Consider the following 53,104-nt stretch of genomic DNA (forward strand, 5'->3'; position numbering starts at 1 on the left):
CCAGGGCACGATCTGGATCGTCCATTCGACACGACGATCGCCGATGATCCAGCGGCCGATGCCCCGGCCGAAGCGCGACAGGGCGCCGGTCACATAGGTCAGCCCGATCGGCAGGCCTTCGATATGCTCGACGGCAGCGTTCACCATGCCCATGGAAAAGACGATTATGTAGAACCGCGCGAACAGCATGTTCTGCACCGTCATCATCGAGGCGAGCGCCAGAACCAGCCCGACGCAGCCGAGCACCACAAAGATCCGGCGCTCGGAGACATGGGAGATGACGACGCCAGCCGCATTGCCGAGCACGAAAACGACGATGGCGGAGATCAGGACAGCCGCGTGATAAAGATTGCCCTCACTCAAGGCCAGTGCGGCCCGCGTCGTGTTCCCCGTCATGAAGGAGACAAAGTCGCCGGTCAGCAGAAGACCGGTCGCATCGGTCATGCCAGCCAGAAACGAGATCGAGCCGACCAGGGCGAGCCCGGTCAGGGTTCGTCGAGTCCGGATGATGCGGCGGCGTCTTGCTCTGGTCATTGGCTGAGGGTCCTGGAGCCGAATCGCTGAGATTCCAGCAACGAACATACATCCTCTCATTGAGGAATTGGCAAAGGCGATCCGAAGGGGATGGGGTGGACTTGAACGGCAACACATTTTCGGCCATAGAAACGGCGTTGCTTCAGATCGAAGCTCCGTAAGCGTTTACGTCAATCAACGCGCAACCCGCCGATCGGCGCTGCGCAATTGCCTGATTGGCACCTTACGGAGATCAAAATGCCCAAAGGCAAACTCCCCAAACGTTACAATACGATCGTCATGCCGCTCATCCTCTCGTTATTGATGACATCAGTCGTCTCGGCGATCAGCATCGTCAGAGCACAGGGCCTGACCGCCCCTGCCCTTGCCATGTGGCCCTCCGCTTGGGCGCTCTCCTGGGCGATCGCCTTTCCCGTCCTGCTATTGATGCTGCCGGTGGTAAAGCGGGTGACGGCTGTTGTCGTCGAGATGTGAGGTGCGAGGCGCCGGCGGGCTGTGAGAGCGGCCTGCCGGAGGTGATGTAGGGCGGCGCGATTTCAGGTTACTCGTCACGCCAACCTCGCCCAGACAAGCCTACCCTAGGCCTCAGATCATATACTCCGGTTCAGACAAGGTCTGGTCCATCGTGATGCCCGGGAGGTTGAAGTGGCGCTTGCCCACCTGCCTCGCCGGAATGCCGGCGACCGATGTGTAGGCTGCAACAGCATTTATGACCACGCTGCCTGCACCCACCTTGGCGCCGACACCAATTTCGATGTTGCCGAGAATCTTGGCCCCTGCTCCGATCAGAGCGCCGCGCCGTACCTTGGGGTGCCGGTCGCCGGTCTCCTTGCCCGTCCCTCCCAACGTGACGTTCTGGAGTATCGATACATCGTCTTCGACAACAGCCGTTTCGCCGATGACCAGGCCGCTCCCATGATCGAGCATGATGCTCCTGCCCATCTTTGCGGCGGGATGAATATCGACGCCGAAAACTTCAGAAATTCGGCTCTGGATGTGGCGCGCCAAATGGAGGCGGTCATGATGCCAAAGCCAGTGAGCGACGCGTTGTCCCTGCAGAGCCACAAAGCCCTTGAAATAGAGGAATGGCGTCAGGATTTCCGTGTTCGATGGATCGCGTTCCTTGATCGCGGTGAGGTCCGCCGCAGCATCGGCGACAATATTGCGATTGCCGACGAACGCCTGGGCAATCACCGCCAGCAGCTCGTCATGGTCGAGGTCGTGATTGGCCAGTTTGATCGCGACCCGCTGAGCGAGCGCCTGGGCGAAACTCGCATGATAAAGCACCGCGGAATTCATGGCGCGCGTGAGTGCTGCATCCTTGGCCGAAGCATTGACGGCCTCCGCGCAAAGAGCCTCCCATATCGCGGCGACCTGAGGCGAGGGGGATGGCTCCGTCGACAGATTGCTCAAGCTGACCAGTGGAACCGTCATGCTAGCTTCCTTCTGCAGGCGGACGTCGCGACGTCCGGCATGCAGACGTAGGCGGGAAGAGGAGCACTATGCCTTGCCCTTGCGGACAACGTCGGCAATCGTCACCTCCTTGGGAATGAGCTTCAGTTTGAAAAAGGTGTCGGCGATGTTCTGCTGCTGCGCGACGACGGTGTCGTCCAGGCTCTTGACCCCGTAGGACTGGCGCTCGAGCGCCTTGACGAGGACAGGTTCGGGGATGCCGACCGATGGTGAGAGCTCCGCAGCCGCAGCCGCGGTGTCGGACTTGGTCCATTCGTCGATCTCGGAAATGGCGTCGATCAAGACATCGATCGCCTCGGCGTGACCGTCGACCAGCGACTTGGTGCCGAGATAGAACTGGTGATTGGGGACGATGCCTTCGCCGTTTCTGAGTTCTCGCGCTTCGACCGCGACTTCCGCCGCGGCCTGGAAGGGATCCCAGATGACCCAAGCATCGACCGCGCCCTTTTCGAAGGCTGCGCGGCCGTCGGCCGGAGCGAGGAAGGATGATTCGACGTCCTCATAGGTCAAGCCGGCTTCTTCGAGCGCCTTGACGAGCAGGTAATGCACGTTCGAGCCCTTGTTGAAGGCGACCTTCTTGCCTTTCAGTTCCGCGACGGACTTTATGGGGCTGTCCTTCGGGACCAGTATGGCTTCTCCGCGCGGGGCGGGCGGCTCGTGTGCGATATAGACAAGCGGAGCGTTTGCGGCCTGGGCGAAGATCGGCGGCGTTTCGCCGGTCGATCCGAAATCGACAGCACCAGCGTTCAGGGCCTCGAGCAGTTGAGGACCGCCCGGAAACTCGGTCCATTCAACGGTGTAGCCGATGGGTTCCAGTTTCTTCTCCAGCGTGCCTTTGCCCTTGAGAAGCACCAGCGTTCCATATTTCTGGTAGCCGATACGCACGACCTTGTCAGCGGCGCCGGCCAGCCGAACATGGGTCAAAGGTGTCGCGATGGCACCTGCCACCACTGCAGTGAAAGCTCGCCTTGTGATCTTCATCATACCCTCCGGAATAAGACGAGACCAAATTAAAGCGTCTCTATATTTTTGATAGAATATACGTGCTCCGATGTCCGCTTCTTCGGGATTCGCTTTTTTGTTCTGTTCCGACCGTGAGCAAAAAGAACTGCGCCGCGAAATAGAAACACCGGGGCGACGGATCAGGGCGCGACGCGTACGATCAGCTTTCCGAAATTCTTCCCTTTCAGAAGGCCAAGAAAAGCCTCCGGAGCGTTTTCAAGTCCGTCAACGATATCTTCCTTGTACTTCAGCCGTCCTTCGGAGATCCACGCTGCGGCTTGCTCATAGAAGTCAGGACGCTGATCGGCAAATTCGCGCTGTATGAAGCCTCGTATGGTGAGGCTTTTCCGCAGGATGGCACGCATCACCGCAGGAAGCTGATCACGTCCGTTCGAGACAGAGGATCCTTCGTTGTAATGCGCGATGAGGCCACAGACCGGTATGCGGGCGAAGTCGTTCAGCAATGGAAACACCGCGCTCCAGACGTGGCCACCAACATTCTCGAAATAGACATCGATTCCGTTCGGACAGGCGGCTGCGAGTTGTGCCGGAAAATCGCTCGAATGATGGTCTATCGCGACATCGAAGCCGAGCGCTTGGCGTAAGTGGTCACATTTCTTGGACCCGCCTGCGATTCCGACAACACGCGCACCGTAAATCTTTGCCATCTGCCCAACTGCCGAGCCAACCGCGCCGCTCGCTGCCGCGACCACAAGTGTTTCGCCGGCTTTGGGTTTGCCGATATTGCGAAGCCCGGCATAGGCCGTAAAGCCCGGCATTCCAAGAATGCCGAGTGCTGTCGTGATCGGTGCGGTTTCCGGATCGAGCTTCTGCAAGCCCGCACCATCGGAAATCGCATAGCTCTGCCAGCCGGAATGCGAGAGGACGATATCCCCCGCCTTGAACGCCGTGTTGCGGCTGTGCGCGACCTGCGCAACCGTGCCCCCTTCCATCACACCGCCAATTTCGACCGGCTTGGCATAGGACTTGGCATCGTCCATGCGGCCCCGCATGTAGGGGTCAAGGGAAAGATAAAGCGTCTTGAGAAGAACCTCGCCCTCGGCGAGATCCCGAACCGTCTCCCGCTCGAGCCGGAAATTCGCAGCCACCGGCTTTCCGGAAGGGCGCGATGCAAGGACGATGCGGGTGGTAACGGGTTGACTAACCATGGGTGTTCTCCTCTTCGAATTTCTCCTTGGTGTATCAGGAATTTGCTTGAAGCGAACTGAGCGCTCGCCATCTGGGCCGTACCGGCGCACCCCCTGGTCGTCGTGTCGCGGGCGCGTTCACAACCAGCATGCCTGGAAATGTGACCGTGCTCAGTTCGCCCTTTATGACGCGCGTTCGCCGATCGAGTAGCGCGGAAAGCGCCGCGCTATATCAAGCTTCATGGTTGCTCCCTAGTCCAGCCGCGCTCACGCGGCCTTTGCTTTCGGCTTGGCGACCTTGACGTGGGTTACGCTGCGGCGGCCGTCGACGCTGACGGGGACGTCGCCGTCAACGGTGGCGCGGCGCACGACCCGGTGCTGGTCGCCGTAGTCGTTGACAGCGTAGTGCTGGGTCGCGCGATTATCCCAGATTGCGACGTCACCGGCTCTCCAGTGCCAGCGCACGGTATTTTCCGGCGCGGTAACATAGGACTGGAACACCTCGTAGAGTTTTGCGGAGTCGCTCTTCGACAAGCCGACGAGACGCTGAACGAAATTGCCGAGCAGCAGCGATCTTTCGCCGGTTTCGGGATGGACACGCACGACTGGATGCTCGGTCTCGTAGATGGTCGACGTGAAAACTTCCTCGAAATGCTTCTTCTCGTCAGCGGTGGCGCGAGGGCGCACGGCTGCGTAGTCATAGGCATTGCTGTGAATGGCCCACAAATTGTCCGCCAGCAATTTGAGCGATGCTGGCAGACTTTCGTATGCGGCATGGGTGTTGGACCAGATCGTATCACCTCCAGCCGCCGGAATGACGACGCCGCGAAGGACCGAGAATTTGGGATAGGCATCCACGAAGGTGACGTCGGTGTGCCACTGGTCCGCCCTGCCGCCTCCGCGGCTGGAATCGAGATTGAGGATGGAAGCCGTGCCGGCCACCGGACCCTGAGTTGGATGAGGCACAAGGTCGCCCAGGCGGCGCGCGAAGGATTCCTGTTCGGAATCGCCAAGATGGTCCTGATCGCGGAAAAAGATGACTTTGTGTTTCAGGAGAAGCTGGTTGATGGCTGCGACCGTCGCGTCGGAAAGGTCTCCGCCGAGGCGAATACCCCTGATTTCGGCTCCGACGCGGCCGGTCAGCGGCACGACATCGGACTCGGGAATGATCTGATTGACGAGAACTGGATTGCTCATGGATATCTCCTGGCTGATCTTGGAAGAAGACGGCAAGCCACATGCGCCCAACGACGCATTCGCCGGACGTTCGAAAATCTTATTGTTAAAATCGACAGGGCTATGGAACGCTATAATCCATCAACAATAGACAAAATATTCTAATTTTGACTGTTTGCCCGAAACAGCCGCCTTCGATATTTTCTTATTGCCGGTGAATTCTCACTTGGGGCCTTCAGCGATGCATCTTTCGATAGCCAAGCGGCTTGCGCGTGGATGCCTCGTACGGGGCTCTCATTCATCGCGGTTCCAGCCTTTGCTTTCGGCGGTCTTTGTGACGCGCACCAAAGGATGCGGCAGCGCGTTTTAGTCCGCCTTGGAAGGTTGCGTCATCAAGGCCGCTATAAGGCTCTCCTTCGGAATTCGTCACATTGAGGAAGATCTGTTCGTCTCCGAACGCGGTATATCCGTCGCCCAAGCCCTTTTCGTTGCGTCTGCTGCCTCGAAGAATTTCTGCACGACGGTGGCGGAGATCAGGACCGCCGCGTGATAAAGATTGCCCTCACTCAAGGCCAGTGCGGCCGCGTCGTGTTGCCTGTCACGAAGGAGATGAAATCGCCGGTCAGCAAGGCGCCGGCGGGCTGTGGAGGCGTCCTGCCGGAGTTGAGGTGGGCCGGCTAGAGTCTTTTCTTTGCGGAAGCTCTGCCTGAAGCCGACTTCAGATATTTCTCGAAAGCGAAGGCCTGCGTTTCATCGGAGAAAGCGAGATAGGTCTTGAGAGACCAAGGAAGATATTTCGAGGTGTGAGAAACCTTGCCGGCGTTGTGTTTTGCCAAGCGCGACTTCAGATCACTCGTCACGCCAACATAATAGCGATCCGGAAATTCAGTGCTATGGAGAATGTAGACGTACTTCATGGAAGGATCGTAGCCCGCCTATGTTGCTTCGCAACTTCGGCGCGGCAGCCTCCGCTTCCTTCTCGCCCTCGTCCCGTCAAGCCTGCCGGCTTGCCGAGCCGAAGCTCGAAGAGCGTAGGCTGGTGGAGCTAAGCGGGATCGAACCGCTGACCTCTTGCATGCCATGCAAGCGCTCTCCCAGCTGAGCTATAGCCCCATCAAGGTGGTCCGGCTCGCGGCCGGTCCTGGGATACTCCTCAAGGCGTGCCCTTCGGCGTGGCGGCTTATTACTTCCGGATTCCGGAGATAGCAAGCCTAAAAAATCTGGCCCGGAGAATTTTTTCCTCGCCGGGCCGAAATGCGGTCTCAGACTTCGTCGTCGTCGCCGGTCACGCCGATGATGTCGCTCATGTCGTCATCATCGTCATCTTCGTCGGGTGTGAGGAAGGTATCGTCGTCGTCGTCGCCTTCGATTTCGACATCGTCATCGCCGATATCGGGGATGTCGTCACCGCTGGCGGCGTCATCGGCATCTTCCAGCGAAACCAGTTCGACTTCGGTGTTTTCAGTATCGACTTCCGCGACCTCCTCTTCCTCGGCAACTTCGGCGATCGCCGAGGTTTCTTCGAAGAAGGACAGAGGGTAGGACTTGCCGGTATAAGGAGAGACGATCGGATCCCGGTTCAGATCATAAAACTTCTTGCCGGTTTCCGGATCGGTACGCTTGGTTCCAAGTTCCGCTTTCGCCACTATAAGCCTCGTGTGAATAGCCGAATATGAGATTCGGCAGATGCCGTTCAAGCCGGCGTTCCATCGGAATTTATAAGCCGGTCCCCTTAATCGCTGTGGCCTCCCATGTCAAAGCCAAACTTTGCGATCGGAGCGCAGGGTTTTTGGCAAGCCGACGGATGACCGCCCGGCGCGTTTATGTTAACGAGCCGCAACAGTTGCAGAAGCGGACGGGAATTGCGACCGGCCAAGCCTGTCTTGCGGCCAAAATAGACTGTATTTGCAAAGGATTGCGCCATGCTGAACGGCTCCGCGCCAAAGCCCGCCACCGCCCGCAAATCCGCCGGTCTTACGGGCAGCGTCCGTATTCCGGGCGACAAATCGATCTCGCATCGTTCCTTCATGTTCGGCGGGCTCGCCTCCGGCGAAACGCGGATCACCGGCCTGCTCGAAGGCGAGGACGTGATCAATACCGGCCGGGCGATGCAGGCGATGGGCGCCAGGATTCGCAAAGAGGGCGCGCAATGGGTGATCGAGGGCACCGGCAACGGCGCGCTACTTGCGCCCGACGCGCCGCTCGACTTCGGCAATGCCGGCACCGGCGTGCGGCTGACCATGGGCCTCGTCGGCACCTACGACTTTCGCTCCACCTTCACAGGCGACGCCTCGCTTTCGAAACGGCCGATGGGCCGTGTGCTCGCTCCGCTGCGCGAAATGGGCGTGCAGGTCAGCGCATCCGAAGGCAACAGGCTGCCGGTGACGCTTAGAGGCCCGGGAACGCCGAGCCCGATCCGCTATCGGGTGCCGATGGCATCCGCCCAGGTGAAATCGGCCGTGCTGCTTGCCGGCCTCAATACGCCGGGCATCACCACGGTCATCGAGCCGGTGATGACGCGCGACCATACCGAAAAGATGCTGCAGGGTTTTGGTGCTGCCCTTTCAGTCGAGACCGATAGCGAGGGTGTGCGCACAATCCGGCTCGAAGGGCGCGGCAAGCTGGCGGGCCAGGTGATCGACGTTCCGGGCGACCCCTCCTCCACCGCCTTCCCGCTGGTTGCGGCGCTGCTTGTTCCCGGCTCCGACATCACCATCGTCAACGTGCTGATGAACCCGACCCGCACCGGGCTGATCTTGACGCTGCAGGAGATGGGGGCCGATATCGAGGTGGCGAATGCGCGTCTTGCCGGCGGCGAGGACGTGGCGGATCTGCGCGTGCGCCATTCCGAGCTCAAGGGCGTCACCGTTCCCGAAGAACGTGCGCCGTCGATGATCGATGAATATACTATCCTCGCCGTCGCTGCCTGTTTCGCCGAGGGCGCGACTATCATGAAGGGGCTGGAGGAACTGCGCGTCAAGGAGTCCGACCGTCTTTCCGCCGTCGCCGATGGCCTCAAACTCAATGGCGTCGACTGCGACGAAGGCGAGGATTTTCTCATCGTGCGCGGCCGGCCTGACGGCAAGGGCCTCGGCAATGCTGCCGACGGCAGGGTCAGCACACATCTCGACCATCGCATCGCCATGAGTTTCCTTGTCATGGGGCTTGCCTCGGAGCATCCCGTGACGATCGACGACGCGGCGATGATCGCGACCAGTTTTCCGGAATTCATGCAGCTGATGACCGGCCTTGGAGCGAAGATCGAGGAGGTGCCGGAATGATCTACCGGCCGCGGCAATCCGCGAAGACAAACTCATTCGCCGTTTCGGCGCTGCCGCAGGATTGATCATATGACGAACGAGACCTTCACCATCGCCATCGATGGCCCGGCGGCGGCCGGCAAGGGCACGCTTTCACGCCGCATCGCCGACCAATACGGCTTCCATCATCTGGATACCGGCCTGACCTATCGCGCCACGGCCAAGGCGCTGCTCGATGCCGGCCTGCCGCTCGACGACGAGGCGGTGGCGGAAAAGATCGCACGAGAGGTTGAACTCGCTGGATTGGATCGCGATATACTTTCCAAACATGAGATCGGCGAAGCTGCCTCGAAGATTGCCGTCATGCCCGCGGTGCGCCGGGCGCTGGTCGAAGCGCAGCAGCGGTTTTCGACGAAAGTGCCGGGAACCGTACTCGACGGGCGCGATATCGGCACGGTCGTCTGTCCGAAAGCGGCGGTGAAATTCTATGTAACGGCGTCGCCGGAGGTTCGCGCAAGACGTCGTTATGACGAGATCCTGGGCAAGGGTGCTGCGGCGGATTTCGATGCGATCTTCGAGGACGTCAAGCGGCGCGACGAACGCGACATGGGACGGGCCGACAGCCCTTTGAAACCAGCTGATGATGCGCACTTGCTTGATACGTCGGAAATGAGTATAGAGGCCGCGTTTCAAGCTGCTCAATCGATCATCGATGCGGTCTTGAGCCGAAATGCCTAAATTCAAGCGATTTTGCGTGCTCTGAGCATGGATCGCTTCTAATACAGCAAGCCTGAAATTCCGTCCAAGCGCCGGATTGCCTTCGTCAGAGAGGGCGGACTGGGTTCAGGCCCGTTCAACGCAAACCAACCGGCGCATACGTGTCCGCTTCCGTTTCAGGACACGCAGGAGATTTTATGTCAGTAGCTACCCCCTCCCGCGAGGATTTCGCGGCTCTTCTCGAAGAGTCCTTTGCCAAGAACGACCTGGCCGAAGGCTATGTCACCAAGGGCATCGTCACGGGCATCGAGAAGGACGTCGCCGTTGTCGACGTCGGCCTGAAGGTTGAAGGCCGCATCGCGCTCAAGGAATTCGGCGCGCGCGCCAAGGACGGCCTGTTGAAGGTCGGCGACGAAGTCGAAGTTTATGTCGAGCGCATCGAAAACGCGCTTGGCGAAGCCGTTCTGTCGCGCGAGAAGGCTCGCCGCGAAGAAAGCTGGGTCAAGCTTGAAGCCAAGTTCGAAGCTGGCGAGCGCGTCGAAGGCGTGATCTTCAACCAGGTCAAGGGCGGCTTCACGGTCGACCTCGACGGTGCGATCGCCTTCCTGCCGCGTTCTCAGGTCGATATTCGCCCGATCCGCGACGTGACGCCGCTGATGCACAACCCGCAGCCCTTCGAAATCCTCAAGATGGACAAGCGCCGCGGCAACATCGTGGTTTCGCGCCGTACGGTTCTGGAAGAATCCCGTGCCGAGCAGCGTTCTGAAATCGTTCAGAACCTCGAAGAAGGCCAGGTTGTTGACGGCGTCGTCAAGAACATCACCGATTACGGTGCGTTCGTTGACCTCGGCGGCATAGACGGCCTGCTGCACGTCACCGACATGGCATGGCGCCGTGTGAACCATCCGTCGGAAATCCTGAACATCGGCCAGCAGGTCAAGGTTCAGATCATCCGCATCAACCAGGAAACCCACCGTATCTCGCTCGGCATGAAGCAGCTCGAGAGCGATCCGTGGGATGGCATCCAGGCCAAGTATCCGGAAGGCAAGAAGATTTCCGGTACCGTCACGAACATCACCGATTACGGTGCGTTCGTCGAGCTGGAGCCGGGCATCGAAGGCCTGATCCACATCTCGGAAATGTCCTGGACCAAGAAGAACGTTCATCCCGGCAAGATCCTGTCCACGAGCCAGGAAGTCGAAGTCGTCGTTCTCGAAGTCGATCCGTCCAAGCGCCGTATTTCGCTCGGCCTCAAGCAGACGCTGGAAAACCCGTGGGCAGCATTCGCCCGCAGCCATCCGGCCGGCACTGAAGTCGAAGGTGAAGTCAAGAACAAGACCGAATTCGGCCTGTTCATCGGCCTCGACGGCGATGTCGACGGCATGGTGCACCTCTCCGACCTCGACTGGAACCGTCCAGGCGAACAGGTCATCGAGGAGTTCAACAAGGGTGACGTCGTCAAGGCCGTCGTTCTCGACGTCGATGTCGAGAAGGAACGCATCTCGCTCGGCATCAAGCAGCTCGGCAAGGATGCAGTCGGCGACGCCGCTGCTTCTGGCGACCTGCGCAAGAATGCAGTCGTTTCCTGCGAAGTGATCGCGGTCAACGACGGCGGCGTCGAAGTGAAGCTCGTCAACCACGAGGACATCACTTCCTTCATCCGTCGCGCCGACCTCGCCCGCGACCGCGACGAGCAGCGTCCTGAGCGCTTCTCGGTCGGCCAGGTGTTCGACGCCCGCGTCACCAACTTCTCCAAGAAGGACCGCAAGATCATGCTGTCCATCAAGGCTCTGGAGATTGCGGAAGAGAAGGAAGCCGTTGCCCAATTCGGTTCGTCCGACAGTGGCGCTTCGCTCGGCGACATCCTGGGCGCAGCCCTGAAGAACCGCGGCGGCGAATAAGCCTCGCATCCGCCTTTGAATTGAAGAACCCGCCGGAGCGATCCGGCGGGTTCTTCATTTTTAGGCGATGAGAATGTTATTCCCAGCCGACCATGCGCTGATAGAGCGCGTAGACCGGGTCATCGTCCGGGCGGCCTGGCTGATAAGCCGACGGTTCGGCATCAATCATCCTCGGCGTCCTGCGCTCGGGTGCCGCATCGGTCGTTTCGGCATCGGGCTCGGCATCCTCGCCACCGGACTGTGCCTGTTGCTGATCCTCGGACCCATCGTCGCGCTGGTGCTGATGCTGGTGGTGCGTTTCGCCTGCCTTCTCGTTCGACGGTGTATCCTTGGCGAATTGGTAGGGCAGCTGGCTGTAGGCAAATCCCTCCGGCATCCTTGCCGCCAGCGGCAGATAGGAAGCCTCGGCCGTCTCGGGTATCGGCATCATCTGCGGTTGCGCCGAGATTTCTTTCGGCTGACGGGCTGCCGCCGCCGCGGCCTCATCCATCTGCGGTGGGCGGAGTGCTGCTGATTGGCGGGGATCGGGTGCGGTGAATTCGACCGGCTGCCTGGTCAAGGTCTCGGTCGCATCGCTGATGACGGCGTCGTCGAGGATAGTGTCGATCTCCACTGCCGCCTCGACGGGAACATCCTCCAGCACGGTTTCGATGTCCTGCTCGCGGATGATGGTGGCGATCATCTCGGAGACTTCTTCGGTCATGGAGGCGACAATTCCTGCCCAGTTCCTGGGAATGACAGGATCAACCTTTTCCGACATCGCGCTGGTTTGGATGGCAGCCGGCTCCGGCGTTGCCTGCGTATCGTCGGCCGCTGCGGCTTCCATCGGCAGCGGTTGCCCGGCTTCGATCTCCTGCGGCGCAGATTTTTCCGGGGCGATCTCTCTTGCCGTCGCCGGGGCGGATTGAGCCCGGTTCTCAGCCTTCGGCGCTTCGGGATCGGCAGCTTCCGCGGCTTCGGCGATGACCGCTTCCTCGGTCGTCGCCAAAGCTGCGGCCTCGATCAGCGAATCGGCTGACGCGGGCGTCGTGTCAGCCGACTGACGCATGGCGGCAGGCAGCCTGTCCTCATGCAGTCTTATCTCGGGCAGCCGGATCTCGGGGCGAGCTTCGGCGCGCATCGGCGATGCATCGTTCTGGCCATAGGAGCGGACGACGGCGCGGGCGGCGAGATCGCGATCCTTGTAGCGGACGATCTCCAGATAGGCGACGATGCGGGCGGCTTCAGGGCCTGTCGGGTTCTTCAGAGCCTCGGCGATCGTCCGGAGCGGCACGCTATGCCCCTGCTCGGTGAGCTGGCGCTCAACCTCGTCGATCCTGGCGGTTGGCAGCTGCCGGATGGCATCGGCGAGCCGAGAGGCGAAGGCAAGATTGCTCTCGTCCTCGCCACGATCCAGCGAGAGCGAGTGGCCTGCCGCGTCGATGACATCGAAAAGGGCTTCGACCATGCGTTCGCGCGCCGCAAGAAGCAGAATATTGAGCTTGCCGGCAATGGCGGAATTGAGGTCGGCGGCTTCGACGGCGTTGACAGGCGCGGGGGCAATTACGGAGTGACCGAGACCACTGGCGACGATCGCCGCTGTCTGACCCTGGGACGAAAAGCTTGCATTGGACGCTGCACGAACGGGAGTCAACATGGCATGCTCCTTTCGTAAAGTGACGATGAAAGCAGGCTCTAGAAAAGGACCGCGCTCATCCGGTCCCCTTGCATCCCAGCAGATCCTCCTGTCCGCATGACGCAGTTCCGGCGTCATCGAAATGCATAAAAATTAACAGGAATATTAATAAACAGGCGTTAACGAATCGCTAACGGCCGCGGGCAAGCCTGCCGCACGGCTATTAACAAGCGCAGAATGAAGGCAATTCGCTCAGCTATGAGCGAATATATCGGCCTCTTCCCAGCCGAGCAGGTCGAGCTTGGCGCGGGTCGGCAGGAATTCGAAGCAGGCCGTCGCATGATCGTAGCGGCCGTCGCGGATCAGCCGTTCCGTCAGCTTATCGCGCAACGCATGCAGATAAAGCACGTCGGAGGCGGCATATTCGAGCTGGGCCGGGGACAGCGTCTCGGCCGCCCAATCGGAAGATTGCTGCGCCTTGGAGACGTCGACGTCGAGCATCTCCTTGAGATTATCCTTGAGGCCGTGGCGATCCGTATACGTCCGGATCAGGCGGGAGGCGATCTTGGTGCAGAAAACCCGGGTCGTCGTGACACCGAAGGTATGGAAGAGCACGGCAATATCGAAGCGGCCGTAATGAAAGATCTTCTGATGGGTGGGGTCTTCGAGCAGGGCGACGAGATTGGGCGCCTCTTTCTGACCGGCGGCGATCCGGATGATATCGGCGGTGCCGTCACCCGGCGAAAGCTGGACGACGCAGAGCCGATCGCGGCGCGGCACCAGGCCGAGCGTTTCGGTGTCGATCGCAATCGCGCCGGTGTAGCGGGCGGCATCGGCCGCGGAAATATCGCCTTCGTGATAACGTATGGTCGCCGCCATGAGACTATCTTTCGTTCGAATGCATCCCCTACAGCGCCGCGCGTCTTTTCGAGAGCCGCAAAGGACGCTGTAGCACTTTGAATGGCTGCATAATTTTATCCTTGAATCGATTCCGATTTCAGGAATTATGCAGCAGCGCTATAGCGCAAAGGCGCAGAGTGCGAAACCGCTTTCCTGCCGCTGGAGCGCCGTACGTCCTCTCGGATGGACATAGGACACTCTGCCTCTTTTAATCTCCGCATCGTGCTAGCGGTTCAGAATGTCGGCGGCGTGTTGATCCAGAGAAGCACGGTTTCGCCATCATGGCGGTTGCGCCAGGAATGGTCGCGGCGGCTTTCGAAATAGAGTGAATCGCCAGGCCCGAGATCGAAGAACTGATCGCCGTCGAGCACCAGTTCGAGCCGGCCGGACAGAACATGCATGAATTCCTCGCCCTCGTGGCGATAGGCGCCTTCGCTGGCAGCACCCGGCGCCAGTACGAAACGATGGCAATCCATCATCCTGCGGCCTTCGGCAAGGAGCTGCACCGTGACACCCGGCGTTGTTTCCGGCCACTTGCGCCATTCGCCGGCGCGCACCAGCACCGGCACGTCCCCACTTTCTTCGCCGGAAAGGCGGGAGACGGTGGTGCCGTAATATTCGGCAAGATCATGCAGCGTCTTGAAACTGACGCCCTGTGAGGTGCGCTCCAGCGTCGAGAGCGTCGACGAGGTGACGCCGATGTCGCCGGCCACCTGATCGAGCGTCTTGCCGCTCGCATGGCGCAGGCTGCGCAGCTTGCGGCCGAGGCCGGAGTCCTGGCTTGCCTCGGCGCCATCGGCGGAAGGCTCCTCGCTCTCCAGCGCCTCGCGAATTGCTGCGGGATTAAGGCCCCGCTCGACACGATACCAGGAAATGCGCTTTAGCCGCGCCACATCGTCGGCGCTGTATTGCCGATGGCCGGTTTCGGAACGGCCGGGAACCACCAGACCCTGGCTTTCCCAGAGGCGCAGCGTCGAGGCCGACACGCCCGCCAGCCGCGCGGCTTCCGCCACCTTGTAGCGCACAGGCCCGTTATCGTTCATCCGCCAATATCCCTGATTCCAATCGCTCCAAAGCTTTCATCAAAAAACGTGATGTTTGAAGCAAAAAATGCCGCTTGTTTTCTTGCAGGAAAAATGTAGGTGTTTTGTATACATCTTGCAGCAAATATGCAAGATAGTTTTCAACCCCTTTTAAGCGGAGGAGCAATCGATGAACGCGACAAGCCTTACGGACCGGAAGAACGCCGCTATTTCACGTGGCGTCGGCATGACGACACAGATTTATGCGGATCGTGCAGAGAATGCGGAGATCTGGGACAAGGAGGGCCGCCGCTACATCGATTTCGCCGCCGGCATCGCCGTTCTCAACACCGGCCACCGCCATCCCCGGGTCATCGCAGCGGTCAAGGACCAGCTCGACCGCTTCACCCATACCTGCCATCAGGTAGTTCCCTATGAGAGCTACGTACACCTTGCCGAACGGCTGAACGCGCTGCTGCCTGGTGATTTCGAGAAGAAGACGATCTTCGTCACGACGGGCGCCGAAGCGGTTGAGAACGCCGTCAAGATTGCGCGCGCCGCAACCGGCCGCTCGGCCGTCATCGCCTTTGGCGGCGGCTTCCATGGCCGCACCTTCATGGGCATGGCGCTGACCGGCAAGGTCGTGCCCTACAAGGTCGGCTTCGGCGCGATGCCTGGCGACGTGTTCCATATTCCTTTCCCGGTCGAGCTGCACGGCGTCACCGCCGATCAGTCGCTGGCGGCATTGAAGAAACTCTTCGCCGCCGATGTCGATCCGCAGCGCGTCGCCGCCATCATCATCGAGCCGGTACAGGGGGAAGGTGGCTTCTACTCCGCACCCGTCGCCTTCATGAAGGCGCTGCGCGAGCTCTGCGACCAGCAAGGCATCCTGCTGATTGCCGACGAGGTGCAGACCGGTTTTGCCCGCACCGGCAGGATGTTCGCGATGGATCATCACGAGGTGGCGCCCGACCTGACGACGATGGCAAAGAGCCTGGCCGGCGGCTTTCCGCTCGCCGCCGTCACCGGCCGCGCCGAAATCATGGATGCGCCGGGACCGGGCGGGCTCGGCGGCACCTATGGCGGCAATCCGCTCGGGATCGCCGCCGCCCATGCCGTGCTCGACGTCATTGTCGATGAGAATCTCTGCAATCGCGCCAACCAGCTTGGCGGACGGCTGAAGCAGCGGCTGGAATCGTTGCGCGAGACGGTGCCCGAGATCGTCGATATTCGCGGACCGGGCTTCATGAATGCGGTTGAATTCAACGACCGGACGACGGGACTGCCGAGCGCGGAATTCGCCAACCAGGTGCGGCTGATCGCGCTCGATAAGGGCCTGATCCTGCTCACCTGCGGCGTCCACGGAAATGTCATCCGCTTCCTCGCGCCGATCACCATCCAGGACGAGATCTTCGGCGAAGCGCTCGATATTCTCGAGGCCTCCATGCTGCAAGCAAGCGCGGCCAAGTGATCGCACCCGAACTGGATTTCAATGGCTGCCGGCAACCGGCAACCGCACTCCCAAGGTGGATATGACATGGCTTTCACCAGCGCACTGACCAAGCACGTTCCCTTCTCCTCGCCCCTGCTGCGCGATGCCGGCTATATCGACGGCGTCTGGACATCAGGCGATGCCACTCGGACTTTCGACGTGTTGAACCCGGCAACCGGCGAGTTGCTCGCCTCACTGCCCGATATGGGCGCGGCGGAGACGCGGACGGCAATCGATGCGGCCCATGCCGCCCAGCCTGGCTGGGCGGCCCGTCCGGCCAAGGAGCGCAGCACGATCCTGCGCAAATGGTTCGACCTGATGGTCGCCAATGCCGACGAACTCGCGGCGATCCTGACCGCCGAAATGGGCAAGCCGTTCCCGGAAGCGCGCGGCGAGATCCTTTATGCCGCGGCCTATATCGAATGGTATGCGGAAGAGGCCAAACGCATCTATGGCGAGACGATCCCCGCGCCTTCCGACGATAAACGGATGATCGTCATCCGGCAGCCAGTCGGCGTCGTCGGTACGATCACGCCGTGGAACTTCCCGGCGGCGATGATCACCCGCAAGATCGCCCCGGCGCTTGCCGTCGGCTGCACCGTGGTCTCGAAGCCGGCCGAACAGACGCCGCTGACGGCGATCGCGCTTGCCGTGCTCGCCGAGCAGGCCGGCATTCCGGCCGGCGTCTTCAACGTCATCGTCGGCGTGGATGGCCCGGCGATCGGCCGCGAACTCTGCGGCAATGAAAAGGTGCGCAAGATCAGCTTCACCGGCTCGACCGAGGTCGGCCGTATCCTGATGCGGCAGTGCGCCGACCAGATCAAGAAGGTGAGCCTGGAGCTCGGCGGCAACGCGCCCTTCATCGTCTTCGACGATGCCGATCTCGACGCTGCCGTCGAAGGCGCGATCGCCTCCAAATACCGCAATGCCGGCCAGACCTGCGTCTGCGCCAACCGCCTCTACGTCCAGTCGAACGTCTATGACGCCTTCGCCGCCAAGCTTGTCGCCAAGGTCGCCGAGATGTCGGTCGGCGACGGCTTCAAGCCGGGTGTCGTGATCGGGCCGCTGATCGACGAGCAAGGCCTTGCCAAGGTGGAGGACCATGTCAGCGACGCGCTTGCCAAGGGCGCCAAGGTACTGACCGGCGGCAAGCGCATCGACGGCGCCGGCACCTTCTTCACGCCGACGGTCCTGACAGGCGTTGCGCGCGGCATGAAGGTAGCGCGCGAGGAGACCTTCGGGCCGGTGGCGCCGCTCTTTCGCTTCGAGACGGTCGAGGATGTCATCGCCCAAGCCAATGATACGGAATTCGGCCTCGCCGCCTATTTCTACGCCGGCGACCTGAAGAAGGTCTGGCGGGTGGCGGAAGCGCTGGAATACGGCATGATCGGCATCAATACCGGCCTGATGTCATCCGAGACGGCACCCTTCGGCGGCATCAAGCAATCCGGCCTCGGCCGCGAGGGCTCGCGGCACGGCGCCGACGACTATCTGGAAATGAAATATCTCTGCATCGGCGGCGTCTGATTGATCATCCTAATGAGACGGGCACGCGGCATTGCGCCGCGTGCCGTCAATAATGCGGCGGGCGGGTAATGCCAGGCGCTTCCAATGACTGCTCTTCCAGCGACAGGAAGCGTTCGGTGAGCCGGTCGAGCTTGGTGCGCATCTGCTCGACCGTCTTCCATTGCTCGGCGAGCTGATCGGAAAGCTCTTCGATCGTCTTTGCCTGGTGGGCCAGCATTTCTTCCAGCTGGGTGATGCGGTTCGTCTCGTCGGACATCGATCCTCCTTTGCCGAAACCGGCAGAACAGATGGTTCTGCAAATCGGAAATAGGCCGCCGCGTCAATGCTTTCCATGCCCGGCGCGGCCATGCGCAAAACTGTACCGTTTGGTTACTAAAAGACCTTGCCGCGCCGGATGTTGTGGGGTAGGCCGTTATCCATCTGGGAGGAATACTGATGGATGCAGGAAACGGCTTTCTTCATCCGGACCGGCTTTTTCCGGCTGATCCGGCAACACGGACCATCGCGCGAGATCTCTACGAGACGGTGCGCAATCTTCCGATCGTCAGTCCGCATGGGCATACTGAACCCTCCTGGTTCGCCGACGACAAGCCCTTTGAAGACGCGGCCTCGCTGCTGGTCATTCCCGATCACTATCTCTTCCGCATGCTGCACAGCGTCGGCGTCACGTTAGACGAGCTCGGCGTGCCGCGGCTCGACGGCAAACAGGTGGCAACGGGACGGGCGATATGGCGGACTTTTGCCGCGCATTATCACCTTTTCCGCGGGACGCCTTCGAGCCTTTGGGTCGACCACGCCATGTCGGCCGTACTCGGCTGCACCGAGCCGCTGACATCTGACAATGCCGATGCGCTCTACGACCATATAAATGCCCAGCTTGCCCTTCCCGAATTCCGCCCGCGGGCGCTGCATCAGCGATTCGGCATCGAAACGATCGCGACGACGGATGGGGCGCTCGATCCTCTGGCGCATCACCAGAAGATGGCGGCCGACGGATGGATCGGCAAGGTGCGCACCACCTACAGGCCGGACAGCGTCACCGATCCCGATGCCGTCGGCTTCCGCGACAATCTCGTCAAGCTCGGAGAGATCACCGGCACAGAGGTGACGCGCTGGGACGGCCTGATCGAGGCGCATCGGCGACGGCGCGCCTATTTCCGCCAGTTCGGCGCCACCGCGACCGATCACGGCGTGCCCACAGCCTTTACCGCCGACCTGCCGCTTGCGGAAAAGCAGGCGCTGCTCGAGAAGGCGCTGAAGGGTCCGCTTTCGGCCGAAGAGGCCGAGCTCTTCCGTGGCCAGATGATGACCGAGATGGCCGGGCTTTCGGCTGAGGACGGCATGGTAATGCAGATCCATGCCGGCTCCAGACGCAATACCGACCGCGGACTTTTTGCGACCCGAGGCCCGAATATGGGCGCCGATATCCCCACACCCACGGACTGGGTCGGCGGCTTGAATGCGCTACTATCAAAATATGGTCACGCACCGGGTTTGCGGGTGCTTTTGTTCACGCTCGACGAGACGACCTATGCGCGCGAGATGGCGCCAATGGTCGGCCATTGGCACTGCCTAATGATCGGCCCGCCCTGGTGGTTCTACGACAGCCCGAACGGCATCCGGCGCTACCTCGACCAAGTCGTCGAGACGGCGGGTTTTGCCAATATGGCGGGTTTCAACGACGATACGCGCGCGCTGCTTTCGATCCCGGCCCGGCATGACGTCTGGCGCCGCGAAGTCTGCCGCTTCCTTGCCCAGCTTGCCGCCGAGCACCGGATTTCCAAGCGGGAAGCCGAGATCGTCGCGGGCGAGCTCTCCTACGGCAATGCAAAGAAGGCCTACAAGCTGTGACCGAACGACTGCAGACCCTTTCCGGCCTCGCCCCGACGGCGAAGCGTCCCGCCTATGACCGCAACCAGCTGAAAAGCGGCATCCTGCATCTTGGGCCAGGCGCCTTTTTCCGCGCGCATTTCGCGCCGTTTACCGATGCCGCACTTGCGACAAGCGGCGAAGACTGGGGCATCGAAGTGGCGAGCCTGCGCACCGCCGATGTCGCCGATCACCTCAACGAGCAGAACGGCCTCTATACGATGCTGATCCGCGATACGTCGGGCACGACAGCGCAGGTGATCGGCCCCATTTTGCGGGCACATGTGGCGACACGCGATCCGTCAGGACTGCTGGATCGTCTGGAAGATCCGACCATCCGCATCGTCAGCCTGACGGTGACGGAAAAAGCCTATGGCATGGATACCGCGACGGGAGGGCTCAATCTCAACCATGCCGATGTGGCGGCCGACCTTGCCAACCGCCATGCGCCGCGCGGCGTCATCGGCTATCTGGTCGAGGGGCTTTCCCGGCGCCGGGCCAAGAGCGTTCCACCTTTCACGCCGCTCAGCTGCGACAATCTTCCGAGCAACGGCGCCATCCTGAAGCGACTGGTTCTCGATTTTGCCGAACGCGTCGACCCCTCGCTTCGTCAATGGATCGAGGCAAATGTGCCGTTCCCCTCGACCATGGTCGACCGCATCACGCCCGCCAGCGTGGAGGCGACCTACCAGGATGCCGAACGGCTGACCGGACGGCAGGATCTCGCGGCGATCGAGACCGAACCCTTCACGCAATGGGTGATCGAAGATCATTTCGCCAATGGCCGGCCGGCCTGGGACAAGGCCGGCGCGCTGATGGTCACCGATGTTTCGGCTTACGAGAAGATGAAGCTCCGGATGCTGAACGGCGCGCATTCGCTGCTCGCCTATCTCGGTTACATCGGCGGCTATGAATTCATCCGCGACGTGATGGACGATGCAGCCCTGGCGGCCCTTGCCTACCGGCACATGCATGCAGCGGCGAGAACGCTCGATGCGGTGCCGGGCATCGATCTCGATGCCTATGCCAGCGAATTGATAGCGCGCTTTGCAAACAAGGCGATCGCACATCGCACTTATCAAATCGCCATGGATGGCACGCAGAAACTGCCGCAGCGGCTGCTGGAACCGGCAACCGAGGCGCTGGCGCATGGCGACAGGGCGGAGACCTATGCGATCGCCGTTGCGGCATGGATGCGTTATGCGATCGGCGAGCACGGCAATGGTGAGCGCTACGAATTGCGCGATCCCCGTGCTGGCGAAATCGCTGCTCTCATCGCTGATATACCGCGCACCGGCCTGGCGATCTCGGCGGCTCTCTTCACCCTTCCCGGACTTTTCCCGGCGGCTTTGACAGCCCACCGGGCCTGGGCGCAGGATGTGGCTGACAAGCTGGAGATCCTGATCCAGGACGACCGGTTGCCGCTTTTCTGAGGCTTGGAACCGCTGGCGCAGGCTCTGCTTCAGCCCAGGAGAGTCGTTTTGCGCAAGTATAGTAAGTCACGCCAACGCGGGGTGGCTGGGTTCTTGCAATGAGAGGGCGTGCCGTGGTCGCCCCCCTCTGCCCTGCCGGGCATCTCCCCCCACAGGTGGGGAGATTGGCTAGACGCAACGGCTTCCCCAAACAATCAGCGTCCAGCCCGACAAAACGGTAGATGAGTAGGAAGTTTAGGCTACTTGCGATCTCCCCACCCGTGGGGGAGATGCCCGGCAGGGCAGAGGGGGGCTCACACGGCGTGCCCTCTCCTCGTCATCTCTGTCCTCAAAGCTTCGCTCGAAGGCAAAGAATGAGGTAATTCGAGTTCGTCAGGCTTTCACCCGCGCCATATCGGCATCGTAGAGCGGCGACAGCGATACCTTGCAGGGGATGCGTTGCCGCGCGACATCAAGCTCGTAGGTGCCGGAGAGAACGAAATCTTCCGTCACGCCGTCGGGGTTGCGGACGTATCCATAGCCGATCGGCTTGCCCAGCGTATAACCGAAGCCGCCGCTCGACAGCCAGCCGACGCGTTTGCCGTCGCGATAGATCGTTTCGCGGCCGAGCAGCACGGCATCGGCATCCTCGGGGACGAAACAGGCGAGGCGCTTCTTGACGCCTCCCGAAAGCTGCCGCTCGATCGCCTCACGGCCGCGGAAGGCAATGCTCTTCCGCATCTTCACCGCCCAGCCGAGACCGGCCTCAACAGGCGTATGGTCGGGTCCGATATCCGACCCCCAGGCGCGATAACCCTTTTCCAGGCGGCAGCTCTCGATCGCGCGATAGCCGGCATTGACGAGGCCGAGCTCGCCGCCTGATGCCATCAGCACGTCATAGACCGTGGTCGCATATTCAACGGGAACATGCAGCTCGTAACCAAGCTCGCCAACATAGGTGATGCGTAGAGCCCGCACGGGGCAGCCTGCAATGCCGATGGTCCTGACCTTGCCGAAGGGGAAGGCCGCATTCGAGACGTCGCTGCCCGTCACCTTTTCCAGCACGGCGCGGGAATTCGGTCCCATCAGCGACAGCACGGAATAGGCGGATGTGACATCGACCAGCTCGGCCTGCATCTCCGCCGGGATATTACGTGCGATCCAGTCGAAGTCATGGGTGGCGAAGCCTGTACCGGTGACGATGTAATATTCGTTCTCGGCGATGCGGGCGACCGTCACGTCGCATTCGATGCCGCCCTTGTCGTTCAGCATCTGCGTGTAGATGAGCGAGCCGACCGGCCTTGCGACATCGTTGGAGGCGATCCAGGACAGCGCTGCCTCAGCATCCCTGCCCTTCAGCACGAATTTGGCAAAGGAGGTCTGGTCGAAGATGACGGCCGCCTCGCGCACGGCCTTATGCTCGCGGCCGACCGCGTCGAACCAATTCTGCCTGGTGTAGCTGTAGATATCCTTCGGCTCTTCGTTGGCGAAGAGATCGGCAAACCAGTTCGGCCGCTCCCAGCCGAGCTTTTCGCCGAAACAGGCGCCCTGCGCCTTCAGCCGGTCATAGAGCGGCGATTTGCGGCAGGGGCGGCCGCTTGAATGTTCCTCGAACGGCCAGGCCATGGTGTAATGTTTGCCGTAGGCTTCGAGCGTGCGTGTCCGCACCCAGTCGGTATCGAAATGCGGCCGGCCGAAACGGCGGATATCGACCGGCCAGAGATCATAGGGTGGCTCGCCCTTCGTCACCCATTCGGCAAGCGCCATGCCGGCGCCACCGGCCGAGGCGATGCCGAAGGCGTTGAAACCGGCGCCGACGAAGAAATTCTTTAGCTCCGGCGCCTCGCCGAGAATGAAGTTGCCATCCGGCGTGAAGCTTTCCGGGCCGTTCAACAGCTGCTTGACGCCGACGTTTTCCAGCGCCGGAACGCGGCCGAGCGCCTGTTCCATGATCTGCTCGAAATGGTCGAAGTTGCTGTCCAGCAGCGTGTAGTGGAAACCGTCGGGGATGCCGTTTTTCGCCCAGGGAATGGGGTTCGGCTCGTAGCCGCCCATGACGATGCCGCCGACCTCTTCCTTGTAATAGGTCAGGCGATCGGGATCGCGCAGCGTCGGCAGGTTGGAGGGCACGCCGAAGGATTCGGTGATGATGTATTGGTGCTCGACGGAGACCAGCGGCACGTTGACGCCGAAGCGGGCGGCGAAGGCACGCGTCCATTGACCGGCACAGACGACGACGCGCTCGCATTCGATGCGCCCTTGCGCCGTGATCACGGCACGAATCCTCCCCTTGTCGATTTCAAGGTCGAGGACTTCGGTATCCTCGAAGATCGAAACGCCCGACATGCGGGCGCCCCTTGCCAGCGCCTGGGTGATGTCGGAGGGATTGGCCTGACCGTCGGTCGGGAGGAAGGCGGCACCGACGAGATCGTCTATTGTCATCAGCGGCCAGAGATCGAAGGCTTCCTGCGGGGTCAGCAATTGCATTTCGAGGCCGAAGGACTGCGCGGTGGTCGCTTGGCGCCTGACCTCGGTCCAGCGTTCCTCGTTGCAGGCAAGGCGCAGGCCGCCATTCATCTTCCAGCCGGTGCCGAGACCCGTTTCCTCTTCCAGCCGCTTGTAGAGATCGACGGAATAGCCAAGAAGCTGGGTGATGTTGGCGCTGGTGCGCAGCTGGCCGACGAGGCCGGCGGCGTGGAAGGTGGTGCCCGAGGTAAGCTTCTTGCGCTCCAGCAGGACGGTATCGGTCCAGCCAAGCTTGCCGAGATGGTAGGCCGTCGAGCAGCCGATGATGCCGCCGCCGATAACCACGGCCTTTGCCGTCTTCGGTAATTCCTTCGTCATTTATTGATCCTGTTCAAAGGCTTGATAGGCGCGCTCGAAGCGCGCGAGATTTTCGGCCGTGTAGCCGGCGTAATCGAAATCGATGGTGGAATGGATTTCCGAAATCATGCTCCAGAGCGTCTCGCGCAGCAGCGAAGCGCATTTCATTGCGGCGTAGCGCCTGTTAAGATCATCGGTCAGCGGCCGGTCGAAATAGGTCTCCAGCATCGTGTGCTCGGCCGCTTCCGAGAACTCGTTGTTGGAGGCCAAACCGCCAAGATCGAAAAGCGGCGAGTTAAAACCGGCATAGTCCCAGTCGATCAGCCAGAGCCGCTTGCCGTCATCGAGAAAGTTGGCGGCCAGCAGGTCGTTGTGGCCGAAGGCAATCTCGAAAGGCCCTGCCGCTTCTTCCAGGGCCTCAGCCCTGCCGGTGAGCCCCGGCAGCAGAGAAAGATAGACGCTTTCCGACGCCTTCAGATTGGCGGCGTAATCGCGGATGACGTGGAAGACCCAGAAGATCATCGCCTGGCCGCGGAAATGCCGGGCGATGTCGCGATGGCAGGCGCGCACCAGCGGCAAGACCCGGGCGAGCATTTGCGGCGTCCTGATATCCTCCGGCGAAAGCGCCCGCGCCTCGATATATTCGAGCACCAACACGCCCGGCGAATGATGGATGACGGCAGGCGATATGCCGGCGGCATGCGCCGCGCGGCTTGCGGCAAGCTCGTTCTGCCTGTTGATGTGATGGATCGGAATATCGGTGCCGAGCCTGACCACGCAGCGCGCGACGGCATCGCTGACCAGATAGTTCCTGTTGGTGATGCCGCCTGCTATCGGCGAGATTGCGATCGGCCCCTGCCAGATGCCAAGCGCATGAATCCTATCTTCAGGCGTCATGCTCAACCCCCTTGCGGCCCCTCGTGAAATGATGGGCCAGAGGAGGATCGGCTGTCAAGCAGCCGCTACAGCGCCGCGCGCCTTTTCAGACGCGCAAAGGACGCTGTAACACTTTTAAATTACTGCATAATTTATCCTTAAATCGATTCCGATTTAAGGAATTATGCCGTGGGGTCAGATCGTCTTGCCGGACGCGTCGAAGACGTGACAGCGGGCCGGATCGAAGGAAGCCTTCACATTGGCGCCGCGCTCCACCTTCTGCTGGCCGTCAAGCGCGACGGTCAGGAGCTGGTTATCCGGCGTGGTGGTGTAGAGCATGGTGGCGCCGCCAAGATTTTCGACGAGATCGACATTGACGGTCGAGAGCGTGATGGCGCCTTCGGCCAGCGAAAGATGCTCGGGGCGAATGCCGAAGGTGACCTCCTCTCCTGCCCCGCCTTTCAGCCGGCGCGGCAGGCGGACGGAATTGCCGCAGACATGGATGCTGGTTTCGGTCTCGCCGACCTGCTCGATGCGGGCCTTCAAAAAATTCATCTTCGGGCTGCCGATGAAACCGGCAACGAAGCGGTTGGCCGGGTTGTTATAGAGATCGAGTGGCGCGCCAACCTGCTCGATACGGCCGGAATTCAACACCACGATCTTGTCTGCCATCGTCATGGCTTCGACCTGGTCATGGGTGACATAGATCATCGTATTGCCGAGGCTGCGATGCAGGCGGGAGATCTCGACGCGCATCTGCACGCGCAGTTCGGCATCGAGGTTCGACAGCGGCTCGTCGAACAGGAAGATCCGCGGCTCGCGCACGATGGCGCGGCCAATGGCGACACGCTGGCGCTGGCCGCCGGAGAGCGCCTTCGGCTTACGCTCCAACAGCTTCTCGATCTGCAGGATCTCGGCGGCGCGCTTCACCTTCGGCTGGATATCGGCCTTCTTGTAACCCGCCGTCTCCAGGCCGAAGGCGAGGTTCTTGTAGACCGACATATGGGGATAGAGCGCATAGGACTGGAAGACCATGGCGATGCCGCGCTTGGCGGGCGCCACCTCGTTCATGCGTTCGTTGTCGAGCAGCAGCCCGCCGCCGGTGATCTCCTCGAGACCGGCGATCATGCGCAGAAGGGTCGATTTTCCGCAGCCCGAGGGGCCGACAAAAACGACGAATTCGCCGGGATCGATCGTCAGATCGATGCCATGGATCACATCCAGCGAGCCGTAGCGCTTCTCGACCTTCTGAAGAACGACACTGGTTGCCATCTTCTCAAACCCTCTCTTCTTATTTTACCGGTTACTTCGTTCTTGCGCGCCAATCGGCGTATTTCGGACTGTCGGGACCAACCGGTAGCGGCACGTCAGCGCCGCTGTCGGAAGACTGGTAGATGGCGGTGACGAGTTCCAGCGCGCGGCGGGCGTCCTTCGTCGTCACCGGCAGCGGCGCATGGCCACTGAGGAAAGCGTGGAACTGGCCCATCTGCGTGGTGAAACGCGGCGCAACCGGCTGCCAGTCGCCAACCACCCGTTCGATCTGCTCCCGCACATCGTCATTCGCGGCGATGATCTTCCAGGGGTCCTTGCCGGGGGTATAGGGCTCGTGGCTGCTTTCGAAAGTGACATTCTCGAAGTGCAGCCTGAGCCGGCTAATCTGTTCCTGCGAACCAAGCGTACAAGACAGCGAGACAAAGGCGCCGTTTTCCATCAGCAAGCTGGCGGAGGCACAATCCTCGACCTCGATATCGTTGACACGGGTGGCGACGCGGCCGAAGACCCTGGCCGCCGGGCCCATCAGATGCATCAGCATGTCGTGCAGATGCAGGGCATGGGTGACGAGCACGCCGCCAAGCTCCGTCGCCCATTTGCCGCGCCAAGGCACGGCGTAATATTCCGGCTTGCGCAGCCAGAAGGTTTCGACCGAAGCGGTATAGGGCTTGCCGGCAATACCGGCGTCGATGATCCGCTTGGCCTTCTGAATGCCGTCGCCGTAACGGTACTGGAAGATCGGCATCAGCACGCCCTTGGCAGTCTTTTCCGCTTCCATGATGGTATCGACGGCGGCAAGCGAGCCCGTCAGCGGCTTTTCGCAGACGACATGTTTACCGGCAGCCAGGGCCGCGACCACCTGTTCCAGATGGATGCCGGGAGGGGTGCAGATATCGATGATTTCGATCGTGTCGTCGGCCAGCAGTTCCGCAAAAGAAGTGGTGCGCCGTTCGATGCCGAACTCGTCGCCGACCGCCGCCATGCGCTGCTCGTTCAGGTCGCAGATCGCCACGACCTTGAACTTATCGGAATGCGGCAGGTAACCTTCGACGATGTGGGAGCGGCCGATACCGCAACCAACGATCGCCACCGTCCTGATGCTCATGTCGCTCTTTCCCGTTATCGCCATCAACGCTTCATACCCGTCGTGGCGATGCCCTCGATCAGCAGGCGCTGGAAGAACAGGAAGAAGAAGAACACCGGCACGAGCGTCAGCGTCGACATGGCGAACAAACCGCCCCAATCCGATGCACTGGTGGAATCGACGAAGGTGCGCAGGCCGAGCTGGATCGTATAAGTGTTCATATCGTTCAGGTAGATCAGCGGACCGAAGAAATCGTCCCAGGTCCAGATGAAGGAGAAGATCGCAGCCGTTGCCATCACCGGCAGCGACAGTGGCAGCATGATTTTCCAGTAGATGCGCCAAGCGCTGCAGCCATCCATCATCGCCGCCTCATCGAGTTCGCGCGGGATGCCTCGGAAGAACTGCACCATCAGGAAGATGAAGAAGGCATCGCTTGCCAGGAACTTCGGCACGACAAGCGGCAGGATGGTGTTGACCCAGCCGAGATCGAGAAAGAGCACATATTGCGGGATCAGCGTCACGTGATAGGGGATCATCAACGTGCCGAGCATGATCGCGAACCAGAAGTTCCGGCCGACAAAACGCAGCCGCGCAAAGGCGAAGGCTGTCAGCGAACAAGCGATGACATTGCCTGTCACCACCAGCAGCGAGATGACCAGCGAATTCCAGAAGAACCGGCCGAAGCTGACATCGAGGCCGACCCAACCGCGCGCATAGGAGGAGAAATCGATCGACGACGGGATGAGCGAGGTCGACGAAAAGATCTCGTTTTCCGGCCTGACCGATGCCGAAACCATCCACAACAGCGGATAAAGCATTAAAAGTGAAGCAGCGATCAGCAGGGCGTGGATGATCAGCGACGCCGGCAGGCTGCGTTTGGTGATGTCGGATGGCGGCCTGGCCGCAGTGACGGAAGCGGTCATCTCAGTCATCGTAGTGCACCCAGTAACGCGAGGTCAGGAAAGAGAAGGCGGTGAAGATCGCGATGATCACCACCAGGATCCAGGCGAGCGCCGAGGCATAGCCCATGCGGAAATTGCCGAAGGCTTCCTGATAGAGGTAGAGAGTGTAGAACAGCGTCGAGTTGATCGGACCGCCGGTGCCGCCTGATATGATGAAGGCCGGCGTGAAGGCCTTGAAAGCATCAATCGTCTGAACGACGGCATTGAAAAAGATCACCGGCGTCAGAAGCGGCAGCGTGATCTTGTAGAATTGCCGGAACTTGGAGGCGCCATCGAGGCTCGCGGCCTCATACATATCCTGCGGGATCTGGCGCAGGCCGGCCAGGAAAATAATCATCGGCGAGCCGAACTGCCAGACGGAAAGAGCCACCAGCGTGTAGATCGAATAGTTCGGATGCGAGATCCAGCTTGGACCTTCGATGCCGAAATATGAAAGCGCGGCATTGACGAGGCCATCGCTGGCGAAAAGCTGACGCCAGAGCACGGCGATCGCCACGCTACCGCCCAGCAGTGACGGCAGATAGAAGATGGCACGATAGACCGACAGCCCACGCAAGCCGCGGTTCAGCGCCATGGCGACCAGCAATGCGAAGGTCAGCTTGAACGGCACCGAGAAGACGACATAGGTCAGGGTGACATGCATGGCGGCCGAGAATTTCGGGTCCGCCGTGGCGATGCGCACGTAATTCGCCATTCCCACCCACCGCGGCGACTGAAGCATGTCGAAGTCGGTGAAGGAAAGGTAGAGCGAAATCAGGGCCGGCCCGAGCGTCAGCCCGAAAAAGCCGATGAGCCATGGAAGAAGGAAGAGATAGCCGGGAGCATTGGCATTCCACAGACGCCTGAAGCGTCCTTCGGCCACGGCCCCCTGATATCTTTCCACATTGATGGCTCCTGCGGGCGTGCGCATCGCATTGCTCATACGGGATCAGCCTCGTGCGAGAATCTGCGTGATTTCAGCGACAAGCTGTTTGCCGCCGTCGGAGGGAGACAGCTGTCCGAAGCCGACCTGTTCGGCGATGTTGCGTAACATCAACTCACCTTCACCGGCGCCGGCAGGCGGCGGCGGCGGCAATTTGCCGGCGAGATCGCCCAGGCCGCTGACATAGGCCAGCGCAACCTTGCCGTTCTCATCAAGCTTCGCCGCGACGACCTCACGCATGGCGCTCGATTCCGGAATGCCGCGTTCGACATCCAGAAGCAGCGCTGCCTCGGGGTTCTTGACGAAGAAATTGACGTAGTCCACGGCCAGGTCCACGGCTTTCGACTGGGCGGAGACCGAGAAGAACATCGAAGGCTTGCGATAGTGGCCGCCCTTCGATTCCGGCTTAATGCGCATGTAGTTGGTCAGCGCCAGCTTGTCCTTGTTCATTGCCTGATAGGCGACGAACTGGTTGGAATGGGCAAAACCGGCGGCCGACTTGCCGAGCGAAACCGTGTTGGTGTCGATATCGTTCTTGTCGAGAGCCTGGACATCGGCAGGAACGCAGGCGCCGGCCGCACGGAACTTGGCCCACATGTCGTACCATTCGGAGGCATCGTCCACGTCGAAGGCGATCTTGCCGTCGGCGGTATAAAGCGCCTTGCCGCGCTGACGCAGCCAGTTTTCGAACAGCGGTTCGCCGCCGCTGCCGTCGGCCAAGCCGAACATGCCCTTGCGTTTGCCTGCCTTGGTGATCTCCGCACCCATGCGGGCGAACTCTTCCCAGGTGGTCGCCTGGGTCGGCAGATCGACGCCGGCCTCCTTGAAGGCGGTGGTGTTCAGGACCGTGGCGGCCGAATTCGCCCCGAGGCTGACGCCATAGAGATGGCCGTCGACGCTGCCGCCTTCGATCTGCGCCTTGTCGAAATCGTCGAGGTTGAGTTTGGCCGGCATATAGGATTCGAGCGGGGCGAGCGCGCCGCGCCGCGCATACTGGACGATATAGCGATAATCCATCTGGATGACGTCGGGCGCGTTGCGGCCGGCGACCTGGGTCGCAAGGCGCGGCCAGTAGTCGCCCCAGCCGAGGAATTCGCCGGTCACCGAGGTGCCTGGCTTCTTCGACTGATAGAGCTGCGACACCTTGTTGGTGCGATCCGCACGCGGCTGCGAGCCCCACCACAGGAGACGCAAGCGCGTTTCCTGTGCCAAAGCGCTGGTTCCCAGCGCCGAGAGCGAAAGAAGCGTCGCTCCTCCCGCAACGAAATTACGTCTGCTTACACGGAATGTCATTTCTTTTCCTCCTCCAAAGGGAAGCGCCTCCACACGCTTCCGGACCTAGTTACCCTTGCATAAATAACTAATTGGTTACAAGCTACGGGCAAAGCGGCGAGCGTGTCAAGCGGTGTCGCTCGCGGGCTTTTCAAATTCGGTTTTTACAATTTCGCACCGAAGGCTTATGAGCGCAACATGGGAAGGCGGAGGTGGAGAAATGAACGACAGCGGCGAGAACGGGGAAAAGAAAAGGTCTCGGCGCCCACCTGCCGAACGAACGGCCCAACGCGATCCGGAGCGGACGCGCGCCGCGATCCTTGACGCGGCAACCCGGGAATTTGCCGAAAACGGCATGGGCGGGGCTCGTGTCGACGCCATCGCCGAGCGCGCCGGCACCAACAAGCGCATGCTCTATCATTATTTCGGCGACAAGGAGCAGCTCTACCTCAGAGTGCTCGAAGAGGCCTATGTCGGCATCCGCACCGCCGAACGCGCGCTGCATATCGGCGACCGCAGCCCCGAGGAAGGCATCGGCGAACTGGCGCTCTTCACCTGGCGTTACTTCCTCCAGCATCCGGAATTCCTCAGCCTGCTCGGCACGGAAAATCTGCATCGGGCCCGCTGGCTGCGCCAGTCCGTCCGGCTCAAAGAATTGCATTCGCATTTGATCGGCGAGCTTTCGGACGTGCTCGAGCGGGGAAAGAAGCAGGGCGTCTTCATCGAGACCGCCGATCCCTTGCATGTCTACCTGACGATCGCCTCGCTCGGTTATTTCTACCTGTCCAACCAGTACACGCTTTCGACGATCTTCGGCCGCGACCTGATCGAGCCGACCCATCTCAATGCCTGGGAAAGGCATATCGTCCACGTCACGCTGACCTCGATCAAGCGCTAGACCCTTTCCGGGTTAGATTGCAGCATTCTGTCGGCTCAAACGGAGTCGGATGGCCGACCGGCCCGTTTCAGCCAACCCGAAGGGCCGGGCATCTTTCCGCCAGGGCAAAGGCGATCGCCTCGGACGTACCAAGGTATGCCCTTCGCCAATCGCCTTTGCCCTGACGAAAACCTGCTCCGGCAGAATGCCGCAATCTGACCCGGAAAGGCTCTGATCTCGAAATTCCGATTTGACTATTGACAGCCGCGCTGCTCTTCTGCCATCAAGTAACTGTTTAGTTACCGGCTCGGGAGGACCGGACGAGGATGCCCGCTCCCGCCGCAAAAATCTGCTGGGAGGAAAAAATGGCACGCTTGGGGATCATCTTGCACGGCGTCACCGGCCGCATGGGTTACAATCAACACCTGGTGCGTTCGATTCTCGCCTTCCGCGACGAGGGCGGCATTACGCTGAAATCGGGTGAGAAACTCGAGATCGACCCGATCATCGTCGGCCGCAACGGCGCCAAGATGGAAGAGCTGGCGAAGAAGCACGGCATCAAGCGCTGGTCGACGGATCTCGATGCCGCGCTCGCCAATCCCGGCGACACGATCTTCTTCGACGCCGGCACGACGCTGATGCGGGCCGAGCTGCTGTCCAAGGCGCTCGATGCCGGCAAGCATGTCTATTGCGAAAAGCCGATTTCCGACGATCTTCAGGTGGCACTCGACCTTGCCCGCAAGGCGCGCGGCTCCGGCCTCAAGCATGGCGTCGTGCAGGACAAACTCTTCCTGCCCGGCCTGCGCAAGCTGGCGCTGCTCAGGGATTCCGGCTTCTTCGGCAAGATCCTCTCGGTGCGCGGCGAATTCGGCTACTGGGTTTTTGAAGGCGATTGGGGCGTACCGGCCCAGCGCCCGTCCTGGAACTACCGCAAGGGCGACGGCGGCGGCATCATCCTCGACATGCTCTGCCACTGGCGCTACGTGCTCGACAACCTGTTCGGGGAGGTCAAAGCCGTATCCTGCCTCGGTGCTACGCATATTCCGCGCCGCATCGACGAGCAGGGCAAGCCCTATGACTGCGACACCGACGATGCGGCCTATGCGACCTTCGAGCTCGAAGGCGGCGCGATCGCGCAGGTCAATTCCTCCTGGGCCGTCCGCGTCCGCCGCGACGACCTCGTCACCTTCCAGGTCGACGGCACGCATGGTTCGGCCGTCGCCGGTCTGACGAAATGCTGGAGTCAGCACCGCGTCAACACGCCGAAGCCGGTTTGGAATCCGGACCAGCCGCAGACGATCGACTTCTACAAGACCTGGGATGAGGTTCCAGACACGCAGGCCTTCGAAAACGGTTTCAAGGCGCAGTGGGAAATGTTCATCCGCCATGTCGTCGAAGACGCGCCGTGGCCCTATGGCCTGGAAGCCGGCGCCAAGGGCGTGCAGCTTGCCGAACTCGGCCTGAAATCCTGGGCCGAGCGTCGCTGGCTCGACGTTCCCGCACTGGAGTTCTGAGCCGTGACGACGATCAATCTCCCTCTCGACGGCAAGATCGTTCCCTACACGCTGACCGGCACGCCGATCGTGCTCGCCAAGCGCGACGCCAAGGCCTTTCCGCGCATCGCCTTTGCCGCCGCCCATGTCGTCGCCGATCCGCTCGCCGACAACGATCCCTGGCTGACGCCGGCGATCGATTGGGAGCGCACGCTCGCCTTCCGCCATCGGCTCTGGGATCTCGGCCTCGGCGTTGCCGAAGCGATGGATACGGCGCAGCGCGGCATGGGCCTCGGCTGGCCGGAAGCGCGCGACCTCATCCGCCGGGCGCTCAGTGAGGCGGCCGGCCGCAAGGATGCGCTGATCGCCTGCGGCGCCGGCACCGACCATCTGACGCCGGGACCCGACGTCACTATCGACACGATCCTCAGGGCCTACGAAGAGCAGATCGAAACCGTGGAGGCGGCCGGCGGCCGCATCATTCTGATGGCAAGCCGGGCGCTTGCCGCTGCCGCCAAAGGGCCGGACGACTACATCCGCGTCTATGACCGGATCCTCCGCCAGGTCAAGGAACCTGTCATCATCCATTGGCTCGGTGAAATGTTCGATCCGGCGCTCGAAGGTTACTGGGGCAATGGTGATCATATCAAGGCAATGTCCACCTGCCTCGAGGTAATCGAAGCCCATGCCGAAAAAGTCGACGGCATCAAGATCTCGCTGCTCTCCAAGGAGAAGGAAGTGGCAATGCGCCGCCGGCTGCCGAAAGGCGTGCGCATGTATACCGGCGACGATTTCAACTATGCCGAACTGATCGCCGGCGACGAAGAGGGCCATTCCGACGCACTGCTCGGCATTTTCGATGCCATCGCTCCGGCAGCCTCGGCGGCCCTCGAGGCGCTCGGCCGCAAGAGCAACCATGAATTCTTCGACCTGCTGGAGCCGACCGTGCCGCTGTCGCGCCACATCTTCAAGGCGCCGACCCGCTTCTACAAGACCGGCGTCGTCTTCCTCGCCTATCTCAACGGCCTGCAGGATCATTTCGTCATGGTCGGCGGCCAGCAGAGCACGCGCTCGCTGACACATCTGGCCGAACTCTTCCGCCTGGCCGACAAGGCCCGGGTTCTCGCCGATCCGGAACTCGCAACGACGCGCATGAAACAGGTGCTTGCCGTCCACGGCGTCAACTGAAGCACGGGCTGCTGCATAATTTTGTCCTTAAGTCGGAACCGATTTGAGGACAAAATTATGCAGCAATTCAAAGTGCTACAGCGTCCTTTGCGCGTCTGAAAAGACGCGCGGCGCTGTAGTGACGGGAGGAGAATGACATGCAGGTCGAAGGACTTTCGATCAATCTGGCGACGATCCGCGAGCAATGCGGTTTTGCCGAGGCCGTCGATATCTGCCTGAAACACGGCATCACTTCGATTGCGCCGTGGCGCGACCAGGTCGCCAAGGTCGGTCTCGACGAGGCGGTGCGGATCGTCAAATCGAACGGCATCAAGCTGACCGGCCTTTGCCGCGGCGGCTTCTTCCCGGCGGCGAACGATGCCGACTGGCAGAAAAACCTCGACGACAACAGGCGGGCCATCGATGAGGCGGCAGCGTTTTCCGCCGATTGCCTCGTGCTCGTCGTCGGCGGTCTGCCGGATAGTTCGAAGGACATCGCCGCCGCGCGCCGAATGGTGTTCGACGGCATCGCCGCCGTTTTGCCGCATGCGCAGGCTGCCGGCGTGAAGCTCGCCATCGAACCGCTGCATCCAATGTATGCCGCCGACCGTGCTTGCGTAAATACGCTCGGCCACGCGCTCGATATGTGCGAGCAGCTCGGCGAGGATGTCGGCGTTGCGGTCGATGTCTACCATGTCTGGTGGGATCCCGATCTTGCCAATCAGATCGCTCGCGCCGGGCGCATGAAACGTATTTTTGCCCACCACATCTGCGACTGGCTGGTGCCGACAAAGGACATGCTGCTCGACCGCGGCATGATGGGCGATGGTGTGATCGACCTCAAAGGCATAAGACGGATGGTGGAGGCCGCCGGTTTCTTCGGCGCTCAGGAGGTGGAGATCTTTTCGGCCGAAAACTGGTGGAAACGCCCGGCCGACGAAGTGATCGCCACCTGCGTCGAGCGCTTCAGGAGCTGCTGCCAGGCCTGATTTCAGTATTTGTTTCATCACGTATGCAGGAGGATCATTCGATGGAGAAACACCGTTTTGCCTTGATCGGCACGGGAAACCGCGGCACCACCATGTGGGGCAAGGATCTGCTTGCCGGCTGGCGCGAGCATGTCGACCTGACCGCCATTGTCGAGAAGAATTCGCTGCGCGGCGAGCGCGCCCGCAACATGATCGGCAGCAATGCGCCGCTCTACGAAAACATCGATTCGATGCTTGCTGAGCAGAAGCCGGATCTCGTCATCGTCTGTACGCCCGACCATACGCATGACGATATCGTCGTGCGGGCGCTGGAGTCCGGCATCGACGTCATCACCGAAAAGCCAATGACGACCTCGGTCGAGAAGATTCGCCGGATTCTGGATGCCGAAAAGCGCACTGGTCGCCGGGTCGACGTGTCCTTCAACTATCGCTATGCGCCGACGGCCGCGAAGATCAAGGAATTGCTGAATGCCGGCGAGATCGGCCGAGTCACCTCAGTCGATTTTCATTGGTATTTGAACACTAAGCACGGCGCCGACTACTTCCGCCGCTGGCATGCCTATACGGAAAATTCCGGCAGTCTGTTCGTCCACAAGGCAACGCATCATTTCGATCTGCTGAACTGGTACCTCGACAGCGATCCCGATGCCGTCACCTCTTTCGCCGACCTGCAGAATTACGGCCGCAAGGGCCCGTTCCGCGGCCCGCGCTGCAAGCTCTGTCCGCACGCGCATGAATGCGACTATTATCTCGATCTCGAGGCCGATCCCTTCCTTGATTCACTCTACGAGGATCCCTCGAAGATCGACGGCTACTTCCGTGACGGCTGCGTCTTCCGCGAGGACATCGACATTCCCGATACGATGGTGGTGTCGCTCCGTTACCGCAACAATGTCCACGTCTCCTATTCGCTGAACACCTTCCAGCCGATCGAAGGCCATCACCTTGCCTTCAACGGCACCAAAGGGCGGATCGAGCTTCGCCAGTATGAAGCCCAGCCCTGGGAAGAGCCGAAGCAGGACACGATCCTGCTCATCCGCAATTTCCCTGATGGTAAGGAGGCAGTGGAGCGCATCGTTGTTCCGCATTTCACCGGCGGCCATTACGGCGGCGACGACCGGATGCGTAACATGATCTTCAAGCCCGATATGGAAGACAAGCTTGCGCAACGCGCCGGCACGCGGGCGGGCGCCATGTCGGTGCTTTGCGGCATTGCGGCGCTGGAGAGCTCGCGCACCGGCAAGGTGGTCAACATTGCCGATCTCATGCCCGAACTTGCCAATGACGGTTCGCCAAATTCGCTGAGGACGTCGCGCTGATACCCTTCGCCTGAGCCCGCCTCAGGCGATGTTTTCGAGATTTGCCTGGTGGATCTGGTAAAGCAGCGGCTGGCCGGTCACGAAGCGTTCTATTTCATCCACCGCCATCTCGCCGAGGCGCGCCCGTTCCAGCCCGATGGCGCCGGCAATATGCGGCGTCAGAAAGACATTCGGCAGATCGTAGAAAGCGGAGCCCGCCTCCGGGATCTCCGGGTCGGTGACGTCGAGGACCGCGTCGATACGGCGGGTCTTCAGCACCGAAAGCAGGGCGGCCTCATCGATGAGAATGCCGCGTGCCGTGTTGATGAGCGTCGCGCCGTCCTTCATCAGCGACAGCCTTCGCGCATCGATCATATGCTGTGTCGACGGCAGCGACGGCGCATGCAGGGAAACGATATCCGCCTGCCGCATCAATTCGTCGAGATCGACCTTTTCCGTTCCGAGGGCCGCTGCCTCGGCGGCATCAAGCGTCGGGTCGGCGAGCAGCAATCTATAGTCAAAGGGTTTCAGGAGCTCGATCACGCGCCGGCCAATGCGCGAAGCGCCGACGATGCCGACAGTGCGGCGGTAGTTTCCGATCGCTTCGCGCTGCATCAAATGTGTCCGGTTGCGATTTCGGTCGGCGACGTAGAGGTCGCGGAAACGGAAAACACGCTTGCCGGCGAAGATGATCGCCGCCAGCGTGAATTCGGCCACCGGCACGGCGTTGGCCTCGGCCGAATGGCTGACCGGGATACCGGCTTCGAAGATGGCGTCGTCGATGACGCCCTTTACCGTGCCCGCGGCATGGACGATGAGCTTCAGATGCGGTGCTGCGGCGAGGATTTCAGGCCCGACATAGGGCCCGCCCCAGCCGGTGATCAGGATTTCGGCTTGGGCCAGCAGACGCCTCGCACGCTCGTCGTCGAAGCGCTGTAGCGGCTCAGAATCCAGCAGGCGACCGATGCCGCCCAGGCGGCGCAGGACCTCATCCGGCAGGACATGCTGCGTGCGCGACGGTTGCATGGCAAGGATAATGGCCGGCTGGCTCATGGCATTTGTCCGGGCGCTTCGATGGCACTGACTGTCACGCCCTTTTCCCTCACCAGGGCCTCCAGCGCTGCAATCTCAGGCGCTTTCGGCGGTCTCGTCCAGGCAGACAAGAGGGCGGCGGGATCGTCAAGCGCCAGCACTGCCGTCATCAGGATGGTTTCACCGGTCGGAATCTGCCCGCGCAGCTGCGGCACGAGGGTTTTCGCGACGATCACATTGGTGTTGGGCATTGCCTTCTGGACAACACCCGAACGTTTGACCGAAGAGCCGAGATCGAGAATGCCTGTGAAGTCGGCTTCGCCGACCGCATAGGCAAACCCACCCGAAGCGGACAGGGTATCCAGCTCAAAGTCCCGGCGGCCGATGGCAAATCCGCCTTCGGCAATCCGTAGCGGCCGGCTTGTCCTGATCCTATGGAGGCGGATATGCCAAGGTGCAGCGGGCACCAGCCAGGTTTCAACGTCGACATCGGCAAAAGGCGACCATTTCGCATAAAGCACCTCCCCTGCGAGCTTGGCTTCCTCGTTCGTTTCGCGGACGCGGTAGTGCAGGCCGTCATCGCTGAAGGCAAGCGCTGAATCGAAGGCGGCAAGCGCAAAGGCACGCTCATCGGCCTCGACGCTGAAGCCGTAGCGGGCCGAATAGGCGAACTTCGCATATTTTTCCGTGCCGCACCGCATCTGCAGGTTTTCCTGGCCGGACGACAGCGCAATGACATCGCCGCCCGCCCGCATGATCACCATGCCGGGATGACGTTGGGGGACGATCTCAGGTGCTTGTTCCGGCACTTTCTCCTTCGCCGTCCAGAATGGGTGATCCTCAGCGATCGCCAGCGGCAGGAAGGCCTTGAAGGCCCAGTAAGGCGAGCCGGCGGAATTGTAACTCTCCGACATCAGCAGGTTCGGATAGCCGAAACCGATCGACAGCACACCGTCGCGATCGGCAATCGGCTTGTCCTTCCACCAGCGCAGATGCTGCAGGCAGAGATGCTTGACCTCGCCCCAGGGCAGAGCCTCGAGATCGGCAAAGGCGAGCGCCGACCAGAAGCCGGCGCAGGCAAAACGATAGGTCAGGCTGCGGCCGAAGGGGATCGTCGCCCCGTCGGCGGCAAACCAATGCCGGAAATCGCGAGCGAAGAGGACCGCGCGCTCGCGGTAGCGCTTTGCATAATCGTCGTCGACGAGCTTCGAATAGATCAGGCCATAGAAATGCATGGCGAAGGGAATGTAGTGGTCGATGCGGCGGACGTTTCCGTCGCGATACCAGCCGTCGCCGATATAAAAGCCTTCGAGCTCCTCAAGATATTGCCGCGTCAGGCTGCGGTCGAAATCGGCGCCGAGACGATCGAGCGCGATATCGACAAAGATCCGGAAGAATTTCCAATTGTTGTCGGCATAATCGAACTGCCGGGCATGCTTGAGATAGGCGATGACATTGCTACGGGCGCGCGCATCGAGCGGCTCCCAGATCTTTTCGGGCACCAGAGCCAGCGCAAAACCCAGAGCCGCAAGCTCGACCATCCGCTGGTCGCGGCCATTGACCGTTCCCCAGTATTCGGGATGGGCGGGATCGGTGCCGTTTGCGAGACCTTCGGCAAAACGATGCCAGTGGGCGAATTCGCCGTTGCCGGCGCCAAGCGGCGCCAAGCCCCAGAGCGGGCGGGCGAACCCTTCCAGATCGGCCGCCGCCCGGTCGAAATGGGCGCCGCCGCCATTGAGCGTGACGCGGGCATAACCGTTCGAGAAACAGGCAAGCAGCGGATCGAAGAGCGCAAGCAGGGCGCGGCTCATATCGGCGCGGGTTTCCAGCGGATTGCCTGCGAGTGGGTTGGCGCCGGCGGGATCATAGGTCATCGGTATCACTCACGGGTTCTAGAGCATGATGCCGAAAAGTGTGAGCGGTTTTCGGACGACATCATGCTCTAACTATCTAATTTAGAACAGGATTCAGATTCAGGCCGACCCGCCTAAATCATCCTGTTCTAGGCGTTCGGAACGGTCCCTCCCGGAATGGGAACGACCGCCTGGCAGATGTGGCGCGCGGAGGCCGTCCTGTTGCGGAAACGGGACAGCATCAGCGAAACGGCTTCGCGCCCGAGGGCGGCGCGGTCGACACGCATGGTGGACAGCGCCGGATTGGTCATCAGCGCGCAGGGCAGATCGTCGAAGCCGACAATCGCGAAATCCTCCGGCACACGCAGCCCGGCCTCGGTGACGGCCTCGAGCACGCCGACGGCGATGAAATCATTCATGCAGAAGGCGGCGGTAAAGCCGGCATTCTCGGCAAGTGCTTCTGCCGTGCGTTCATGCGCCTCTCGGCTGGCGCTGCCTTGAAGAGCCAGGGACACGAGACGGCCCTCGGCGCCGGGCGCGGCGGCGATCGCCGCCTCGAAGCCGCGCACGCGCTCCCGGATCGTATGGCGGTGAGAGCCGCTCAGATGCAGGATGCGGCGATGGCCGGCCTTTATCAGTCGGCTGGTCGCCTCATAGGCGCCAAAGAAATTAGCCGGCGAAACGCCATCGAACTGCATCCTCGGATCGGTGCCGTTGACAAGAACCGTGGGCGTCATGCTGGCTTGCAGCCAGTCGCGCAACATCTCGTTCGGGTCGATACCGACGAGAAAGAGACCTTCAGCGCGCGCGGTCTGCATATAGTCGCGCACGGCATCCGGGGTGGTTCGGTCCTCGCGGACGAGCCGGACTTCGAAGGGCATGCCCGCTTCGGCAGCGCCGGCGCGCAGGCCGTCGACGATCGCTTCATAAAAGACGCTGAGAGTGCCGGTGACGCCGTCGCTGGCAATCAGCGCCAGTCCCCCGGCAACGGCTTCGGAAGCAGGCTTGACGGGATAGCCGTTCTCGGCTGCCACCTTCAATATCTGCCGGCGCACGCTTTCGCTGATACCAGGTTCGTTGGCGAGCACGCGTGACACCGTGGAGACCGAGACGCCGGCCAATGTTGCTATATCGGCTTGACGCGGCCGTCTGATTTTTTGGTCGTTCATGGGGCAAACATTATGCAAATAATGCAAATTTGCAAGAAAATGGTTACTTCTTGCAATAAATATTTTTTTGCGTACTCTATTTGCCGAAGTGCCCCGCAACGCCGTTGGAGGATGGCAGCGGGCAGTTGGGACAAGGAGGATTATCAATGCAGGTCAATCGCCGTTCATTTCTGATGGGTTCAGCCGGTGCGGCCGCCGGTCTCGCCCTTGGTGCCGGAAGCGCCATTCCGGCCTTTGCCGAAGACGCACAGCTCCGCGCCATGTGGTGGGGATCCAACGACCGCGCCAAGCGCACGCTTGAAGTTGCCAAGCTCTATCAGTCGAAGTCGCCTGGCGTCACTCTCGTCGGTGAATCACTTTCGGGCGACGGCTACTGGACGAAGCTCGCAACGCAGATGGCCGGGCGCTCGATCGCCGACATCTTCCAGCTCGAGCCGGGAACAATTTCAGACTATTCGAAGCGCGGCGCCTGCCTGCCACTCGATGAATTCGTCCCCTCCACGCTGAACGTTCAGTCCTTTGGCGCCGACATGCTGAAACTGACCACCATCGACGGCAAGCTCTATGGTGTTGGCCTCGGCCTCAATTCCTTCTCGATGTTCTTCGACACAGTCGAATTCGAAAAGGCAGGCATCCCATTGCCGACGCCCGACCTCACCTGGGATGAGTACGCCAAGCTCGCCGTCGAACTCGCCAAGTCTTCCGGCAAGGGCGGCGGCCCCTATGCGGCGCGCTACGCCTATGTGTTCGATGCCTGGTTGCGCCAGCGCGGCAAGAGCCTCTTTGCGAGAGAAAGCGTTGGGCTCGGTTTCACGGCCGACGATGCCAGGGAATGGTTCGACTACTGGGAGAAACTGCGCAAAGCGGGTGGCACCGTTGCTGCCGACGTGCAGACGCTCGATCAGAACACGATCGACACCAATTGCCTTGGTCTCGGCAAATCGGTGATTGGCATGGCCTATTCAAACCAGATGGTCGGATATCAACTGATCATCAAGAACAAGCTTGGCATCACCATGCTGCCACGGGAAAAGAAGGGCGGTCCGTCCGGCCATTATTACCGTCCGGCACTGATCTGGAGTGTGGGCGCTACGAGCAAGCATGGCGAAGCTGCCGCGAAATTCATCAGCTTCTTCGTCAACGATCCCGAAGCCGGCAAGATCCTTGGCGTGGAACGCGGCGTGCCAATGTCGCCTACCGTGCGCGAAGCCATCCTGCCGCAACTCAACCCGACAGAGCAGGAAACGGTCAAATACGTGAATCTGCTCAAGGATCAGGTCGGCGAATATCCGCCACCGGTGCCGATGGGCGCAACCCAATTCGACCAGCGCGTGCTGCGCCCGCTTTGTGACGAACTCGCCTTCGAACGGATTTCGCCCGCCGATGCGGCGACCCGGCTCATCGAAGAGGGTAAGGCAACGATCAAGGGATGATCGGTCGCCCGACATGAGGAGAGGCCCGCAACACCCCGGCGGGCCTCTCCGTTTTTCAAGCCTCTGTTTTCCGGACTATCAGTTGCCCAGGTTTTCGGCCACGCGCCAGTCCGGCCGGCCAAGATCGAACGGCCATGCATGCACATCCCGGTCGTTGAAATAGACGACCTCCTGCAGATTCGGGAAGGCGCTCTGCTTCAAGGTGGCAGTTTCGATCCACGGCCTGATATAGGCGTCGCCGCCTTCATAGCCCAGCTCCGCCACCCAGATCGGCTTTCCGTAGCCGGCGACGAGATCATATCCCTGCTTCAGCGCTTCCGAGAACGTTCGGTGCTCATTGTAGGCGAGTTCGTCGTAGCGCTGCAGGCCGAAGACCGAGAGCCCAACGAGGTCGACATAATCGTCGCCGGGATAATAGGCCTCAAGGCCAGGCTCTCCCTTTGGTGACCACATGAGCTCGGTGCTGGGCGCCTCCTGGCGGACGATGTCCATCATCCGCTTGTAGGCCGTGATATAGTCCTGCGGGCTCCAGCCGGACCATGAGAACCGCCCTGACTTGTCCTCCATCTCCTGTCCCCAGCGGACGATCACCGGGCTTTTCAGCTCAGATATCATATGCGCGATCGAACGCATGTTGACATCATAGTCACCGCGCAGAACCTTGGCGCGAAGCTCTGCGGAGGTCAGCCGCCAATCGACGTCCCAAGACCATGGCTCCACGGTGATCAGCAGGTTGCGGCCTCTGGCCTGCGCATAGGCATCGGCGACGCGCAACGTCTCGAGATCGACGTCCTCCCATGGCAGAAACAGGGCTTCGGTCGCGACATTCGCCTGCGCGCCGAAATCGCCGTGCGGATCGTAGGCCCCGAACTTAATGCCGTCGGTATGAAGGACAGGGCGCTTATCGATGATCGTCCGCACGGCCGCCGCCGGGTTCGGGGCAATGCCGGCATATTGCACTTCGCTTCGGCCCGGCAGATCCGCGACGCACAACAGCAACAGCGCTAACGCGGCGGTCGAGAGGTTTTTTTTCATCAGCTTCTTCATGGCTCACCCTCCTTTTCGGGCTACTTCCTGGCTCAGCAGGATCTGCTTCACTTCGCTTGCCTTCGCGCTCACGGTGTCCATGGGGACGAGCTTGCCGAACTCGTCGTCCGGGAGTCCCGATGCATGGCGGAAGACGTACCACTTGCCGTCCGGCTGGCGCCGCTGATAGATCGTGTTGCCGATCTTGCGATGCCCGAAACAGGTGCTGGCGCGGGCCGCGCCCTCGGCATTCGTCCAGGTGGCGCGCATGCAGAGTTGGCCGAGATCGTCGACCACCCATCTGCCTTCGGCGAAGGACGGCCTCCCCTTATCATTGCTCCAGGCGACGAACCGCCGGCCCTCATCGAAGAAACGGCCGCCGCCGGTGTTCCAGGTCCAGGTCTTGTCGCCATAGATCCGATAGAGCTCATAGGCGCTGAGCGGCGTCGGCGCCTTCATTTTGGCAACCTCGGCGCCGTGCGCTGCCACCGGCAGGCACAGGCTGAGAGCAAGCGCTGCTCCCCATAGTCTCGATCCGATACTCATTACATCCTCCATACTCGACACCTGCCGGTTCCGCCGGCTCACGCACCCTGTTCGTCTCGGCCGGTTCTGCCGAAACCATTCCATCTCAGGTGGAATTTCACGATCCTGGTCTTGCCGCCGCCGAGGCCGGCGCCGGCCACGGCAAATTGCGTTTCGGTGAAACTGACAAACGTCTGGCCGTGCGAAAGAGCTTCGAGGCCGCGCAGGCCGTGGCTCCCCGCCTGCGTGCCGCCAGCGACGAAAATCGCCAGTCCGGTGGCTGTCGCAAGCCACAGCCCGCGCGATTGCGGCAGCAGCGGCAGATCGTTTTCGACCGCATGGCGAACGACGATCAGCACCGTCAGCGACAGGTAGACCGAGAGGTTGATCATGGCGAAAACATAAAAACCCTGGGCGGCCGCGGCATCGGTCGCAAACATCATTGCAGCGGCGGAAAGGGCAGCGAGCCCGATATAGGGCGCGATGACGCGCAGCGGCAAAGACCGCTGCTGCTGCTTTCCCTTCGGCGTGATGCGGAAATCGACGAAGGAGCCGCAGATATAGTCGCGAACAGCGGCAAGACTGCCGGCCAACGACCACGGCCAGCGCAGAAAGGTGAAGGCAAGCCCTTCCCAGCCGAGCAGTTTCGCATCGTGCGGCCTGAAGGTTGCCGTTGCCCGCCAGAAGAAGGCAAACAGCGTCAGTACGATCGACATCGGCACGAAATGCAGCAGGAAATCCGGATAGGTGACATTGACGAAGACACGGCCCGTCAGCAGCGCGGCAACCGGCAGCAGGAACATCATGGCCATGAAGACGGAAAAGAGCGGGTACCAGAGCTGCGAGAACACGAACTGGAACCTCAGCCGCCAAGGCAGGTGCATGATGTGGCGGCGGGAATGTTGCAGCAGAATGGTGACCAGGCTGCGCGACCACTGGAATTCCTGGACGACGAGATCGGTGAAGTTCGCCGGTCCGTCGCCATGAGCGATCGCATCGACCGCATGCACGCCACGCCAGCCGCCGGCATTCATCATCAGCGTTGTCGAATGGTCTTCCGCAAGTTCTGGGCCGAGGCCGCCGATCTGACGAAGGGCTGATGTGCGAACCGCATAATGGGAACCGATGCAAAGAGGCGCCCAGCCATTGTTGTAACCCGTCTGCAGCGAACCGTGCAGGCTTGCCTCGGCATAGAGCCTGCCGCGCGCCGCCCAGCTTGCCCCGGCATTGGCATCGCAGATGCTGGGAGCGGAGACATAACCGATGCCGGGATCGGCAAAGGGGCGCAGGACTTCACGGAGGTAGGTCGGCGTCGGCACATGGTCGGCATCGAACTGGGCGACGAAATCGTAGCGCGCATAACCGAAGTGATCGTAGAAATAGGCGAGGTTGCCTTCCTTGCAACGCGTCCGGCGCGGCCAGGTGGTGCGATGATACTCCGCCACACCCTTTCGGGTGGAGATCAGCACGCCGTGCGCCGCACACCAACGCCTGGTTTCCTCCGAAGGGTCCTCGTCAGCCAACCAGACATCGAAATCGACGCCGATCTGGTCGAGCATCGCCTGCAAAGTGGTGCGGACGACGGCAAAGGGCTCGGACGGCACCTTGGTGACGACCATAGCCACCCGCCCTTCCGGCAGCCCTGCGCGAGGGCTGACCGTCCTCGCATCGACAAAGATCAGGATGAAATAGGCCGGTACAAGCGTGATCCAGGCAAGCACGAGGGTGACGAGCACGAATGTGGCCCAAGAAATGATATGGGCGGACTGGCACCACCAGATCCAGAAAAAGCCGAGTGCCGTCAGCCAGCAGAGAATGCCGAAGCCATAGGCGACACGGTTCCAGCCGGTGAAAACAAGATCGAATGCATCAGCATTGACGGCTTTGGCGGTCCTGACGCCATGGCCGATTTGCGAAACATTGCTCATGCCCTCATCTCCAGCCCGAAGGTGGGGCCGGCAGTGCGGATGATCGTATCGATATCCGAGAAAGCCGGCGCGAAGCCGAGTTCCGCTTTCGCCCTTGCGGTATTGGCAAAGAGGATCGGCGGATCGCCGGCGCGGCGGGAGCGATAACGCACGGGGACTTCGCGGCCGCTGGCGCGACGGATCGCCTCGAGAATCTCGCGCACCGAGGTGCCCCGGCCGGAGCCGAGATTGACGCTGAGCGAGCCGCCGTCCGCCATCAGATGATTGACGGCGGCGAGATGCGCCTGCGCGAGATCGCTGACATGAATATAGTCGCGAACGCAGGTTCCGTCCTCGGTTGCATAATCGGTGCCGAAGATATCAAGCCGCTCCAACCTGCCGGCGGCAGCGAGAAGGGCGCGCGGGATGAGATGGGTCTCGGGTTGATGGCGCTCGGCAAGCTCACCATCAGGGTCGGCTCCGGCCGCATTGAAATAACGCAATGCGGCAAAGCGGATGCCGTAGGCGGCGGCAAAGTCCTCCAGCGCCATCTCGAAGATCAGCTTGGTGCGCCCATAGGGATTGACCGGATGCTGTGGGCTTTCCTCCCGTATCGGCAATGAAGCGGGGACGCCATAGGTGGCGCAACTGCTCGAAAAGACGATCCGATCGATCTCCTGATCGAGGCAGGCCTCGAGCAACGTCAGACTGCCGACGACGTTATTCCGGTAATATTTCCTGGGCATGTCGACGGATTCGCCGACATAGGCATTGGCACCACAATGGATGACGCAATCGGGCGAAAACTCCGCAAGAGTCCGGCGCAACGCGGCGGCATCGGCAAGCTCAGCCCGGATGAGCGGCCCCCAGCGTACACTGTCGGCATGTCCCGTGGAGAGATTGTCGTAGGTAACCGGGATCATGCCGGCGCGCGACAGCGCTTTGCAGATATGACTGCCTATGAAACCGGCGCCGCCGGTGACGAGAATGTAGCGGGGCATCTCATAGGACCTCCGCCTTCTCTGTGCCGGCCAGCAGTCCGTCGAAATATTCGACGGTGCGAGCCAGGCCGGCTTCGAGCCCGATGCGGGGCTTCCAGCCAAGATCGGCCATGGCGCGGGAAATATCCGGCCGCCGCTGACGAGGGTCGTCGGTGACCGCAGGCAGGTGGACGATCCGAGAACGCGAGTTCGTCAGGTCCCGGATGATTTCCGCCAGGCGTCGAACGGTCATTTCGGTTGGATTGCCGAGGTTGATCGGGCCGTTGCAGGCGCTGCCCGCGGCCGAAAAACGCAGGAAACCCTCGATGAGATCGTCGACATAGCAGAAAGAACGGGTCTGCTGACCATCGCCATAGATCGTCAGGTCGGCATTGCGCAGGGCCTGCACGATAAAATTGGAAACCACCCGCCCGTCGTCCAGGCGCATGCGCGGTCCGTAGGTATTGAAGATGCGGCCGACCTTGATGTCGACACCGTAAGTCCTGTGGTAATCGAAGAACAGCGTTTCGGCGCTGCGCTTGCCTTCGTCGTAACAGCCGCGCGGTCCGATCGGGTTAACATTGCCGAAATAGGATTCGTGCTGCGGGCTCTGGGTTGGGTCGCCATAGACCTCCGACGTCGACGATTGGACGACGATCGCACCGGTCTTTCGCGCGCAATCAAGGGTATTGACGGCGCCAAGCACGTTGGTGAGCAGCGTTCCCACGGGATCCCGTTGATAATCGGGCGGAGAGGCGGGGGAGGCGAAATTGAAGATGAGCGACGCGTCAATATCGAAGGGCTGCCTAACATCGTGCTCGACGATGCGGAAGCGGGTGTTCGATGCAAGATGAGCGACATTCGCACGGCGGCCGGTCGAAAAATTATCGAGGCATGTGACGCTGTGGCCGCGCTGCAGGAGCCTTTCGCAGAGATGTGAACCGAGGAAGCCGCCCCCGCCATTCACAAGAACGGTGCGTCGCCCTTGGAGCACCGGTATGCCTGACACTTTAGAATTGCCTTCGTTGGGAACGAAACTACGCATTACAAACTCCTTCCCAGGTATTTAGTCTTTTGATTTATTTATGCGCCTCAAGTCTTCCTTATCCGCCTGGATGTTCGTGAACCCTCCTATCAAGACGTGAATAACTTTGTAGTTATTCTTCGGATAACTGAATTACTACTCAAATGATAAGACGATTAGCGTGAAGGTCAACTTTAAAAATTCCAAGTATCCAAAATAATTACACAAGTATTCTTCAAGATAACGAATGATTAATCACTCTAGTCATTTTCCGATCCGCAACAACGCCTCTCACTCGCCGCTTAAGCTTCACTCAATGCAGCTAATATACGAGGGAAGGCGGGAGATTGGCCGCGCTCAACGGCACGGCCGGTCTTGCATCCTGAAGCGCCATATGCGAGGGGTTTTGGCCATGTTAGAAAAACAAGATACACCGCAGCTGAAAGGCCGGCGTTTCCGCTTGGCGATGTTCGTCTGGGGAACGGCGCTCGTTGCAATCGGACCAACGGCTTGCGCGGTCGTTGATGACGATATCGCGGTCGTCGCGAAAAAGAACATCGTCGTGGTCGAGGCACCGCGCGTCTCGAAGGCCTATGCCTATCCGGCAAATCGGGCCGAGCGCCCGACTGCAGCAACGGCCCGCAGCGTAGCCTATCATGGCTCGGCGCCTTATATCTGCTCTCCAAGCGGCTTCGGACAGAAGTCGCGTTGCTTTGCGCGTCCTTCGATCTGAAGCAAAAGAAAGCGTTAGATCAGTTGCGCCACCGACCGGACATGTCGCCTTCACCGGCGGAATGCTCATTGAAGAAGCGGGATGCAGCTTCCGTGCGGTTTCGGACGTTCATCTTCTTGTAGATGTTGCGGACGTGAACCTTCACGGTATTTTCGGAAAGATGCAGCTTGTCGGCGATGATCTTGTTCTGCGTGCCCTTGCATATGAGATCCAGAATCTGAACCTCACGGGTGGTCAAAGCAGAGATGCTGTCGCGTCTCAGCTTGAGCGCATTGCTGCGCGCCGCATCGACCGATTTTGTCTGATAGAGCGAAGGCTCCAGCTGGGCGTTATTGTTGGTGAGGCGATTGAGAAGTGCTGACGGAAAATGTTCGCCGCCCTTCATTAGCAGATCCACTGCAGCCATAAAGACATCGAGCCGCAGGTTGAGTGGCAGGACGCCATCGATGATCCGCGCCTCTACCAGCCGGCTGACATAGGGCTCGAGCATATCGATCGCTTCGACGACAAGTCCAATCGAGGTTTCAGGGTGGTTTTCGCGGGCAGCCTGCAGCGCTTCATGAAGCTCCGGGCCGGGTATATGATAGAATAAAACAAGCTTAAAATCGCTGGTATCTTTTTCCAGCATCGGCTTTGTACTCGTTATGCTTGCCACTTCACAGTTCGGAAATTTCTTTGCCAGTGCTTCTACCATGCATTCCGAAAACAGATCCGCCTTGGCTACCACTAGTATAGTATCTCCGGACGTACTCAACTTTCTTCCCTGGTCAGAATTCTCCATCCCTGAGCCTGTCATGAACATATACGCCTCCCCTAGCGTTACACTTTACTCAAACGTGGAGCGATGGCGGGTATAAGATAGTAAGAAATGCCGACCCCGGATGTCACCGCTTTATTTTTTAGACATTTCTTAATTATGTTAATACGGATTGAGAAGGAAGGAAATGGCCCAAAGTGATTAGTTTTCGCGGACGAAAAACGATACGATACAATGCCTTGGTTGTATTTTCACTATGATATATACTTCAAGGCTATATTTGCTTCGACTATAGATGTTCAGTTGAATGTAATATTTCAGTACAAATTGTCATATTTTCGTCATGCAGGGTGGGTCGGATATGAGACAGGGAAACGTCGAAAGGTGCCCCTCAACCCTGCAGCGAATGCCGGGAGCCCCGGATTGTCGCTGCTCGCCGACGCCGCTGCCGAACAGATCGTAGTACTCCGACGACAGGGACTATCTGCGGGCTATCCGGACAGGGCGGATCCGCCTTAGCCCGAATTGGTGTCTATCGGATCCGCATTTTTTCCAGCATTCTGTGATCGTCGTCCAAGTGGCGACTGGAAAATCCAGGTATCGTCATGCGTTTTTGATACATGGCTTCCATTTAGGGCAACTCAACGAAAAGAAAGCCTGAATACTCCTTATCCTTTTCAGGATTCTGAGCTGGATATGTGCGGCCTTGTACTGAGTACGTACGTTCCCAATACCAACGATTTGATCAACAAATCGCGACGAAGCTGCAGATGACTAGTATCGAATACATCTGCCGATCTTAACCGTATCGGAGCGAGCGCGAGTAAAATCCCATTTGAGATGAGAGGGATTTCGAAAAGCTGCTCCGGTTTTTTCTGGAGAATGCAATGTCTGACGACACCGAAATCACAAAGGTCGGGGCGCTTGCCGACGGCTTTGCCAATAGCGCGATCAATTCGACTGAAATCGAAGACGATTCGACCGGTTATGTCGGCGGCGTCGCCAATGGCGACAATCGCGACAATACCGACAATAGCGTCGACGTGGACGTCAAGGCGGAGATCGACGTCGCCGCCAACAATGGCGACAACCGCGACAACGAATATGACTGGAGCTACAAGTCCGACGACGATACGAGCACCAAGACCACGACGATCACCGATACCGACACCAAGACCGACTACGACTGGAGCTATGACAGCAAGTCGTACAGCGACAACGACACCGACACCAAGACGATCACGGACACCGATACGAAAACCGTGACCGACACCGATATCAAGACCGTTACGGAGACGGATACGGATACGAAGACGGTCTCCGACAGCAACAACACCTCCGACAGCTTCAACAAGACGGACACAGACTTCGCCGTCATCGAGGACGTCAAGGACTCCAACCTCGGCGTTGCCGGACACGACCTCACCTTCGACCTCGGCGACGACTTCTCCTTCACTCTCGACGTCGACAGCATCCTCAACAATTCGCTGACCGGCGAAGGCAACGACAGCGGCTTCAGCGCCATCCAGGCAAACCATCTGGCCGACCAGGATAATGCCTGGAACACCACGATGAACAACCAGCATGCCGATAACCACCTTAAGGCCGATGGCGGCGACGCCAGCAGCGCAGAAGGCATGGAGATGGACGGCAAGGGCTGGGATCTCAAGGCTGGCGACGACGCCACTGGCTCGAGTGCGGCCGATGCTTCGGCGATCCTTGCCAATTCGGGCTTCCACCTCGAGCTCGTTCAGGGCGCGAACCTGCTCAGCAATACGGTCGACTCCAGCGTCATCGGCGGCAATTCTCATGTCTCCGACGTCGGCGAGGATACCAGCACCTGACACTGACCTCCAACGACCAAGAGAACTGCACCGGCTCAAGCCGGTGCAGTTTGACTGCTTGAAAACGATTTGACGACCACACGACGGCTCCCGGCGGGCGCCTCCAAGGCCGATCGTCATCTCGAATGGGAGGGCCGAACCATGCATATCGAGAAGATTTCGGAAATCATTGCGCACTTCATCGGTCTCTTCGAGATGACGACCGACGAGATGAGGCTGCGCACCAATTATGCCGAGGGCGCAGGACCGGGCGCGGATGGACCGGCCCTGCCGGATCAGGATGCCTTTACCGCCGCCTTCTCTTCCGATCTCCAGCTCAAGGACTACGATCCGGGCGTCATTTACAAAAGCGGCAGCTACGACATCGAATATGGTCCGACGCGCCATTTCGGCCGCGTCTTCGAGGAGAGCCTCGAGAAGCTGGCGGCGATTGCCGGAAAGGACATCCCGCTACCGCATTTCGGCGATCCTACGGATATCGTGCTCACGGATGAGCCGGAACTGACGGTCTTTGCCGGGCCTGGTTCGGCGATCAGTCATGTCCTCCAGGTCAACGTCCTCTACGACGACGATTATCTGGATATGACGGACGGCGTCCATCCCCTTCGAGACACGAGTTTCGTCATCGAGCGGCTCGCGGATTTCAGCACCGAGGCCGAGATCTTCACGCCTTTTGCGAGCCTCCACCGGACAGATACCTATGATGGCGCGCTGAAAATCGCCGAGGATCTCGAAAGCTATATCCAGAATAGCAAGGACAGTGGGCCGGCCTCGCCCAGCAGCGGCGACGCGACGCATGATTTCAGCACCACCGCCCCCAAGAACGATACGGTCTATGTTAACGGCGAGGAGACGACCGATATCCCTGTCCTCGACGACTTCCTGCCCGACCGCGGTCTCGCCAAGCTCGAGGAAGAACCAGACGACAGCAATACATCCGTCGAGCAGACCGACCCGAGTGGCAACAGCCTTGATGTGACCGCCGGTGCAAACCTCCTTGTCAACGTCGCCTCGGTGATCAATACCGGCGTCATCGCCTCGGTCACGGCGGTGATGGGCAACTATCACCAGATCGACGCGATCTCCCAAGCCTTTGTCTACAGCGACAACGACGAGATTGCTTCGACGCTGCATTCATCCGGCCATTCCGCCGATGACGCGGGAACGGTCGCCAAGAATATCGCCCTCTTCGAACACAGCACCTTCGAAGCATCGAGCCATGCTGACAACGATGCTGTCGAGCCGACTTTCCCGAACAGCTGGCGCGTCAGCGTCATCGACGGCGACGTCTCCTTCGTACAGTGGATCGAGCAATATCACTTTGTCAGCGACAACGACACGATGACGGTCACCACCTCGGGATCCGAAGCCACGGTTCTGACGGGCGGTAATACCTCCATCAACTTCTCCTCCTTTTTCGGGATGGGCATGCAGTATGATCTGGTGATCATCGGCGGCAATGTGCTCGACATCAACAGCATCACGCAGATCTCGCTGCTCTACGACAATGACTGGGTGCGGGCGGAAGACGGCGTCGATCCCGGCGCCGACATTCAGACGGGCAACAACCTGCTCTGGAATTTCGCCTCGATCCACAATGTCGGGACGGACAGCCCGTTCGCGGCCATGCCGGACTATATGGCCGCAACGCAGAAAGCGATCGAAGATCGCGATCCCAACATGCCGGAAGGGCTGTCCTTTGATGTAAATTTCCAGGGATATGCCGGCCTCAACGTGCTCTACATCACCGGCAATCTCTACGACATGACGATCATAAAGCAGGTCAGCATCCTCGGCGATTCCGACGATGTGACCCAGGCGGCATCGACCATCCTCGAAAACAATCCCGACGCAACGGTTACGATCGACACGGGCAGCAATGCCGTCGTCAACATCGCCGAGATCGTCGACTACGATAGTTTCGGCCAGACGACCTATCTGGCAGGCCAGCTCTATTCAGACGCCATCCTCATTCAGGGCGGGCTGGTGGAACATGACACTACACAGCCTCAGCCGGCTGGCGACAGGCTCGCTAACGAAGTCATCGCCTTTCTCGACAATGACGATCCGGCGGGCGGCGATTGCGCTGACGGCGTCATCAATGCCGGGAATGATTATTCATGGTCGTCGGCCCACCCCGCCGACGTAATGCAAGCCATGGTCGCGTGACCTTGAGTATTGCGAGGAAACCACGATGAACCAGATCTCGAAACAAATCTTTGCGGCAGGCAGCGCCCTCGATCTGAGATCGGGCACTATTCCCTCCGCTGCTCCCTCGGAAGCGACGACGACCGATGTGTGCATCTCGGCGATCGACGAGGCGGTCGAGAACCTTCGCAGGCTGAGCGGCGCCGCTGCTTCGTCTCCCGTTGGCCGCAAGGAGACGTCCGAAGCTGCGGCAAACGAGGCTGCCGATACCGGACGCGCAAGCGCAACGCAGGCGCCCCTCCCGGAAAAGACGGCGGTGCTGGAAGCTAAAGGGGGAACGGCGCCTCCTGTCGCGGTGGCGCAGGCCCCGGCGACAGCAAAACCGGCGGAAGCGCCGGCCCAGCCGCAGATCGAAGCACGGGTGGCCCCCGAACTGCCGAAAGAGAAGACCGAGCTTAAATCGAGCCCGACGATGCCTTTCGGCAAGACCATCGAAGGAGAAAGCGGTCCGATCAGCGAGAACGACAGGCGGCTGCGCACCGGCGGCGGCGGAAACGGCAAGAATTCCGATCCCGGGGGCGGCGGGGGCG

General features: G+C 60.5%; 44 protein-coding genes, 1 tRNA gene and 2 pseudogenes (1 of these 47 only partly in view). 18 read left to right on the forward strand and 29 right to left on the reverse strand.

All coding sequences use genetic code 11. From position 1 onward, the window contains the following. Positions 1–534 carry the 5' portion of a YoaK family protein gene (locus tag ACM5SV_RS32985; RefSeq protein ID WP_222018015.1) on the reverse strand. Its footprint begins 189 nt before the window's first position, so only the first 534 of its 723 coding nucleotides appear in the window; its start codon is at positions 532–534; its stop codon lies off the left edge, out of view. A gap of 237 nt (positions 535–771) precedes the next feature. Between ACM5SV_RS32985 and ACM5SV_RS32990 the strand changes: the two genes are divergently transcribed. Beyond that, positions 772–1,008, forward strand: coding sequence for a DUF2798 domain-containing protein (locus ACM5SV_RS32990; RefSeq protein WP_017995649.1), 237 nt, complete (start codon positions 772–774; stop codon positions 1,006–1,008). Positions 1,009–1,119: 111 nt separating this feature from the next. Here the strand turns inward: ACM5SV_RS32990 and cysE are convergent, their stop codons facing one another. The 8 genes and pseudogenes from cysE to ACM5SV_RS33030 all read right to left on the reverse strand — a co-directional run bounded on the left by cysE (position 1,120) and on the right by ACM5SV_RS33030 (position 6,979). Then, the gene (cysE, locus tag ACM5SV_RS32995; RefSeq protein ID WP_012759638.1) at positions 1,120–1,968 is read right to left on the reverse strand and encodes a serine O-acetyltransferase; all 849 of its coding nucleotides are present in this window, start codon (positions 1,966–1,968) and stop codon (positions 1,120–1,122) included. Positions 1,969–2,034: 66 nt separating this feature from the next. After that, on the reverse strand, positions 2,035–2,988 hold the full coding sequence (locus ACM5SV_RS33000; protein ID WP_081250699.1) for a sulfonate ABC transporter substrate-binding protein: 954 nt from the start codon (positions 2,986–2,988) through the stop codon (positions 2,035–2,037). A 161-nt stretch (positions 2,989–3,149) separates the two neighbouring features. Beyond that, on the reverse strand, positions 3,150–4,178 hold the full coding sequence (locus ACM5SV_RS33005; RefSeq protein WP_222018013.1) for an NADP-dependent oxidoreductase: 1,029 nt from the start codon (positions 4,176–4,178) through the stop codon (positions 3,150–3,152). A gap of 246 nt (positions 4,179–4,424) precedes the next feature. Next, positions 4,425–5,354 (reverse strand): TauD/TfdA dioxygenase family protein, encoded by a 930-nt coding sequence (locus tag ACM5SV_RS33010; RefSeq protein WP_113546620.1) that lies wholly within the window; start codon positions 5,352–5,354, stop codon positions 4,425–4,427. 495 nt (positions 5,355–5,849) lie between these two features. Then, positions 5,850–5,968 (reverse strand): annotated as a pseudogene (locus ACM5SV_RS33015) (DUF1275 domain-containing protein); the annotation flags it as partial. 42 nt (positions 5,969–6,010) lie between these two features. Continuing rightward, positions 6,011–6,250 carry a GIY-YIG nuclease family protein gene (locus ACM5SV_RS33020; RefSeq protein WP_222018011.1) on the reverse strand — a complete coding sequence of 80 codons (240 nt, stop codon included), beginning with the start codon at positions 6,248–6,250 and terminating at the stop codon, positions 6,011–6,013. Positions 6,251–6,370: 120 nt separating this feature from the next. Further along, positions 6,371–6,446 (reverse strand) — tRNA-Ala (locus ACM5SV_RS33025). Positions 6,447–6,595: 149 nt separating this feature from the next. Further along, on the reverse strand, positions 6,596–6,979 hold the full coding sequence (locus ACM5SV_RS33030) for a TIGR02300 family protein (protein ID WP_012759632.1): 384 nt from the start codon (positions 6,977–6,979) through the stop codon (positions 6,596–6,598). Positions 6,980–7,255: 276 nt separating this feature from the next. Between ACM5SV_RS33030 and aroA the strand changes: the two genes are divergently transcribed. The 3 genes from aroA (at position 7,256) to rpsA (ending at position 11,211) form a co-directional block, all read left to right on the forward strand. Continuing rightward, complete coding sequence (aroA, locus tag ACM5SV_RS33035) at positions 7,256–8,614, forward strand: 3-phosphoshikimate 1-carboxyvinyltransferase (RefSeq protein ID WP_222018008.1); 1,359 nt, start codon at positions 7,256–7,258, stop codon at positions 8,612–8,614. 69 nt (positions 8,615–8,683) lie between these two features. Then, positions 8,684–9,331 carry a (d)CMP kinase gene (cmk, locus tag ACM5SV_RS33040; RefSeq protein WP_017995640.1) on the forward strand — a complete coding sequence of 216 codons (648 nt, stop codon included), beginning with the start codon at positions 8,684–8,686 and terminating at the stop codon, positions 9,329–9,331. A 176-nt stretch (positions 9,332–9,507) separates the two neighbouring features. Beyond that, positions 9,508–11,211: a 30S ribosomal protein S1 gene (gene rpsA, locus ACM5SV_RS33045; RefSeq protein ID WP_003544285.1), complete on the forward strand. Its 1,704-nt coding sequence runs from the start codon at positions 9,508–9,510 to the stop codon at positions 11,209–11,211. 76 nt (positions 11,212–11,287) lie between these two features. On the opposite strand, the gene ACM5SV_RS33050 is transcribed toward rpsA, so the two are convergent. The 3 genes from ACM5SV_RS33050 to ACM5SV_RS33060 form a co-directional block, all read right to left on the reverse strand. Then, on the reverse strand, positions 11,288–12,847 hold the full coding sequence (locus ACM5SV_RS33050) for a hypothetical protein (RefSeq protein WP_017995639.1): 1,560 nt from the start codon (positions 12,845–12,847) through the stop codon (positions 11,288–11,290). 231 nt (positions 12,848–13,078) lie between these two features. Continuing rightward, a complete protein-coding gene (locus ACM5SV_RS33055) occupies positions 13,079–13,705 on the reverse strand; it encodes a ribonuclease D (protein ID WP_017995638.1) in 627 nt (208 codons plus the stop codon). A gap of 254 nt (positions 13,706–13,959) precedes the next feature. Further along, on the reverse strand, positions 13,960–14,769 hold the full coding sequence (locus tag ACM5SV_RS33060; RefSeq protein ID WP_221974886.1) for a MerR family transcriptional regulator: 810 nt from the start codon (positions 14,767–14,769) through the stop codon (positions 13,960–13,962). A 169-nt stretch (positions 14,770–14,938) separates the two neighbouring features. Here ACM5SV_RS33060 and ACM5SV_RS33065 point away from each other — a divergent pair, with 169 nt between their 5' ends. Together ACM5SV_RS33065 and ACM5SV_RS33070 are read left to right on the forward strand one after the other, a co-directional pair. Next, positions 14,939–16,219 carry a 4-aminobutyrate--2-oxoglutarate transaminase gene (locus ACM5SV_RS33065; RefSeq protein ID WP_222018006.1) on the forward strand — a complete coding sequence of 427 codons (1,281 nt, stop codon included), beginning with the start codon at positions 14,939–14,941 and terminating at the stop codon, positions 16,217–16,219. A 66-nt stretch (positions 16,220–16,285) separates the two neighbouring features. Beyond that, the gene (locus ACM5SV_RS33070; RefSeq protein ID WP_221974888.1) at positions 16,286–17,767 is read left to right on the forward strand and encodes an NAD-dependent succinate-semialdehyde dehydrogenase; all 1,482 of its coding nucleotides are present in this window, start codon (positions 16,286–16,288) and stop codon (positions 17,765–17,767) included. 46 nt (positions 17,768–17,813) lie between these two features. On the opposite strand, the gene ACM5SV_RS33075 is transcribed toward ACM5SV_RS33070, so the two are convergent. After that, entirely contained in the window at positions 17,814–18,023 is a 210-nt protein-coding gene (locus ACM5SV_RS33075; RefSeq protein ID WP_012759624.1) for a SlyX family protein, read from the reverse strand. Between the two features lie 179 nt (positions 18,024–18,202). Here ACM5SV_RS33075 and uxaC point away from each other — a divergent pair, with 179 nt between their 5' ends. After that, positions 18,203–19,618, forward strand: coding sequence for a glucuronate isomerase (gene uxaC / locus ACM5SV_RS33080; RefSeq protein WP_222018004.1), 1,416 nt, complete (start codon positions 18,203–18,205; stop codon positions 19,616–19,618). Continuing rightward, complete coding sequence (locus tag ACM5SV_RS33085; protein ID WP_222018002.1) at positions 19,615–21,069, forward strand: mannitol dehydrogenase family protein; 1,455 nt, start codon at positions 19,615–19,617, stop codon at positions 21,067–21,069. Before uxaC ends, ACM5SV_RS33085 begins: the two co-directional genes overlap by 4 nt. Before the next feature lie 372 nt (positions 21,070–21,441). On the opposite strand, the gene ACM5SV_RS33090 is transcribed toward ACM5SV_RS33085, so the two are convergent. The 7 genes from ACM5SV_RS33090 to ACM5SV_RS33120 form a co-directional block, all read right to left on the reverse strand. Next, on the reverse strand, positions 21,442–23,892 hold the full coding sequence (locus ACM5SV_RS33090) for a GcvT family protein (protein ID WP_222018000.1): 2,451 nt from the start codon (positions 23,890–23,892) through the stop codon (positions 21,442–21,444). After that, positions 23,893–24,768, reverse strand: coding sequence for a phosphotransferase (locus tag ACM5SV_RS33095; RefSeq protein ID WP_222017999.1), 876 nt, complete (start codon positions 24,766–24,768; stop codon positions 23,893–23,895). 174 nt (positions 24,769–24,942) lie between these two features. Then, complete coding sequence (locus tag ACM5SV_RS33100; protein WP_018068689.1) at positions 24,943–26,019, reverse strand: ABC transporter ATP-binding protein; 1,077 nt, start codon at positions 26,017–26,019, stop codon at positions 24,943–24,945. Between the two features lie 31 nt (positions 26,020–26,050). Beyond that, positions 26,051–27,148: a Gfo/Idh/MocA family protein gene (locus tag ACM5SV_RS33105; RefSeq protein ID WP_222017997.1), complete on the reverse strand. Its 1,098-nt coding sequence runs from the start codon at positions 27,146–27,148 to the stop codon at positions 26,051–26,053. Then, a complete protein-coding gene (locus ACM5SV_RS33110) occupies positions 27,148–28,035 on the reverse strand; it encodes a carbohydrate ABC transporter permease (protein ID WP_026157525.1) in 888 nt (295 codons plus the stop codon). Before ACM5SV_RS33110 ends, ACM5SV_RS33105 begins: the two co-directional genes overlap by 1 nt. After that, the gene (locus ACM5SV_RS33115; RefSeq protein WP_003555743.1) at positions 28,028–28,987 is read right to left on the reverse strand and encodes a carbohydrate ABC transporter permease; all 960 of its coding nucleotides are present in this window, start codon (positions 28,985–28,987) and stop codon (positions 28,028–28,030) included. Before ACM5SV_RS33115 ends, ACM5SV_RS33110 begins: the two co-directional genes overlap by 8 nt. A gap of 6 nt (positions 28,988–28,993) precedes the next feature. Beyond that, positions 28,994–30,280 carry an ABC transporter substrate-binding protein gene (locus ACM5SV_RS33120; RefSeq protein WP_012759617.1) on the reverse strand — a complete coding sequence of 429 codons (1,287 nt, stop codon included), beginning with the start codon at positions 30,278–30,280 and terminating at the stop codon, positions 28,994–28,996. 199 nt (positions 30,281–30,479) lie between these two features. Between ACM5SV_RS33120 and ACM5SV_RS33125 the strand changes: the two genes are divergently transcribed. The 5 genes from ACM5SV_RS33125 to ACM5SV_RS33145 all read left to right on the forward strand — a co-directional run bounded on the left by ACM5SV_RS33125 (position 30,480) and on the right by ACM5SV_RS33145 (position 36,104). Next, complete coding sequence (locus ACM5SV_RS33125) at positions 30,480–31,157, forward strand: TetR/AcrR family transcriptional regulator (protein WP_012759616.1); 678 nt, start codon at positions 30,480–30,482, stop codon at positions 31,155–31,157. Between the two features lie 344 nt (positions 31,158–31,501). After that, the gene (locus ACM5SV_RS33130; RefSeq protein WP_018068691.1) at positions 31,502–32,650 is read left to right on the forward strand and encodes a Gfo/Idh/MocA family protein; all 1,149 of its coding nucleotides are present in this window, start codon (positions 31,502–31,504) and stop codon (positions 32,648–32,650) included. Positions 32,651–32,653: 3 nt separating this feature from the next. Further along, positions 32,654–33,817 carry a dihydrodipicolinate synthase family protein gene (locus tag ACM5SV_RS33135; RefSeq protein ID WP_221971867.1) on the forward strand — a complete coding sequence of 388 codons (1,164 nt, stop codon included), beginning with the start codon at positions 32,654–32,656 and terminating at the stop codon, positions 33,815–33,817. 137 nt (positions 33,818–33,954) lie between these two features. Beyond that, positions 33,955–34,785 carry a sugar phosphate isomerase/epimerase family protein gene (locus ACM5SV_RS33140; protein WP_221971866.1) on the forward strand — a complete coding sequence of 277 codons (831 nt, stop codon included), beginning with the start codon at positions 33,955–33,957 and terminating at the stop codon, positions 34,783–34,785. Between the two features lie 41 nt (positions 34,786–34,826). After that, on the forward strand, positions 34,827–36,104 hold the full coding sequence (locus tag ACM5SV_RS33145; protein WP_222017995.1) for a Gfo/Idh/MocA family protein: 1,278 nt from the start codon (positions 34,827–34,829) through the stop codon (positions 36,102–36,104). Between the two features lie 21 nt (positions 36,105–36,125). Here the strand turns inward: ACM5SV_RS33145 and ACM5SV_RS33150 are convergent, their stop codons facing one another. From ACM5SV_RS33150 to ACM5SV_RS33160, 3 genes are all read right to left on the reverse strand, one after another. After that, positions 36,126–37,136: a hydroxyacid dehydrogenase gene (locus tag ACM5SV_RS33150; protein WP_012759611.1), complete on the reverse strand. Its 1,011-nt coding sequence runs from the start codon at positions 37,134–37,136 to the stop codon at positions 36,126–36,128. Continuing rightward, positions 37,133–38,989, reverse strand: a complete 1,857-nt coding sequence (locus ACM5SV_RS33155) for a DUF2264 domain-containing protein (RefSeq protein WP_222017992.1) — start codon at positions 38,987–38,989, stop codon at positions 37,133–37,135. The genes ACM5SV_RS33150 and ACM5SV_RS33155 overlap by 4 nt, the downstream gene beginning before the upstream one ends. A gap of 128 nt (positions 38,990–39,117) precedes the next feature. Beyond that, positions 39,118–40,137, reverse strand: a complete 1,020-nt coding sequence (locus ACM5SV_RS33160; protein WP_222017990.1) for a LacI family DNA-binding transcriptional regulator — start codon at positions 40,135–40,137, stop codon at positions 39,118–39,120. 146 nt (positions 40,138–40,283) lie between these two features. On the opposite strand from ACM5SV_RS33160, the gene ACM5SV_RS33165 reads away from it, so the two are divergent. Beyond that, positions 40,284–41,570, forward strand: a complete 1,287-nt coding sequence (locus ACM5SV_RS33165) for an ABC transporter substrate-binding protein (protein ID WP_222017989.1) — start codon at positions 40,284–40,286, stop codon at positions 41,568–41,570. A 78-nt stretch (positions 41,571–41,648) separates the two neighbouring features. Here ACM5SV_RS33165 and ACM5SV_RS33170 read toward each other — a convergent pair whose 3' ends face one another. From ACM5SV_RS33170 to ACM5SV_RS33190, 5 genes are read right to left on the reverse strand one after another with little or no spacing between them, the layout of a single operon-like run. Continuing rightward, a complete protein-coding gene (locus ACM5SV_RS33170; protein WP_012759607.1) occupies positions 41,649–42,617 on the reverse strand; it encodes a glycoside hydrolase family 26 protein in 969 nt (322 codons plus the stop codon). Positions 42,618–42,620: 3 nt separating this feature from the next. Beyond that, on the reverse strand, positions 42,621–43,142 hold the full coding sequence (locus ACM5SV_RS33175; protein WP_113547945.1) for a DUF995 domain-containing protein: 522 nt from the start codon (positions 43,140–43,142) through the stop codon (positions 42,621–42,623). Positions 43,143–43,180: 38 nt separating this feature from the next. Continuing rightward, positions 43,181–45,049, reverse strand: coding sequence for a glycosyltransferase family 2 protein (locus ACM5SV_RS33180; protein ID WP_222017987.1), 1,869 nt, complete (start codon positions 45,047–45,049; stop codon positions 43,181–43,183). Continuing rightward, a complete protein-coding gene (gene galE / locus ACM5SV_RS33185; RefSeq protein ID WP_012759604.1) occupies positions 45,046–46,029 on the reverse strand; it encodes a UDP-glucose 4-epimerase GalE in 984 nt (327 codons plus the stop codon). The genes ACM5SV_RS33180 and galE overlap by 4 nt, the downstream gene beginning before the upstream one ends. A 1-nt stretch (position 46,030) precedes the next feature. Next, positions 46,031–47,053, reverse strand: coding sequence for a UDP-glucuronic acid decarboxylase family protein (locus ACM5SV_RS33190; protein ID WP_222017985.1), 1,023 nt, complete (start codon positions 47,051–47,053; stop codon positions 46,031–46,033). 391 nt (positions 47,054–47,444) lie between these two features. On the opposite strand from ACM5SV_RS33190, the gene ACM5SV_RS33195 reads away from it, so the two are divergent. After that, positions 47,445–47,765 (forward strand): hypothetical protein, encoded by a 321-nt coding sequence (locus tag ACM5SV_RS33195; protein WP_012759602.1) that lies wholly within the window; start codon positions 47,445–47,447, stop codon positions 47,763–47,765. 19 nt (positions 47,766–47,784) lie between these two features. On the opposite strand, the gene ACM5SV_RS33200 is transcribed toward ACM5SV_RS33195, so the two are convergent. Then, positions 47,785–48,567 carry a helix-turn-helix transcriptional regulator gene (locus ACM5SV_RS33200; protein WP_012759601.1) on the reverse strand — a complete coding sequence of 261 codons (783 nt, stop codon included), beginning with the start codon at positions 48,565–48,567 and terminating at the stop codon, positions 47,785–47,787. 842 nt (positions 48,568–49,409) lie between these two features. On the opposite strand from ACM5SV_RS33200, the gene ACM5SV_RS33205 reads away from it, so the two are divergent. From ACM5SV_RS33205 to ACM5SV_RS33215, 3 genes and pseudogenes are all read left to right on the forward strand, one after another. After that, the gene (locus ACM5SV_RS33205; RefSeq protein WP_130675989.1) at positions 49,410–50,366 is read left to right on the forward strand and encodes a fibrinogen-binding protein; all 957 of its coding nucleotides are present in this window, start codon (positions 49,410–49,412) and stop codon (positions 50,364–50,366) included. 141 nt (positions 50,367–50,507) lie between these two features. After that, a complete protein-coding gene (locus tag ACM5SV_RS33210; RefSeq protein WP_222017983.1) occupies positions 50,508–52,535 on the forward strand; it encodes a hypothetical protein in 2,028 nt (675 codons plus the stop codon). Positions 52,536–52,560: 25 nt separating this feature from the next. Next, positions 52,561–53,104 (forward strand): annotated as a pseudogene (locus ACM5SV_RS33215) (type I secretion system permease/ATPase); the annotation flags it as partial.

This window comes from Rhizobium sp. CRRU65, from assembly GCF_048551595.1.
GTDB classification, from domain to species: domain Bacteria; phylum Pseudomonadota; class Alphaproteobacteria; order Rhizobiales; family Rhizobiaceae; genus Rhizobium; species Rhizobium leguminosarum_J.

Bases quoted from the DNA above. Each gene is read 5' to 3' on its own strand.
- ACM5SV_RS33190 (WP_222017985.1), bottom strand. From the start codon at position 47,053: ATGCGTAGTTTCGTTCCCAACGAAGGCAATTCTAAAGTGTCAGGCATA.
- ACM5SV_RS33145 (WP_222017995.1), top strand. From the start codon at position 34,827: ATGGAGAAACACCGTTTTGCCTTGATCGGCACGGGAAACCGCGGCACC.
- ACM5SV_RS33125 (WP_012759616.1), top strand. From the start codon at position 30,480: ATGAACGACAGCGGCGAGAACGGGGAAAAGAAAAGGTCTCGGCGCCCA.
- ACM5SV_RS33100 (WP_018068689.1), bottom strand. From the start codon at position 26,019: ATGGCAACCAGTGTCGTTCTTCAGAAGGTCGAGAAGCGCTACGGCTCG.
- uxaC (WP_222018004.1), top strand. From the start codon at position 18,203: ATGGATGCAGGAAACGGCTTTCTTCATCCGGACCGGCTTTTTCCGGCT.
- ACM5SV_RS33105 (WP_222017997.1), bottom strand. From the start codon at position 27,148: ATGGCGATAACGGGAAAGAGCGACATGAGCATCAGGACGGTGGCGATC.
- ACM5SV_RS33175 (WP_113547945.1), bottom strand. From the start codon at position 43,142: ATGAGTATCGGATCGAGACTATGGGGAGCAGCGCTTGCTCTCAGCCTG.
- ACM5SV_RS33005 (WP_222018013.1), bottom strand. From the start codon at position 4,178: ATGGTTAGTCAACCCGTTACCACCCGCATCGTCCTTGCATCGCGCCCT.
- ACM5SV_RS33170 (WP_012759607.1), bottom strand. From the start codon at position 42,617: ATGAAGAAGCTGATGAAAAAAAACCTCTCGACCGCCGCGTTAGCGCTG.
- ACM5SV_RS33210 (WP_222017983.1), top strand. From the start codon at position 50,508: ATGCATATCGAGAAGATTTCGGAAATCATTGCGCACTTCATCGGTCTC.
- ACM5SV_RS33095 (WP_222017999.1), bottom strand. From the start codon at position 24,768: ATGACGCCTGAAGATAGGATTCATGCGCTTGGCATCTGGCAGGGGCCG.
- rpsA (WP_003544285.1), top strand. From the start codon at position 9,508: ATGTCAGTAGCTACCCCCTCCCGCGAGGATTTCGCGGCTCTTCTCGAA.
- ACM5SV_RS32990 (WP_017995649.1), top strand. From the start codon at position 772: ATGCCCAAAGGCAAACTCCCCAAACGTTACAATACGATCGTCATGCCG.
- ACM5SV_RS33130 (WP_018068691.1), top strand. From the start codon at position 31,502: ATGGCACGCTTGGGGATCATCTTGCACGGCGTCACCGGCCGCATGGGT.
- cysE (WP_012759638.1), bottom strand. From the start codon at position 1,968: ATGACGGTTCCACTGGTCAGCTTGAGCAATCTGTCGACGGAGCCATCC.
- galE (WP_012759604.1), bottom strand. From the start codon at position 46,029: ATGCCCCGCTACATTCTCGTCACCGGCGGCGCCGGTTTCATAGGCAGT.
- ACM5SV_RS33150 (WP_012759611.1), bottom strand. From the start codon at position 37,136: ATGAGCCAGCCGGCCATTATCCTTGCCATGCAACCGTCGCGCACGCAG.
- ACM5SV_RS33020 (WP_222018011.1), bottom strand. From the start codon at position 6,250: ATGAAGTACGTCTACATTCTCCATAGCACTGAATTTCCGGATCGCTAT.
- ACM5SV_RS33010 (WP_113546620.1), bottom strand. From the start codon at position 5,354: ATGAGCAATCCAGTTCTCGTCAATCAGATCATTCCCGAGTCCGATGTC.
- ACM5SV_RS33205 (WP_130675989.1), top strand. From the start codon at position 49,410: ATGTCTGACGACACCGAAATCACAAAGGTCGGGGCGCTTGCCGACGGC.
- ACM5SV_RS33120 (WP_012759617.1), bottom strand. From the start codon at position 30,280: ATGACATTCCGTGTAAGCAGACGTAATTTCGTTGCGGGAGGAGCGACG.
- ACM5SV_RS33090 (WP_222018000.1), bottom strand. From the start codon at position 23,892: ATGACGAAGGAATTACCGAAGACGGCAAAGGCCGTGGTTATCGGCGGC.
- ACM5SV_RS33060 (WP_221974886.1), bottom strand. From the start codon at position 14,769: ATGAACGATAACGGGCCTGTGCGCTACAAGGTGGCGGAAGCCGCGCGG.
- ACM5SV_RS33200 (WP_012759601.1), bottom strand. From the start codon at position 48,567: ATGTTCATGACAGGCTCAGGGATGGAGAATTCTGACCAGGGAAGAAAG.
- ACM5SV_RS33140 (WP_221971866.1), top strand. From the start codon at position 33,955: ATGCAGGTCGAAGGACTTTCGATCAATCTGGCGACGATCCGCGAGCAA.
- ACM5SV_RS33180 (WP_222017987.1), bottom strand. From the start codon at position 45,049: ATGAGCAATGTTTCGCAAATCGGCCATGGCGTCAGGACCGCCAAAGCC.
- ACM5SV_RS33195 (WP_012759602.1), top strand. From the start codon at position 47,445: ATGTTAGAAAAACAAGATACACCGCAGCTGAAAGGCCGGCGTTTCCGC.
- ACM5SV_RS33000 (WP_081250699.1), bottom strand. From the start codon at position 2,988: ATGAAGATCACAAGGCGAGCTTTCACTGCAGTGGTGGCAGGTGCCATC.
- ACM5SV_RS33070 (WP_221974888.1), top strand. From the start codon at position 16,286: ATGGCTTTCACCAGCGCACTGACCAAGCACGTTCCCTTCTCCTCGCCC.
- ACM5SV_RS33065 (WP_222018006.1), top strand. From the start codon at position 14,939: ATGAACGCGACAAGCCTTACGGACCGGAAGAACGCCGCTATTTCACGT.
- ACM5SV_RS33155 (WP_222017992.1), bottom strand. From the start codon at position 38,989: ATGACCTATGATCCCGCCGGCGCCAACCCACTCGCAGGCAATCCGCTG.
- ACM5SV_RS33055 (WP_017995638.1), bottom strand. From the start codon at position 13,705: ATGGCGGCGACCATACGTTATCACGAAGGCGATATTTCCGCGGCCGAT.
- ACM5SV_RS33165 (WP_222017989.1), top strand. From the start codon at position 40,284: ATGCAGGTCAATCGCCGTTCATTTCTGATGGGTTCAGCCGGTGCGGCC.
- ACM5SV_RS33160 (WP_222017990.1), bottom strand. From the start codon at position 40,137: ATGAACGACCAAAAAATCAGACGGCCGCGTCAAGCCGATATAGCAACA.
- cmk (WP_017995640.1), top strand. From the start codon at position 8,684: ATGACGAACGAGACCTTCACCATCGCCATCGATGGCCCGGCGGCGGCC.
- ACM5SV_RS33050 (WP_017995639.1), bottom strand. From the start codon at position 12,847: ATGTTGACTCCCGTTCGTGCAGCGTCCAATGCAAGCTTTTCGTCCCAG.
- aroA (WP_222018008.1), top strand. From the start codon at position 7,256: ATGCTGAACGGCTCCGCGCCAAAGCCCGCCACCGCCCGCAAATCCGCC.
- ACM5SV_RS33110 (WP_026157525.1), bottom strand. From the start codon at position 28,035: ATGACTGAGATGACCGCTTCCGTCACTGCGGCCAGGCCGCCATCCGAC.
- ACM5SV_RS33115 (WP_003555743.1), bottom strand. From the start codon at position 28,987: ATGAGCAATGCGATGCGCACGCCCGCAGGAGCCATCAATGTGGAAAGA.
- ACM5SV_RS33075 (WP_012759624.1), bottom strand. From the start codon at position 18,023: ATGTCCGACGAGACGAACCGCATCACCCAGCTGGAAGAAATGCTGGCC.